54 protein-coding genes (2 of these 54 running past the window's edge) are annotated in these 56,847 nt (G+C 59.4%); 33 read left to right on the top strand and 21 right to left on the bottom strand.

Features of this window, described 5'->3' with window-relative positions:
- Positions 1–153, bottom strand: partial view of a TetR/AcrR family transcriptional regulator gene (locus AC1MEW_RS13505; protein WP_201205421.1) — the 5' end (the start) only. The gene continues 474 nt to the left of window position 1, outside the view; the window shows 153 of its 627 coding nt (coding positions 1–153); the start codon lies at positions 151–153; its stop codon lies beyond the left edge, outside the window.
- A gap of 190 nt (positions 154–343) precedes the next feature.
- Here AC1MEW_RS13505 and AC1MEW_RS13500 point away from each other — a divergent pair, with 190 nt between their 5' ends.
- The 8 genes from AC1MEW_RS13500 to ppnP all read left to right on the top strand — a co-directional run bounded on the left by AC1MEW_RS13500 (position 344) and on the right by ppnP (position 9,713).
- Positions 344–2,134 carry an acyclic terpene utilization AtuA family protein gene (locus AC1MEW_RS13500; protein WP_480426635.1) on the top strand — a complete coding sequence of 597 codons (1,791 nt, stop codon included), beginning with the start codon at positions 344–346 and terminating at the stop codon, positions 2,132–2,134.
- A gap of 12 nt (positions 2,135–2,146) precedes the next feature.
- On the top strand, positions 2,147–3,016 hold the full coding sequence (locus AC1MEW_RS13495) for an SDR family oxidoreductase (RefSeq protein WP_201205425.1): 870 nt from the start codon (positions 2,147–2,149) through the stop codon (positions 3,014–3,016).
- 3 nt (positions 3,017–3,019) lie between these two features.
- Complete coding sequence (atuC, locus tag AC1MEW_RS13490; protein WP_480426634.1) at positions 3,020–4,636, top strand: geranyl-CoA carboxylase subunit beta; 1,617 nt, start codon at positions 3,020–3,022, stop codon at positions 4,634–4,636.
- A 22-nt stretch (positions 4,637–4,658) separates the two neighbouring features.
- Positions 4,659–5,816 (top strand): citronellyl-CoA dehydrogenase, encoded by a 1,158-nt coding sequence (gene atuD, locus AC1MEW_RS13485; RefSeq protein WP_480426633.1) that lies wholly within the window; start codon positions 4,659–4,661, stop codon positions 5,814–5,816.
- Complete coding sequence (locus tag AC1MEW_RS13480; protein WP_480426632.1) at positions 5,813–6,610, top strand: enoyl-CoA hydratase/isomerase family protein; 798 nt, start codon at positions 5,813–5,815, stop codon at positions 6,608–6,610. The genes atuD and AC1MEW_RS13480 overlap by 4 nt, the downstream gene beginning before the upstream one ends.
- Before the next feature lie 119 nt (positions 6,611–6,729).
- On the top strand, positions 6,730–8,691 hold the full coding sequence (locus tag AC1MEW_RS13475) for an acetyl/propionyl/methylcrotonyl-CoA carboxylase subunit alpha (protein ID WP_323570301.1): 1,962 nt from the start codon (positions 6,730–6,732) through the stop codon (positions 8,689–8,691).
- Positions 8,692–8,816: 125 nt separating this feature from the next.
- Positions 8,817–9,359 (top strand): 3'-5' exonuclease, encoded by a 543-nt coding sequence (locus AC1MEW_RS13470; RefSeq protein WP_201205435.1) that lies wholly within the window; start codon positions 8,817–8,819, stop codon positions 9,357–9,359.
- A gap of 69 nt (positions 9,360–9,428) precedes the next feature.
- Positions 9,429–9,713 (top strand): pyrimidine/purine nucleoside phosphorylase, encoded by a 285-nt coding sequence (gene ppnP / locus AC1MEW_RS13465; protein ID WP_201205437.1) that lies wholly within the window; start codon positions 9,429–9,431, stop codon positions 9,711–9,713.
- 69 nt (positions 9,714–9,782) lie between these two features.
- Here the strand turns inward: ppnP and AC1MEW_RS13460 are convergent, their stop codons facing one another.
- Together AC1MEW_RS13460 and AC1MEW_RS13455 are read right to left on the bottom strand one after the other, a co-directional pair.
- Positions 9,783–10,589: an MOSC domain-containing protein gene (locus AC1MEW_RS13460; RefSeq protein WP_480426631.1), complete on the bottom strand. Its 807-nt coding sequence runs from the start codon at positions 10,587–10,589 to the stop codon at positions 9,783–9,785.
- A gap of 186 nt (positions 10,590–10,775) precedes the next feature.
- Entirely contained in the window at positions 10,776–11,711 is a 936-nt protein-coding gene (locus AC1MEW_RS13455; RefSeq protein ID WP_054052105.1) for a chemotaxis protein CheV, read from the bottom strand.
- Between the two features lie 443 nt (positions 11,712–12,154).
- On the opposite strand from AC1MEW_RS13455, the gene AC1MEW_RS13450 reads away from it, so the two are divergent.
- From AC1MEW_RS13450 to AC1MEW_RS13440, 3 genes are all read left to right on the top strand, one after another.
- Positions 12,155–12,625, top strand: coding sequence for a hypothetical protein (locus AC1MEW_RS13450; RefSeq protein ID WP_201205441.1), 471 nt, complete (start codon positions 12,155–12,157; stop codon positions 12,623–12,625).
- 517 nt (positions 12,626–13,142) lie between these two features.
- Positions 13,143–14,036, top strand: a complete 894-nt coding sequence (locus AC1MEW_RS13445) for a sensor histidine kinase (protein WP_201206733.1) — start codon at positions 13,143–13,145, stop codon at positions 14,034–14,036.
- Entirely contained in the window at positions 14,033–14,692 is a 660-nt protein-coding gene (locus AC1MEW_RS13440; protein ID WP_201205443.1) for a response regulator, read from the top strand. Before AC1MEW_RS13445 ends, AC1MEW_RS13440 begins: the two co-directional genes overlap by 4 nt.
- Here the strand turns inward: AC1MEW_RS13440 and yegS are convergent.
- On the bottom strand, positions 14,676–15,593 hold the full coding sequence (gene yegS / locus AC1MEW_RS13435; protein WP_201205445.1) for a lipid kinase YegS: 918 nt from the start codon (positions 15,591–15,593) through the stop codon (positions 14,676–14,678). The two genes, AC1MEW_RS13440 and yegS, sit on opposite strands and share 17 nt — an antisense overlap.
- A 235-nt stretch (positions 15,594–15,828) precedes the next feature.
- Here yegS and AC1MEW_RS13430 point away from each other — a divergent pair, with 235 nt between their 5' ends.
- On the top strand, positions 15,829–16,095 hold the full coding sequence (locus AC1MEW_RS13430) for a hypothetical protein (RefSeq protein WP_242486242.1): 267 nt from the start codon (positions 15,829–15,831) through the stop codon (positions 16,093–16,095).
- A 68-nt stretch (positions 16,096–16,163) separates the two neighbouring features.
- Here the strand turns inward: AC1MEW_RS13430 and AC1MEW_RS13425 are convergent, their stop codons facing one another.
- Positions 16,164–17,390 carry a molybdenum cofactor synthesis domain-containing protein gene (locus AC1MEW_RS13425; protein ID WP_201255331.1) on the bottom strand — a complete coding sequence of 409 codons (1,227 nt, stop codon included), beginning with the start codon at positions 17,388–17,390 and terminating at the stop codon, positions 16,164–16,166.
- Positions 17,374–17,913 carry a molybdenum cofactor biosynthesis protein B gene (gene moaB / locus AC1MEW_RS13420; RefSeq protein WP_092279602.1) on the bottom strand — a complete coding sequence of 180 codons (540 nt, stop codon included), beginning with the start codon at positions 17,911–17,913 and terminating at the stop codon, positions 17,374–17,376. Before moaB ends, AC1MEW_RS13425 begins: the two co-directional genes overlap by 17 nt.
- 81 nt (positions 17,914–17,994) lie before the next feature.
- Here moaB and mobA point away from each other — a divergent pair, with 81 nt between their 5' ends.
- Together mobA and AC1MEW_RS13410 are read left to right on the top strand one after the other, a co-directional pair.
- Positions 17,995–18,597, top strand: a complete 603-nt coding sequence (gene mobA, locus AC1MEW_RS13415; protein ID WP_480426630.1) for a molybdenum cofactor guanylyltransferase MobA — start codon at positions 17,995–17,997, stop codon at positions 18,595–18,597.
- A 77-nt stretch (positions 18,598–18,674) separates the two neighbouring features.
- Positions 18,675–18,896: a YgdI/YgdR family lipoprotein gene (locus tag AC1MEW_RS13410; RefSeq protein WP_201191232.1), complete on the top strand. Its 222-nt coding sequence runs from the start codon at positions 18,675–18,677 to the stop codon at positions 18,894–18,896.
- 79 nt (positions 18,897–18,975) lie between these two features.
- On the opposite strand, the gene AC1MEW_RS13405 is transcribed toward AC1MEW_RS13410, so the two are convergent.
- The 3 genes from AC1MEW_RS13405 to AC1MEW_RS13395 form a co-directional block, all read right to left on the bottom strand.
- The gene (locus AC1MEW_RS13405; RefSeq protein ID WP_323570466.1) at positions 18,976–19,866 is read right to left on the bottom strand and encodes a pseudouridine synthase; all 891 of its coding nucleotides are present in this window, start codon (positions 19,864–19,866) and stop codon (positions 18,976–18,978) included.
- Between the two features lie 71 nt (positions 19,867–19,937).
- Positions 19,938–20,258 carry a transcriptional regulator gene (locus AC1MEW_RS13400; protein ID WP_480426629.1) on the bottom strand — a complete coding sequence of 107 codons (321 nt, stop codon included), beginning with the start codon at positions 20,256–20,258 and terminating at the stop codon, positions 19,938–19,940.
- A gap of 151 nt (positions 20,259–20,409) precedes the next feature.
- Positions 20,410–20,646 (bottom strand): glutaredoxin family protein, encoded by a 237-nt coding sequence (locus AC1MEW_RS13395; RefSeq protein ID WP_201191238.1) that lies wholly within the window; start codon positions 20,644–20,646, stop codon positions 20,410–20,412.
- Between the two features lie 214 nt (positions 20,647–20,860).
- On the opposite strand from AC1MEW_RS13395, the gene AC1MEW_RS13390 reads away from it, so the two are divergent.
- Positions 20,861–22,573, top strand: coding sequence for a cation:proton antiporter (locus AC1MEW_RS13390; protein WP_201205507.1), 1,713 nt, complete (start codon positions 20,861–20,863; stop codon positions 22,571–22,573).
- Here AC1MEW_RS13390 and AC1MEW_RS13385 read toward each other — a convergent pair.
- The gene (locus tag AC1MEW_RS13385; protein WP_201255332.1) at positions 22,570–23,778 is read right to left on the bottom strand and encodes an ammonium transporter; all 1,209 of its coding nucleotides are present in this window, start codon (positions 23,776–23,778) and stop codon (positions 22,570–22,572) included. The two genes, AC1MEW_RS13390 and AC1MEW_RS13385, sit on opposite strands and share 4 nt — an antisense overlap.
- 306 nt (positions 23,779–24,084) lie before the next feature.
- Here AC1MEW_RS13385 and AC1MEW_RS13380 point away from each other — a divergent pair, with 306 nt between their 5' ends.
- From AC1MEW_RS13380 to AC1MEW_RS13345, 8 genes are all read left to right on the top strand, one after another.
- The gene (locus AC1MEW_RS13380; protein ID WP_201205511.1) at positions 24,085–24,399 is read left to right on the top strand and encodes an ElaB/YgaM/YqjD family protein; all 315 of its coding nucleotides are present in this window, start codon (positions 24,085–24,087) and stop codon (positions 24,397–24,399) included.
- Position 24,400: 1 nt separating this feature from the next.
- Positions 24,401–24,790, top strand: a complete 390-nt coding sequence (locus tag AC1MEW_RS13375) for a phage holin family protein (protein ID WP_201191242.1) — start codon at positions 24,401–24,403, stop codon at positions 24,788–24,790.
- Positions 24,787–25,128, top strand: a complete 342-nt coding sequence (locus AC1MEW_RS13370) for a hypothetical protein (RefSeq protein WP_201205513.1) — start codon at positions 24,787–24,789, stop codon at positions 25,126–25,128. Before AC1MEW_RS13375 ends, AC1MEW_RS13370 begins: the two co-directional genes overlap by 4 nt.
- Positions 25,129–25,254: 126 nt before the next feature.
- A complete protein-coding gene (locus AC1MEW_RS13365) occupies positions 25,255–26,418 on the top strand; it encodes an EAL domain-containing protein (protein ID WP_201205515.1) in 1,164 nt (387 codons plus the stop codon).
- A gap of 68 nt (positions 26,419–26,486) precedes the next feature.
- On the top strand, positions 26,487–27,818 hold the full coding sequence (locus tag AC1MEW_RS13360) for a deoxyguanosinetriphosphate triphosphohydrolase (protein WP_201255333.1): 1,332 nt from the start codon (positions 26,487–26,489) through the stop codon (positions 27,816–27,818).
- A 469-nt stretch (positions 27,819–28,287) separates the two neighbouring features.
- Entirely contained in the window at positions 28,288–28,914 is a 627-nt protein-coding gene (locus AC1MEW_RS13355) for a response regulator (RefSeq protein WP_480427226.1), read from the top strand.
- Positions 28,915–28,922: 8 nt separating this feature from the next.
- Positions 28,923–32,579 (top strand): transporter substrate-binding domain-containing protein, encoded by a 3,657-nt coding sequence (locus tag AC1MEW_RS13350; protein WP_480426628.1) that lies wholly within the window; start codon positions 28,923–28,925, stop codon positions 32,577–32,579.
- Between the two features lie 49 nt (positions 32,580–32,628).
- Positions 32,629–35,574 (top strand): HD domain-containing phosphohydrolase, encoded by a 2,946-nt coding sequence (locus AC1MEW_RS13345; protein WP_480426627.1) that lies wholly within the window; start codon positions 32,629–32,631, stop codon positions 35,572–35,574.
- Between the two features lie 126 nt (positions 35,575–35,700).
- Here AC1MEW_RS13345 and AC1MEW_RS13340 read toward each other — a convergent pair whose 3' ends face one another.
- Positions 35,701–36,183, bottom strand: a complete 483-nt coding sequence (locus tag AC1MEW_RS13340) for a GAF domain-containing protein (protein WP_480426626.1) — start codon at positions 36,181–36,183, stop codon at positions 35,701–35,703.
- The gene (locus tag AC1MEW_RS13335; protein WP_201191251.1) at positions 36,180–37,070 is read right to left on the bottom strand and encodes an ATP-binding protein; all 891 of its coding nucleotides are present in this window, start codon (positions 37,068–37,070) and stop codon (positions 36,180–36,182) included. The genes AC1MEW_RS13340 and AC1MEW_RS13335 overlap by 4 nt, the downstream gene beginning before the upstream one ends.
- Positions 37,071–37,236: 166 nt before the next feature.
- Between AC1MEW_RS13335 and AC1MEW_RS13330 the strand changes: the two genes are divergently transcribed.
- Entirely contained in the window at positions 37,237–39,558 is a 2,322-nt protein-coding gene (locus AC1MEW_RS13330; protein ID WP_322269222.1) for a hybrid sensor histidine kinase/response regulator, read from the top strand.
- Here AC1MEW_RS13330 and AC1MEW_RS13325 read toward each other — a convergent pair.
- Positions 39,542–40,003 carry a MarR family winged helix-turn-helix transcriptional regulator gene (locus AC1MEW_RS13325; RefSeq protein ID WP_480426625.1) on the bottom strand — a complete coding sequence of 154 codons (462 nt, stop codon included), beginning with the start codon at positions 40,001–40,003 and terminating at the stop codon, positions 39,542–39,544. The genes AC1MEW_RS13330 and AC1MEW_RS13325 overlap by 17 nt on opposite strands.
- A complete protein-coding gene (locus tag AC1MEW_RS13320; protein WP_201205531.1) occupies positions 40,000–40,485 on the bottom strand; it encodes a glutathione peroxidase in 486 nt (161 codons plus the stop codon). Before AC1MEW_RS13320 ends, AC1MEW_RS13325 begins: the two co-directional genes overlap by 4 nt.
- A gap of 434 nt (positions 40,486–40,919) precedes the next feature.
- Here AC1MEW_RS13320 and AC1MEW_RS13315 point away from each other — a divergent pair, with 434 nt between their 5' ends.
- Positions 40,920–41,891, top strand: a complete 972-nt coding sequence (locus AC1MEW_RS13315) for an IS110 family RNA-guided transposase (protein ID WP_480423023.1) — start codon at positions 40,920–40,922, stop codon at positions 41,889–41,891.
- 29 nt (positions 41,892–41,920) lie between these two features.
- Here AC1MEW_RS13315 and msrB read toward each other — a convergent pair whose 3' ends face one another.
- Positions 41,921–42,316, bottom strand: a complete 396-nt coding sequence (gene msrB / locus AC1MEW_RS13310) for a peptide-methionine (R)-S-oxide reductase MsrB (RefSeq protein WP_201205533.1) — start codon at positions 42,314–42,316, stop codon at positions 41,921–41,923.
- A gap of 226 nt (positions 42,317–42,542) precedes the next feature.
- Here msrB and AC1MEW_RS13305 point away from each other — a divergent pair, with 226 nt between their 5' ends.
- Both AC1MEW_RS13305 and htpX read left to right on the top strand, forming a co-directional pair.
- Positions 42,543–43,754, top strand: coding sequence for a pyridoxal phosphate-dependent aminotransferase (locus AC1MEW_RS13305; RefSeq protein ID WP_054052048.1), 1,212 nt, complete (start codon positions 42,543–42,545; stop codon positions 43,752–43,754).
- Positions 43,755–44,064: 310 nt separating this feature from the next.
- Complete coding sequence (htpX, locus tag AC1MEW_RS13300) at positions 44,065–44,952, top strand: protease HtpX (protein WP_201205535.1); 888 nt, start codon at positions 44,065–44,067, stop codon at positions 44,950–44,952.
- Positions 44,953–45,124: 172 nt separating this feature from the next.
- Here the strand turns inward: htpX and AC1MEW_RS13295 are convergent, their stop codons facing one another.
- Positions 45,125–45,781 (bottom strand): thiopurine S-methyltransferase, encoded by a 657-nt coding sequence (locus AC1MEW_RS13295; protein ID WP_322269225.1) that lies wholly within the window; start codon positions 45,779–45,781, stop codon positions 45,125–45,127.
- A gap of 103 nt (positions 45,782–45,884) precedes the next feature.
- Here AC1MEW_RS13295 and AC1MEW_RS13290 point away from each other — a divergent pair, with 103 nt between their 5' ends.
- Positions 45,885–46,652: a DODA-type extradiol aromatic ring-opening family dioxygenase gene (locus AC1MEW_RS13290; protein WP_322269226.1), complete on the top strand. Its 768-nt coding sequence runs from the start codon at positions 45,885–45,887 to the stop codon at positions 46,650–46,652.
- 138 nt (positions 46,653–46,790) lie between these two features.
- Here AC1MEW_RS13290 and AC1MEW_RS13285 read toward each other — a convergent pair whose 3' ends face one another.
- Complete coding sequence (locus AC1MEW_RS13285; protein WP_123510266.1) at positions 46,791–48,464, bottom strand: DEAD/DEAH box helicase; 1,674 nt, start codon at positions 48,462–48,464, stop codon at positions 46,791–46,793.
- Between the two features lie 432 nt (positions 48,465–48,896).
- On the opposite strand from AC1MEW_RS13285, the gene AC1MEW_RS13280 reads away from it, so the two are divergent.
- Positions 48,897–49,688: a crotonase/enoyl-CoA hydratase family protein gene (locus tag AC1MEW_RS13280; protein ID WP_323570457.1), complete on the top strand. Its 792-nt coding sequence runs from the start codon at positions 48,897–48,899 to the stop codon at positions 49,686–49,688.
- Between the two features lie 140 nt (positions 49,689–49,828).
- Here the strand turns inward: AC1MEW_RS13280 and AC1MEW_RS13275 are convergent, their stop codons facing one another.
- Positions 49,829–50,584 carry a spermidine synthase gene (locus AC1MEW_RS13275; RefSeq protein WP_201191269.1) on the bottom strand — a complete coding sequence of 252 codons (756 nt, stop codon included), beginning with the start codon at positions 50,582–50,584 and terminating at the stop codon, positions 49,829–49,831.
- 161 nt (positions 50,585–50,745) lie between these two features.
- Between AC1MEW_RS13275 and AC1MEW_RS13270 the strand changes: the two genes are divergently transcribed.
- A complete protein-coding gene (locus AC1MEW_RS13270; protein WP_201205460.1) occupies positions 50,746–52,092 on the top strand; it encodes a class II 3-deoxy-7-phosphoheptulonate synthase in 1,347 nt (448 codons plus the stop codon).
- A 108-nt stretch (positions 52,093–52,200) separates the two neighbouring features.
- Here the strand turns inward: AC1MEW_RS13270 and AC1MEW_RS13265 are convergent, their stop codons facing one another.
- Together AC1MEW_RS13265 and AC1MEW_RS13260 are read right to left on the bottom strand one after the other, a co-directional pair.
- On the bottom strand, positions 52,201–53,430 hold the full coding sequence (locus AC1MEW_RS13265) for a winged helix-turn-helix domain-containing protein (protein WP_480426624.1): 1,230 nt from the start codon (positions 53,428–53,430) through the stop codon (positions 52,201–52,203).
- 64 nt (positions 53,431–53,494) lie between these two features.
- Positions 53,495–53,710, bottom strand: a complete 216-nt coding sequence (locus tag AC1MEW_RS13260; protein ID WP_123410637.1) for a DUF1127 domain-containing protein — start codon at positions 53,708–53,710, stop codon at positions 53,495–53,497.
- Positions 53,711–53,806: 96 nt separating this feature from the next.
- Here AC1MEW_RS13260 and AC1MEW_RS13255 point away from each other — a divergent pair, with 96 nt between their 5' ends.
- The gene (locus tag AC1MEW_RS13255) at positions 53,807–54,661 is read left to right on the top strand and encodes a LysR substrate-binding domain-containing protein (RefSeq protein WP_201191277.1); all 855 of its coding nucleotides are present in this window, start codon (positions 53,807–53,809) and stop codon (positions 54,659–54,661) included.
- On the opposite strand, the gene AC1MEW_RS13250 is transcribed toward AC1MEW_RS13255, so the two are convergent.
- Positions 54,651–55,385, bottom strand: a complete 735-nt coding sequence (locus tag AC1MEW_RS13250; protein WP_323570458.1) for a sulfite exporter TauE/SafE family protein — start codon at positions 55,383–55,385, stop codon at positions 54,651–54,653. The genes AC1MEW_RS13255 and AC1MEW_RS13250 overlap by 11 nt on opposite strands.
- Positions 55,386–55,510: 125 nt before the next feature.
- Here AC1MEW_RS13250 and AC1MEW_RS13245 point away from each other — a divergent pair, with 125 nt between their 5' ends.
- Together AC1MEW_RS13245 and AC1MEW_RS13240 are read left to right on the top strand one after the other, a co-directional pair.
- Positions 55,511–56,467 carry a LysR family transcriptional regulator gene (locus tag AC1MEW_RS13245; RefSeq protein WP_201205465.1) on the top strand — a complete coding sequence of 319 codons (957 nt, stop codon included), beginning with the start codon at positions 55,511–55,513 and terminating at the stop codon, positions 56,465–56,467.
- Between the two features lie 68 nt (positions 56,468–56,535).
- Positions 56,536–56,847: the 5' portion of a MarR family winged helix-turn-helix transcriptional regulator gene (locus tag AC1MEW_RS13240; RefSeq protein ID WP_322269230.1), read on the top strand. 150 nt of this gene lie beyond the right edge of the window; 312 of the gene's 462 nt are visible here — the first part of the coding sequence; the start codon lies at positions 56,536–56,538; its stop codon lies beyond the right edge, outside the window.

Genomic DNA, 56,847 nt, shown 5'->3' with positions numbered 1-56,847 from the left:
GGCCAGGTCGCGCACGGTGGTGCGTTCAAAGCCTTTGTTGCGGAACAGGTGAGCCGCCACTTGCAGCAGTTTGCCACGGGCGCTGTCCGGGTCGGTCAATTGGCCGTTGTCGACCAATTCGCGCATCACCCTCAGGGCTTTTTGCTCGTCCACCCGTTCTCTCCTACAGTCGTTCAGTCAAATACGCTACTCGCCGTTAAAACAGCGGGGTTGCGCGGGCAATTTAAGCTGGGCGGGGCGACCAAGCAAGCGCTTGGGAAGAAGATATTTCAGGCGTTTACAAACCAAGCGCTTGCTTGGTAGTCTCAAGCCACTTCTGTCGGACATGACCATGGAGTTGACCGTGCCAAAAACTATCCGCATCGGTTGTGCCAGTGCCTTCTGGGGCGACACCTCAACCGCCGCCGCGCAACTGGTGCAAGGCGGGCGCCTGGACTACCTGGTGTTCGATTATTTGGCCGAGATCACCCTGTCGATCATGGCCGGCGCACGGATGAAAGATCCCCAGGCCGGTTACGCCAGTGACTTCATTGAAGTGCTCAGCCCCCTCCTCACTCAACTCGCCGAACATAAAATTCGCGTCATCAGCAATGCCGGCGGGGTTAATCCGCAAGCCTGCGCGGCAGCCCTGCAAGCGGCGTGCGACAAGGCCGGTGTGGCGCTGAAAATCGCCGTGCTGTTGGGTGATGACCTGCAACCGCAATTCAAACAGCTGAGCAGTCAAGGCATTCACGAAATGTTCAGCGACGCGCCATTGCCGCCGATGTGTGTGTCCACCAACGCCTACCTCGGCGCACCGGGCATCGTCGAAGCCTTGCGTTTGGGCGCGGACATTGTGATCACCGGGCGGGTGGTCGACAGCGCCGTGGTCAGCGCTGCGCTGGTACATGAATTCGGCTGGTCCTGGCACGACTACGACAAACTGGCCCAGGCCGCACTGGCCGGGCACATCATCGAATGCGGCGCCCAGTGCACCGGCGGCAACTTCACCGATTGGCGCGAGGTGCCGGACTACGAGCACATCGGTTTCCCCATCGTCGAAGTCAGCGCCGACAGCCAGTTCATCGTCAGTAAACCCGAAGGCTCCGGTGGGCTGGTCACGCCACTGACCGTCGGCGAACAGATGCTCTATGAAATCGGCGACCCGCGGGCCTATCTGCTACCGGACGTGGTCTGCGACTTCAGTCAGGTCAAACTTCAGCAACAGGGTAAAAATGCGGTTCAGGTGCACGGCGCCAAAGGCTTGCCGCCCACCGATCAGTACAAGGTCAGCGCCACTTACCCGGACGGTTTCCGCTGCACCGCCAGTTGCCTGATCGCCGGGATCGATGCGGTGGACAAGGCCCGGCGTGTCAGCGAAGCGATCATCAACAAGACTTCAGAGATCTTCAGCCAGCGCGGCTGGGCACCCTACAGCGAAGTGAACATCGAACTGCTCGGCACCGAGGCCACCTACGGGCCCCACGGCCAGCGCCAGGACAGCCGCGAAGTGGTGATCAAACTCGCCGTGCGCCATCCAAGCAAACAAGCGTTGATTGTGTTTTCCCGGGAAATCGCCCAGGCCGCCACTGGCATGGCACCGGGGCTTACCGGGATCATCGGCGGGCGTCCGACGGTGTATCCGCTGATCCGGCTGTTTTCGTTCCTGATCGACAAAAGTACCTGCACGCTGGACATTGATCTGCAGGGTCAGCGCCATCCCTGCGCCTTGCCGACGCTTGAGCCGCTGGACACAAACGCCCTGCCCGCCCCCCACGAACTGCCCAAACCCCAGGGCCGGGCCGACGCCAGTGTTGCGTTGGTCAAACTCGCGGTGGCCCGTTCCGGCGACAAGGGCAATCACAGCAACATCGGGGTCATGGCACGTCAGCCGCAGTTCCTGCCGTGGATCGCCGAAGCGCTGACACCGGAAGTGATCGTCGACTGGATGAGCCACGTGCTCGACCCGGTCCACGGACGTGTCGGGCGCTGGTACCTGCCCGGCACCCACAGTTTGAATTTTCTGCTGGAAAACGCCCTCGGCGGTGGTGGCGTGGCCAGTCTGCGGATCGACCCGCAAGGCAAGGCCTTCGCCCAGCAACTGCTGGAGATCCAGATTCCGGTGCCCCAGAGCATCGCCGACCAGGTCAATTAGAGGACCGCTGCCATGGCTTACGACTCGATTTTCAAACCCGACCTGTTCGCTGGCCAGACCATCATTGTCACCGGCGGCGGCAGCGGCATTGGCCGTTGCACCGCCCACGAACTGGCAGCGCTCGGCGCCCATGTGCTGCTGGTGGGACGCAAGGCCGAGAAACTCAAAAGCGTTGCCATCGAGATTATCGAAGACGGTGGCAAGGCTGACTGGAAGGTCTGCGACATTCGTGAGGAAGACGCGGTCAAGCATCTGGTCAGTGAGTTGATCCGCCAATACGGACCGATTCACGGCCTGGTCAACAATGCCGGCGGGCAGTTCCCGTCGGCCTTGGCCTCGATCAACCAGAAGGGTTTCGAAACCGTGATGCGCACCAATCTGGTGGGCGGTTTCCTGATGGCCCGAGAAGTCTTCAACCAGTCCATGAGCAAGCACGGCGGCAGCATCGTCAACATGCTCGCCGACATGTGGGGCGGCATGCCCGGCATGGGCCACTCGGGCGCGGCGCGCTCGGGCATGGATAATTTGACCAAGACTGCTGCGTTCGAATGGGGTTATGCCGGGGTGCGGGTCAATGCCGTGGCGCCGGGCTGGATCGCGTCCAGCGGCATGGACACTTACGAAGGCGCGTTCAAGGCCGTGATCCCGACCCTGCGCGAACATGTGCCACTCAAGCGCATCGGCACCGAATCGGAAGTCAGTGCAGCGATTGTTTTTCTACTCAGCCCCGCAGCGGCGTTTGTCAGCGGCAGCACCTTGCGCATCGACGGTGCCGCGAGCCTTGGCGGTCGGGCGTGGCCGATCCACAAGGCACAAAACAGCGAATCGTATAACGGCTTTCACCGGGCGTATTTGCCGGACGTGCTCAAGGACAAGGAATAAGCCATGCCGGTTATCCAGTCGCAAATCGACCCTTTCAGTGAACAGTTCGCCCGCAATCGAGCGGCGATGCTGGTCGGCATCGAGCACGTCCGCCAGCTCGAACAAAACCTGCTGAACAAGGCCGCCGAAGCCAAGGCAAAATTCGACAAACGCGGGCAGTTGCTGCCCCGTGAGCGCCTCAATCTGCTGCTCGACCCCGGTGCACCGTTCCTCGAACTGGCGAGCCTGGCCGGCTACAAATTGCACGACGACAAGGACGGCAGTTCCGCCGGCGGCGGCTTGATTGCCGGGATCGGCTACGTCTCCGGCGTGCGGGTGCTGGTGGTGGCGAACAACAGTGCGATCAAGGGCGGGACCATTTCCCCCAGCGGTTTGAAAAAGTCCCTGCGCCTGCAACAGATCGCCATGGAAAACAAACTGCCGGTGATCACCCTCGCCGAGAGCGGTGGCGCCAACCTCAATTATGCCGCCGAGATTTTCGTCGAAGGCGCCCGCAGCTTTGCCAATCAGGCGCGGATGTCGGCCATGGGTTTACCGCAGATCACCGTGGTCCACGGCTCGGCCACGGCGGGCGGTGCCTATCAGCCGGGGTTGTCGGATTACGTGGTGGTGGTGCGCGGCAAAGCCAAGATGTTTCTCGCCGGCCCGCCGCTGCTCAAGGCCGCCACCGGTGAAGTCGCCAGCGATGAGGAACTGGGTGGCGCCGAGATGCACGCGCAAACCGCCGGCACCGCCGAATACCTGGCCGAGAACGACGCCGACGGCGTGCGCCAGGTGCGCGAAATTCTCAGTCTGTTGCCGTGGAACGATCAACTGCAATGGTTACCCGAACGTCAGTGGAAAGAACCGCTCTACCCCATCGACGAACTGCTGGGGCTGATCCCGGATGATCCGAAAAAACCCTACGACGTGCGTGAAATCATCGCCCGGATTGCTGACGGCTCGAACTTCCTCGAATTCAAGGGAGAGTTCGATCAGCAGACTGTTTGCGGCCACCTGCACATTCAGGGCCGCGCCTGCGGCTTTATCGGTAACAACGGTCCGATCACGCCCAAGGGCGCGAGCAAAGCGGCGCAGTTCATTCAGCTCTGCGACCAGAGCCAGACACCGCTGCTGTTTTTCCACAACACCACGGGGTTCATGGTCGGCACCGAATCGGAACAGCAAGGGGTGATCAAGCACGGCGCAAAGATGATTCAAGCGGTGGCCAATGCCCGAGTACCGAAACTGACCATCGTCGTCGGTGGCTCCTACGGTGCCGGCAACTACGCGATGTGCGGCCGTGGCCTCGATCCGCGGTTCATCTTCGCCTGGCCCAACAGCCGCACTGCAGTCATGGGTGGCGCTCAGGCCGGCAAGGTGCTGCGGATCGTCACCGAGGCCAAGCAGCTCAAGGATGGCCTAGTGCCGGACCCGAAAATGCTCGACATGCTGGAGCAAGTCACCGCGCAAAAACTCGACAGCCAATCCACCGCGCTCTACGGCAGCGCCAGTTTGTGGGACGACGGGCTGATCGATCCGCGGGATACCCGCACCTTGCTCGGGTATTTGCTGGATATCTGCCAGGAGGCCGAGGTTCGGCCGCTGCAAGCCAACAGTTTTGGTGTAGCCCGCTTCTAGGGCGTTCAGGAGAACAATAAAAATGATCTTCACCCAGGAACACGAAGCACTGCGCCGCACCGTTCGCCAATTCGTCGATCACGAGATCAACCCGCACGTCGAGGAATGGGAAAAAGCCGGGCGCTTTCCGATCCACGAGATCTTCCGCAAGGCTGGCGATCTTGGCCTGCTGGGCATCTCCAAACCGGAAAAATTCGGTGGCATGGGCCTCGACTACAGCTATTCGATCGTCGCCGCCGAAGAGTTCGGCACCATCCATTGCGGCGGGGTCCCGATGTCCATCGGCGTGCAGACCGACATGTGCACCCCGGCCCTCGCCCGCTTCGGCTCCGATGAATTGCGTGAAGAGTTCCTGCGCCCGGCGATCACCGGCGAGCAGGTCGGCTGCATCGGCGTCTCGGAAGTCGGCGCCGGTTCCGATGTCGCCGGGTTGAAAACCACCGCCCGAAAGGATGGCGACGACTATGTAATCAACGGCAGCAAGATGTGGATCACCAACTCACCGAGTGCTGATTTCATCTGCCTGCTGGCCAACACCTCGGACGATAAACCACACATCAACAAGTCGCTGATCATGGTGCCGATGAATGCACCCGGGATCAGCCTCAGTTCGCACCTGGACAAGCTCGGCATGCGCAGTTCGGAAACCGCCCAGGTGTTTTTCGACAACGTACGCGTGCCGCAACGCAATCGCATCGGCCATGAAGGCGCGGGTTTCATGATGCAGATGTTGCAGTTCCAGGAGGAACGCTTGTTCGGCGCGGCGAACATGATCAAAGGCCTGGAGTACTGCATCGATAGCACCATCGAGTACTGCAAGGAGCGCAAAACCTTTGGCAATGCGCTGATCGACAACCAGGTCATTCACTTTCGCCTGGCTGAGCTGCAAACCGAAATCGAATGCCTGCGGGCGCTGGTTTATCAGGCGACCGAGCAGTACATCAAAGGCCAGGACGTCACCCGCCTGGCTTCGATGGCCAAACTCAAGGCTGGCCGGCTCGGCCGGGAAGTCAGTGACAGTTGCCTGCAATACTGGGGCGGCATGGGTTTCATGTGGGACAACCCGGTAGCCCGGGCCTACCGCGACGTGCGGCTGGTGTCGATCGGCGGCGGCTCTGACGAAATCATGCTCGGGATCATCTGCAAACTCATGGGCACCCTGCCCGGGAAAAAGAAATGAACACCCTGCCGGTTTGCCAGACACTGCTGCTCGAGTCCCACAATGGCGTGCTGCACATCACCCTCAATCGCCCGGAAAGCCGCAACGCCATGAGCTTGCAGATGGTCGCCGAACTGCGCGCGGTGCTGGCGGCGGTGAGCGAGGACCGAACCGTTCGCGCCTTGGTGATCGGCGGTGCCGGCGGACACTTCTGCGCGGGCGGCGACATCAAGGACATGGCCAACGCCCGGGCTCAAGGCCCGAGCGCTTATCGCGACCTGAATCGAGCGTTCGGTGCGCTGCTGCAAGAAGTGCAACATGCTCCGCAAGTGGTGATCACGGTGCTGCAAGGCGCAGTGTTGGGCGGTGGCTTGGGGCTGGCCTGTGTCAGCGACGTTGCGCTGGCCGACCATCAAGCGCAGTTCGGCTTGCCGGAAACCAGCCTCGGCCTGCTACCGGCGCAGATCGCACCGTTCGTGGTCCAACGCATCGGTCTGACCCAGACCCGAAGACTGGCCCTGACCGCAGCGCGATTCGACGGCACCCACGCCCGGCGAATGGGCCTGGTGCATTTTGTCGAGCATGACGCGCAAGCCCTGGCCGAGCGTCTTGATGAAGTGCTGGCCCATGTGTTGTGCTGCGCGCCGGGGGCGAATGCGCTGACCAAAAAGCTCTTGCTGGCAAGTGCCGGACCGACTTGCGATGCGCTGCTGGATCAGGCGGCCGAGTGGTTTAGCGAGGCGGTGACCGGGGACGAGGGTATCGAAGGGACCATGGCATTCGTGCAAAAACGTAAACCGGGGTGGGCCTCTTAAAAGCTTCGCGGGCAAGCCTCGCTCCCACAGGGGTTATGTGTCGTTCACAAACCTTGTAGGAGCGAGGCTTGTCCGCGAAGAGGCCATCACATTCACCGCACAACAAAAGGGAACGCCCCATGCCCGGATTCAGCAAAATCCTGATCGCCAACCGCGGTGAAATCGCCTGCCGCATCCAGCGCACCGCCCAGGCCCTGGGCTACCGCACGGTCGCCGTCTTCAGCGACGCCGACGCTGATGCCCTGCACGTGCAAATCGCCGACGAAGCCGTGAACATCGGCCCGGCGCCTGTACAGCAGTCGTACCTGAACATCCCGGCAATCATCGATGCCGCCCGCCGCACCGGCGCCGATGCGATACACCCCGGCTACGGCTTCCTTTCGGAAAACGCCGGCTTCGCCCTCGCCTGCCAGCAAGCCAGCATCACCTTCATCGGCCCGAGCCCCGAAGCCATCGAGCTGATGGGCAGCAAGCGCCTGTCAAAACTCGCCATGATCGACGCGGGCGTACCCTGCATCAAAGGCTATCAGGGTGCCAAACAGGACGACGCGACCCTGAGCCGTGAAGCCGAACGCATCGGCTATCCGCTGATGATCAAGGCCAGCGCCGGTGGTGGCGGACGCGGCATGCGCCTGGTACACGACGCGGGTGATCTGCTGGAGCAACTGCGCACCGCACGTTCCGAGGCCCTGCACGGGTTTGGCAGCGATGAGCTGATCCTCGAACAGGCGCTGATCGATCCGCGTCACGTTGAGGTTCAGGTGTTCGGTGATCAGCACGGCAACCTGATCTACCTTGGCGAGCGCGACTGTTCAATCCAGCGCCGGCATCAGAAAGTCATCGAGGAAGCGCCTTGCCCGGTCATGACCGTCGAACTGCGCCAAGCCATGGGCGAAGCGGCGCTCAAGGCCGGGCGAGCGGTGAATTATGTGGGCGCTGGCACGGTGGAGTTCCTGCTCGATGCTCGCGGGCAGTTTTACTTTCTGGAGATGAATACCCGACTGCAGGTGGAACACCCAGTGACCGAACTGATCACCGGCCTGGACCTGGTTGCCTGGCAACTGCACGTCGCTGAAGGCCTGCCGCTGCCGCTGCGTCAGGATCAGGTGCAGCTCAATGGGCATGCCATTGAAGTGCGCCTGTACGCCGAAGACCCTGCCCAAGGATTCCTGCCGCAGACCGGGCATATCGACGCCTGGGAGCCGGCGCTGCAACACGGCGTACGAATCGACCATGGCCTGATCGAAGGCCAGAACGTCAGCGTCTTTTATGATCCGATGCTGGGCAAACTCATCGCCCACGGCGCCACTCGCGAAGAAGCCCGGCGTAAGTTATTGCGGGCGGTGCAGGACAGCGTGCTGCTGGGCATTCAGAGCAATCAACGCCTGCTCGCCAGCCTGCTGGAGCATCCGCAATTCATCCGTGGCGAATTCAGCACCGGTTTTATCCCGACGCACTTCGCCGACCACCCCTGCCTGCATGCCCACGTCCCGAGCGCCGAAGAACTGGCCATCGCGGCGGCGCTGTTCTATCAGGCATCAGCGCAACATCACGCGGCCCCTTTGGCCGGTTGGCGCAACAACGCCAGCGTGCCATTGCACTATCGCATCGGTGTAGAGGACCAGGACTGGACCGTAGAACTGAACGCGGTGCCTGACGCGCCCTTCCGGCTTCGGATCGGCGACCGGACGCTCGAATTGAAGCTCATCCACTGCGACAGCCGTTGGACCACCCTGGAAATCGACGGCATCCGCCAGCGTCACGCCTATCGCCTCGACGCCGGGCAACTCTGGCTGTTCACCCGCCCCGGCAGCCTGCGGCTGGTGGATCGCACTCAGTTGCCGGTCAGCAGCCAGGCTAGCGTCGGCTCCGGCACGCTCAAGGCACCGATGGACGGGGCGATCATCGACGTATTGGTCAGCGAGGGCAGCACGGTCAGCAAGGGGCAATTGCTGGTGGTGCTGGAGGCCATGAAAATGGAGCATCCGCTCAAATCCGGGATCGACGGCGTGCTCAAACGCTTGCAAGTCAGGGTTGGCGATCAGGTTAAAAATCGTCAGATTTTGTTGGAGGTCGAATAAGGTGCCAGGGGGCGTTCTCAATTAGTTTCCACGCGCGGAAACTAATTGAGAACGCCCCCTAGGCGGATCCGCCGGGTTTGGCTACGCTCAAGCCCTATCGGGACGCGGATACCAGGAACCCTGCGATGCCTCACTGGTTGGTCATTGATCTGGAAGCCACCACCGATGAGGGCGGCTGGCCAGTCACAGAAATGGAAATCATCGAAATCGGTGCCACCCTGGTGGACCGAAAAGGTCGAGAACTGGATCAGTTCCAGCGTTTCGTACGCCCGACGCGCCGGCCTTTGCTGACGCCGTTTTGCCGGGAACTGACCCACATCACCCAGGCCAACATCGATGCGGCGCAGCCGTTGGTCGAGGTCTGGGACGCGTTCGAGCACTGGCTCACCCAGCATCACTCGCGCTTGGAAGGCTGGGCCAGCTGGGGCGATTACGACCGCCAACAATTGGTTCAGGAATGGCAACGCCTGCAACTCGACAGCTTTTTGAGCCAAGTGCCGCACATGAACCTCAAGCAGCGATTCGCCAAGGCGCGTCGACTGGATCGACCGCTGGGGCTCAACGGCGCGCTGCAACTGGCGGGCATGCAATTCAATGGTCAGCAGCATCGGGCACTGGAAGACGCACGCAATACGGCGCGGTTATTACCGCTGATTCTTCCCATCTAGGAAGGTGACGGCGCAAGGGGCGTTGTGCATACTGGCCGGCCCTTTTAAGCCCTTTTCGAGGAATCGCCCATGTTTAAAGTCAACGAGTACTTCGACGGCACCGTCAAGTCGATCGCCTTTGGCACCGCACAAGGTCCAGCGACTATCGGCGTCATGGCACCGGGCGAATACGAATTCGGTACCAGCCAGCGTGAAATCATGCACGTGGTGACCGGCGCTCTGACTGTCAAACTGCCAGACAGCACCGACTGGGAAACCTTCGCCGCCGGCAGCCAGTTCAACGTGCCTGCCAACAGCAAGTTCCAGCTGAAAGTGGCCGTCGACACCGCTTACCTGTGCGAATACCGCGGCTAAAACCCTGGGTTTCACAGCAAAAAAAATGCCCGTGTCTAACGACACGGGCATTTTTCGTTTGCAGCCTTTTTACTCGAGAATGGTCACCGGCATACCGACTTCAAGTCGACCATTGCTGTCGTTGACCAGGTTCTGGCCAAACATCGCGCCGTCCGCCTCTGCGCGATACTTCTGCAAAGTGGCCAGCGGCTCGCGATCATCGCTGCGCTCACCGGTCTTCGGATCAATCGTCGTCAGAATGCAGCGCGAGCACGACTTGACCACCCGGAACTCGACGTCGCCGATGCGAATGCGCTTCCAGCCGTCTTCAGCAAATGCTTCGCTGCCCTCGATCACCAGATTGGGCCGAAAGCGCAGCGTCTCCAGCGGACGACCCACCTTGCTCGACAAGTCTTCCAGTGACGCCTGGCCGATCAGCAATAGCGGGAAACCATCGGCGAACGCTACCTGATCATCATCCTTGCCGTAGCCGGCCTCGGTGGTGCGCGCGCGATCCAGCGGCACTTGTACCAGTCGTGTTGGTTTTCCAATGAATCGGCTGACCCAGGCACCGGCCGCGTCGCCAGCATCGGGCACCCGCAGGGTGTCACGCCAAATGGTTACGCCACGCAGTTCGGCGTCGCTGCCGGGCAAGGCAATATCGATCGGTGAGTGGCCAGGAGCATTGAGGGTCAAGCCACCGTCGGCATTCCACAGCGCCGACAGCTGACTCATCTGCGCCACTGCGCGCTGGGTCAGGAAGCGTCCGCTGGCCTCGTCCACCAACATCCAGCGTCGATCCCCGTCCAGGCCCAGTTTGTCGAGGCTGACCTGTTGCAGGGTCTCGCCCTTGGCGGATTTCAACGGATAACGATAAAGCGCGCTCAGACGCAGCATGGCCAGCTCCCTGGTGGGCAAAAACGCCACCCTATACGAGCTTGATCGCCGAATCAAAGGCTGAGAACACTACATACCTTGTGGGAGCGGGCTTGCTCGCGAAAGCGGTGTGTCAGTCAACATTGATATCGACTGACACGGCCTCTTCGCGAGCAAGCCCGCTCCTACAGGTAGGCCAAGTCGTTATCAGGCCGGCACTTCGTCGAGCATCAGGCGTTGGCGCACCACATCGACGAGTTTGTCGGGCTGAAACTTGGAGAGGAAGTTGTCGCAACCGACTTTCTTGACCATCGAATCGTTGAAACTGCCGGACAACGAGGTGTGCAGGACCACATAAAGGCCACGCAGGCGCGGATCGTTACGGATTTCGGTGGTCAGGCGATAGCCGTCCATTTCCGGCATTTCCGCATCGGTGAAGATCATCAGCAGTTTGTCGGTCATGACAACGCCGGTATCGGCCCAGGCTTTAAGCATGTTCAGGGCTTTCAGGCCGTCGCTGGCGATATGCATCTTCACGCCCAACTGGCCGAGGGTGTCGCGCAATTGCGACAGCGCCACGTTGGAGTCGTCCACCAGCAGCACTTCACGGCCACGAGCACGTTCCAGAACCGGGTCATCCAGTTTGTCCTTGGACACCTTGGCGTTGTACGGAACGATTTCGGCGAGGACTTTTTCCACGTCGATGATCTCCACCAACTGGTCATCGACCTTGCTGATGGCGGTCAGGTAATGCTGGCGACCGGCGCTGGTCGGCGGCGGCAGAATGGCTTCCCAGTTCATGTTGACGATGCGGTCCACGCCACCGACCAGGAACGCCTGCACCGAACGGTTGTACTCGGTGACGATGATGGTACTGGTAGGGCTTGGCACCAGTGGACGCATGCCGATGGCCTGGGACAAGTCGATGACCGGCAGGGTCTGGCCACGCAGGTTGACCACACCGCAGACAAACGGATGGCGCTGGGGCATCAGGGTCAGTTTCGGCAGTTGCAGCACTTCCTGAACCTTGAACACGTTGATCGCGAACAATTGCCGCCCGGCCAACCGGAACATGAGAATTTCCAGGCGATTCTCACCCACCAGTTGCGTGCGTTGGTCTACCGTGTCGAGAATGCCGGCCATTAATGACTCCTGGGCTTGTTCTGATGAATTCACTAAAGAGGGTTATCGGCTGTTATTGCCGGACCTTGACCCTCAGACAAAATGCCATGCCCAGCCATTGATGTCACATTAACATCATGCTTTACTGACCCGGTGATTTTCATCACTCCTGATTCCCTGACGCGCGACCTCGGTTTGCACGTTAGGTTCCCCTGCGTAAGGGATTCCCCTAGTAACAATCAGGCCCAACCTGATATTCGCAATATCCAATAGCCATTAATGTGACGCCATTCTCATTGCATGAACGGAGTCAGGCTTTTGTGTGCGATCGCAGGTCAGTGGCCCTCCACCCTCTCGAGTTCTCCAGCGTGCGCAATAGCCTGCCGGGGTGCGTTCGCGCAAAAACTCGTGATTATCGACACGCACGACATTCCCTCATCTGACATGACGTTGTGGAGATAAGCATGCCGTACGACCATAAAGAGGGCGCTCAACGGCTTCCCGAGTTTCTCGTCGAGGCTGAAACACTCCTGGCTAAATCCGAGGAATGTCTCTGTCATCTGCAACTGATCAGCAATGACACCGACGCCATTGACTGCATGCTCAGCACCCTCCTGAAGCTGGCGAACAAGGCCGATGCCCTGGCCCTGGAAGCGGTTTCAGAGTTTTCGCTGCATATTCATGGCTTGTTGAATCACGCCCAACACCACATGGCCCTGAACGATCAAGCTCTCGATGCGCTGAAAGACTGCTTTACGCTGATGGCCTGGCAACTTGAACTCATCGATCAGAAAACCGGACAGTTGACCCTCGATGACAGCGAGCAAGCGTCTTTGATTGAGGCGTTTGCCTTTCAACTCGGGCAAAACCGTTTTCAGCCACCCGCCCACGCCAAGCCGCTCACCCTCGTGGCCTTCTCGGAACGGCAAGCTTAGATTTGCCGGCCAACTAGGCGTTGCCTGGTTTTCTTAATACCCAGACCCGACTCAATAACTTGAGCGCACCTGTCGCAATTGAAACTTTCTTACCTGTCAGCGACAGCACTAAACAAATAATTGTTTCTGTCGCGCAAGGACTATTGCTCTAGCACTCAGGTAATACCTGACCATAAAAATAAATGGCCAATTACCTTCGGCATCCTCGCGTGACAATAACCACACTTTTTCCATTATGGAACTAACGTCCAGAACAGCTGAATTCCTGACTGTCTGGACATATATACCAAACGCGACCAACGGTATCTTAAGTGGTATTATGCCGCCCATTAGTTGGCTTCAATTAATGGCGTCGTGATTCCAGACGAGAGCGGCTCGATAAACTTCAAGGCCGATTTCAACCACTGGTTTCACCCCTTGAAGTCGCTGTTTCACCCAATAGTTTTTTTCAGACAGAGATCCGTCAGGCCCCCCTGACCGATTTTCCCGCAGCGAACATCCATTGGCTCCATCCGCTATGTACGCCAGCCTCAAGTCAATCACCACGTGGCCACCTTCCAGAGAAAACGCGCGTCGGTTCACTCTGGTGCTATGTACCTGCTCAGCACTTGGCAGCCTGTTGGTCTATGGCCTGTCCACTCAACTGCCGGCGGGTCTGCTGGTGCTCAATCTGGCAGCACTTGCCTGCGTCTGGGTCGGGCATCGCCTCTCGCGCAAATCAATAAAGTTTCAGCCACAAGAGCTGGCCGATCGGCTTCTGGAAGTACAGGAAAACGAACGCCATCGGCTCAGCCGGGAGTTGCACGACGACATCGGCCAGTTACTGACGGCAGCGAAACTTCAAAGCGAATGGCTCAAACGTCGGCTACCCGAAGACCTGCAGGACCAGTGCTCGACGCTCTGCGATACCCTGGAAGAAACGTTGACCAAGGTGCGTGACGTGTCGGCTATCCTCAACCCCCGGCAACTGACCAGTCTTGGGCTGGAAGCCAGTTTGCGGGCACACTTGCTCAAGACCCTGGCCAATACGTCGGTGCACTGGAGCCTGGAGTGTCATCAGCGCTTGACCGGGCTCTCTGAAGAAATGGCCCTGGCAGCCTTCCGGATTACTCAGGAAGCGGTGACCAATATCCTGCGCCACGCCGAGGCCAGAAATTTATTGGTACGCCTGCAACGCCTGCCTCAGGGCCTGACATTGCTGATCAGCGACGACGGCCAGGGCTTTGAGCCCGCGGTAAACCCCGCGCGTGAAGGGCAGCGCGGAATGGCCGGGATGTCGGAACGGATCGATCAATTGGGCGGGACCTTGACCGTGACCAGCGAGCCGGGCAAAGGCACTCAAATCGAAGCACTTTTCCCCTGGGCGCCCCGCGCACTCGAGCGGGCCAGCACGAATAAGGTTCTGCGTTGACTTGTAACTTACTTCTGGTGGATGACCACTCGCTTATCCGGGCAGGCGTGCGCGCTCTGGTGCTGGATATTCCCGGCTACGCGGTCGTTGGCGAGGCCAATGACGGCTCGCAACTGCTGGAGATGGTCGAGCAACTGTCCCCGGACATCGTCCTGTTGGATATTTCCATGAAGGAAACCGGCGGCCTCGAAGCCTTGCAACGACTCAAAAGAGTTCGCCCACAAAGCAAAGTACTGATCCTGTCGATGCACACCGACCCGACACTGATCATGCAAGCTTTGGAGTCCGGCGCCCACGGTTATTTGCTCAAGGACACCACGGCCACCGAGCTCGAACACGCACTGGACGCCTTGCGCAATAACGAACGCTATCTGAGCCCGGCCATTGCCCACACGGTGATCAACCAGGCACTGACGCGCACTCAGAAAAACCAGCCGACTATTGCGGACTCTCACAACCTGACGGCCCGTCAGCTGGAAATCCTGCGCCTGATCGTTCGCGGCAAATCCACCCGGGAAATCGCCAACGGTCTGGGCCTGAGTATCAAGACTGTCGAAACCCACCGCTCGCAGATCATGAAACGCTTGCAGATCTACGACGTGGCGGGCCTAGTGCTGTTTGCCGTGCGCGAACAGATCATCAGCCTGGATGATTGACAGCCGGCGATGAACCCAGCAGCGGTGAGTTAGGCGGCAAATGCACACGCAATGCCGCCTCACGCGCCTCGAAACGCAAGCTGTCCCCCTCCAGAGGCTCACCATCAAGGTTGATGTGCAGGCCTTCCGAGACTTTGATCTCGACCCACGGCAAACGGGCTCGCACGAACATGTTGTCGATGCCGAAGCCATCGGCCAGCAGGTTTTTCAAGGTGCCTACCACCTCCTGCGGCGCTGGCAGAATGCTGATATCCAGCAATCCATCGTCAACCAGCGCTTGCGGGCACAGCACACGACCACCACCGGCCTGTCGGCCATTTCCGATACCCAGTGCCAACAGCTCGCCACGCCAGTAAAAGTCCGGTCCCTGCAATTCGCCATAGGCCGCATGCAATTCACTGAAGCGCGATAAACCGGTGAACAGGTACGCCGCCCCGCCCAGAACCTTTTTCAGGTCCTCCGACGTATTGGCCGTGACATTACTGCCAAAACCGCCAGTGGCCATATTCAGAAACACTTGTCCGTCTACCTCTCCCAGGTCGATGGAGACCGGGGCGCTGTCCAGAAGCTCCAGTGCCCGGGCAGGCTCCAGAGAGATGCCGGCGGCGCGCGCAAAATCATTAGCGGTACCCAATGGCATCAGCACCAGGCTGGACTCGTTCGAATGCGCGGCCATGGCCTCGGCGATATCGCGCAAGGTGCCATCGCCGCCGCCGGCAATGATCTGCGTATAACCCGCTGCCAGCGCTTCACCCACCAGACGCTGGGCGTCGCCCGCCTCCCAAGTCAGCCGAACGGCCAGATTCCAGCCCTCCTTGCGCTTGCCTTCGACGGCCGCGCGCACGTCTTCGTTGAGTGCCTGCTTGCCATGCAGAATCAACAGCGCCTTGCGCTCATCCATTGCGATAACTCCCCATGATTGGAATCCGTATGGGAGATGTTGACCTCACAGGCACCGAAAAAAGTCAGCGGATCTTGAATTAATTCAGGCCTCGGCGCCTCGCGTCCTACAGAGCGGGATATTTTCTTACAAAACGTGAGGAATCGGCTCAATTGACCGAGCCTGGTGATTGGTACACCTTTGGAGGCCTGCGGTTTCAATCACCAAAATACATACACACAAGGATGTGCACGCAATGAATGCAAACGCCTTAAGGGCTCATCAGGCTGAATTCAAAAACAGCGCAAAACCCACTGGAGAAGTTGATATGGAACCTCGCGTCATTGAACTGGAGACACACCTCAAGTACATCCGCAGGGACATGGATGAGGTGCGTGGTGACGTGAGATCCATCAAACACCGACTGGCCTATTCCACCGGTGCAACGGCCGTGATCCTGGGACTTCTGGGGTGGGTCGCCAACAGCCGGTTCGAACAGGTCGTAACGCTCCTGGCGCATTAAGCGGCATGGATGCACGCAAGACCCGGCTCATGCTACCGGGGCTTGCGTTGGTCAGCCAACAGCAGGCATCAGCTCAAGACTTCACTCAGGGGAATGAAATTGACGTATTCACCCTCGATCAGCGTCCGGTCCTCCAGCACTTCAACCAGGCCCTCGGCCCAAGCGGCGCTGCGTAGTACCCCGGAACTCTGGTTCCTGTAGATGGTTGCCCGACCATTCTCGAGACGCCCGCGCAGGTACTCGCGTCGATTGCCGGCCTTGGGCCAGACAAACCCTGCCAGCACTGGGAACTTCAGCGGTTCGACGTCTTTGACGCCTTGACGGCGAAAGATATAAGGCCGCGCCAGCAAGGCAAAGGTCACTAGCGTCGACGCCGGGTTACCCGGCAAACCAATCACCGGCACACCACGGAAATGCCCGAACGTCAGCGGTTTACCAGGCTTGATGGCGAGCTTCCAAAGCGTCAGTTCGCCCTCTTCGCGCAAGGCTATGCCGAGGAAATCAGCTTCGCCCACTGATACACCACCCGTGGACAAAATCAGGTCGACATCCGTCAGCTCGCTTAAACGAGCGCGAGTTATTTCCAGATCATCCACCAGGATGCCGGCGTCAATGACCTCGCAACCCAAACGCTGCAACCAGCTACAGAGCAACACGCGATTACTGTTGTAGATCTGCCCCGGGCCCAGGGCCCGACCGGGTTCGACCAGTTCATCGCCGGTGGACAGCACCGCGACGCGAACCTTGCGCACCACATCAAGCTCGGCACAGCCCAGTGATGCCGCCAAGCCCTGCTCGATCGGTCCAAGACGCGTGCCCGCCGACAAGACCAACTCGCCGACGGTGGTTTCCTGGCCTTGCGGACGAATGTTTTGACCCGCCGTCATGGCCTCGGAGAACACTACGCGTTCGTCTGCCCGAACCTCAGCGTTCTCCTGCATTTCCACGCAGTCCGCACCCTCCGGCACCGGCGCGCCGGTGAAGATTCGTGCGCAAGTCCCAGGCTGCAAGGGTTGCGGTGCCTGGCCAGCAAAAATCCTCTGGCTAACCACCAACGGTTCGCCGGTCCAATCGGCTAGGCGCAGGGCATAACCGTCCATGGCACTGTTGGGCCAGGGCGGTAAATCCAGCGTCGAGATCAGATCGTCCGCCAACACTCGACCCTGAACCTGCGCCAGCGGCAGGCGTTCACGTTCACGAATCGGCGCCGCTTCGGCCATTTCCAGCAAACGCGCGAGCGCCACTTCGACTGGCATCAAACTGCCGGTCTTGCCAGGCTTACCCGCGGGATTCACAGGGTGCCGCCTGTTTCAGATGAGGGACGAAATTGCACGGACGGTGCCGCGAATCCAGTTGTTCGGCGAGGATGCCATCCCAACCAGTACGCACGGCATTGGTCGAGCCCGGCAAGCAGCACACCAGCGTGCCGTTGGCCAGACCGGCCAGGGCTCGGGACTGCACGGTCGAGGTACCGATGTCTGCCACCGAAATCTGCCGGAACAGCTCGCCAAAACCATCGACCTGTTTATCCAGCAGGCAACTCACCGCTTCCGGCGTGCTGTCGCGGCCGGTGAACCCGGTGCCGCCAGTGATCAGCACCACCTGCACGACATCGTCGGCAATCCAGGTGGCGACTTGCGCACGAATTTTGTAGAGATCATCTTTAAGCAGCACCCGCGCCGCGAGGTTATGACCGGCAGCGCTCAGGCGGTCGACGAACACCTGGCCTGAAGTGTCGGTTTCCAGGGTACGGGTATCACTGACAGTCAGCACCGCGATGTTGAGCGGTGCGAAAGGTACATCAGCCTTGGCTTTCATAGGCTCGTCCAGTTGTAGGGGAAACAGCCCGGTGTTATATCACAGCACCTCATTTTTTTGCCGCCCCCAGGGAGAGTTGCCATGACGTCAAATACACCGCTGTCGCTGTGTTCCATTCTGCTCCTGGCGGGAGGGCGCGGCCAACGCATGGGCGGCCAGGACAAGGGGTTGATCGAATGGCATGGCGAACCGCTGATTGCCCACCTGCACCGTAAGACCCGTGCACTCAGCGATGACCTGATCATCTCCTGCAACAGAAACCAGGAAAAATATGCGCCGTACGCCGACCGATTGGTCGTTGATGATCACACCGATTTCCCTGGGCCTCTGGCCGGTATTCGTGCTGGCCTGAAGGCCGCCCGCCATCCGCACCTGCTGGTGTTGCCCTGTGATGTGCCGCGTATTGATGCAGCGCTGCTGCAAAGCATGCGCGAAACGGCCGGGCTTCATCCGGACAAGCCGCTAATGCTGCGCCACGGCGAACATTGGGAGCCGTTGCTGTGCGTTATCCCCGTCGCCCTTTTAGATGCGTTCGAAAACGCCTGGAACGAGGGTGAACGCAGCCCGGGCCGGATCATGCGCCAGCTCGGCGCCATTGCCCTGCAATGCCCTGACAATGACCCTCGCCTGGCCAACCTGAACACCCCCGAACTGTTAAGTGCACATAACACTGTGTCAGACTGACACGAGAAGGAACTTGCGCGCGTTGCATACGTCTACAAGCTCAGTAACCAAAAGAATTCATATTCGGAGACACGCTCATGACTCAACGGACCCTCGCCACATTCATGCTCGCACTGGGCCTTGCCACCCTCGCCGGTTGCGCATCGCCAACAGTGATCACCTTGAATGACGGTCGTGAAATCCAGGCCGTCGACCAGCCTAAATTCGATTCCGAGTCGGGTTTCTACGAGTTCGAACAGCTGGATGGCAAGCACACTCGCATCAACAAGGATCAGGTTCGTACTGTTAAAGAGTTGTAATCTTTGCGGTGATAACCGGATACAGAAAAGCCCGCGAAATGCGGGCTTTTTCGTGGGCGAAGCATAGTGCGGCGACCGATCACCACTGCAAGGTGATGGTGCTTTCGAAGGCCCGCTCCTGACCGGTGACCGGGTCCACAAAGCGCAGTCCCTGGGCCAGCAATTTCAGGGGGTTGGCGTAATCATCCTCGACGTCCTTGAGCACCTGTGGGTAGAACGGATCATTGCAGATACTCGCGCCCAAAGCCGTCATGTGCACGCGCAACTGGTGCTTCTTGCCGGTGACCGGATAGAGCCCGTAACGCCAGAGTTCGCCGTTTTTCTCCCTGACCTCGACCGCCGTCTCGGTGTTGCTGACGCCCGGACCTTCCTGCATGCGAAAGAACGGTTCGCCATCGACAAGCCGGCTTTTATGGACCAACGGAAAGGCCAGCTCAGGCAACGCCGGGGCAATGGCCTCGTAGCGTTTTTCGATTTGCCGCGTTGGGAACAACGACTGATACGCCGAACGCGTCTGAGGATTGGCTGAAAACAGCACGAGCCCCGCGGTATGCCGGTCGATGCGGTGCAAAGGCACCAAGTGGGGATTATCCAAGCGGTGGATCAGCCGCCGTAGCAGAGTCTGCTCCACGTATTCGCCAGCCGGCGTTACGGGCAGAAAGTGCGGTTTGTCCGCGACTACCAGATGTTCGTCGGCGTACAGGATCGACTCGATCACCGGAATAGGTTTTTCGTCCGGCACCTCACGAAAATAGTGAATCCGCAGACCTTCCTTGTAGGCCAGGTCAAGGGCGATTGGCAGGCCTTGTCCGTCGAGGACACGACCGCGAGCGATCCGGTCCAGCCACTGTTCACGACCAATTGCGCGAAAGTGCTCGCACAGGCAATCGAGGACGGTCTGCCACGGGCCGGGTGGCAAGTAGAGGGTGCTGGCCTGGCTGTGTGCAGCAGAAAAAGACGAAGTGGACATACGAAAGCTCTAACCCTCAATGCAGGGCGGCATTATCCAACAGTGACCGGAGCGAACCTAGCGAAGAATCCTCAAGCCGGGATCGACTGGGTCCGCGCGGCAGCCTCAGTGAACTCCTTGAGCCAGCGCAATACATCCACCGCTTCCCAGCGGCCGGGATCGTAAAGCGCATACATCAAGCCTTGATAACCCACGACATCCAGTTGCCGGTGATAGCCCGCGCGCTGGAACAAGGCTTCGATTTCGGCGAAACAGGTGTTGAAATGCAGCTTGTTGAACGGGGTTTTACCTTCGGTGACCAGGCCATCCAGACGCAATTCGAGGACCGCCTCGCGCACCACGTCGGCCGACATCCGGTTCAAGCTGTTCTTCAATTGTTCGACATTGACCACGGTTCATCCCTCTGACTCACGGGATCACCTGGCCAACTCCGAAAGAGAAGGATGCAGGGCAGGCAATCCGAATAACTGTACAGACATACAGTAACCGAATAACCTGTTTTGCGCCAATGGATGAACGCAACACCGCGACGGGTGGGAACGTTCAGCGCAAGAACGCCACGACCTGCTCGGCATCGAAGGGCCAATCGAGTTCAGCGCCGCTATCAAGACGCCGCAACACCGGGATACGCAGGCCATAGTCCTCGACCCAATCTTCGTTTTCCGCGATATCGACCAACTCCACCAACAAACCGTGCTCGACCAAGGGCATCAGTTCTTCTTCGGCAAGTTCACACAGATGGCAACCCAGGGTGCCGAATAGCTGACATTCAGGAGGCATGACAAACAGACCAGGCAAAGTGAGGTTTCATTCTAGGCCCACCAAAGCTGTCGAGCCAATGACCGTAAGGCCTGGAGACATCCCCGGCAGTCGATTTCAAAAGGTTTCGGCAATTTCCTGATGCATATCATTTGCGCCGAATCCCGTTTGCGCGATGCTCTCGACTTTTTTGCCTCTACGCTTGGGTAGCCCGAAGTCGTCACCGGAGTTTTTTGTGTTTGCCAATCTGTTGATCATCCTTGCCTCCTCCCTGGTGGTCATTGCCTTGTTCCGGCGCCTGCGCTTGCCGCCGGTGCTGGGCTACCTTTGTGTGGGACTGATGATCGGGCCTACAGCACTCGACTGGGTGAACGAAAGCGACGAGCTACCTGACCTCGCTGAGCTGGGCGTGGTGTTCCTGCTGTTCTCCCTCGGGCTGGAGTTTTCCCTGTCGAAAATGCTCGCGCTGCGCCACGTCGTGTTCGGCCTTGGCAGCTTGCAAGTGCTGGGCTCCGGGATGCTGCTGGGGGCTTTGCTGATGCTGTTTGGTATGTCTGTCACACCAGCATTATTGCTCGGTGCCGGCCTGGCGTTGTCTTCCACGGCCATTGTCAGCAAGGAGCTTGGCAGCCTGGGTGAGATTTTCAGCAGTCACGGCCAGAATGCCATCGGCGTGTTGCTGTTCCAGGACGTAGTGGCGGTGTTGCTGCTGACCTTGGTGCCGGTGTTTGCCGGTAGCAGCGATCAAGCCTGGTATTGGGCGCTCCCCCTGACACTGGCCAAGACCGTGCTGCTGTTTGTTGGCCTGCTGCTGGCCAGCCGCTGGTTGCTGCCCCGATTGTTCCATGAGGTGGCCGCGTCGCGTTCCGCGGAACTGTTCGTGCTACTGGCCCTGGTGATTGTGCTGCTGACGGCCTGGCTGACGCACTTGCTCGGCCTCTCCCCCGCCCTCGGCGCTTTCCTGGCCGGCATGTTGCTGGGGGAAAGCCATTACCGACATCAGATCGAGGCCGATATCCGGCCGTTTCGCGACATTTTGCTCGGGTTGTTTTTTGTCAGTATCGGCATGTTGATCGACTTGCAGCTGTTTGCCAGCCACGGTCTGCTCATCCTCGGTTTGACCCTCTGCCTACTCTTGATCAAGGGCAGCGTGGTAGCCCTGCTGGTCAAATGGCGTGGCAGCGATGACGAGACAGCCTGGCGCAGCGGTCTGGCATTAGCCCAGGGTGGCGAGTTCTGCTTTGCCTTGATGGCGCAGATGCAGCAACACAAACTGATGCCCGCCGACCTCGGCGGCCTGCTGCTGGCCGCGACGTTCTGTTCGATGCTGGTCACGCCGCTGTTGCTGCGCGCCGCGCCACGCATCGCCGCACGCCTGCACCGTAAACCCAACGAAGAAGCAAAGCTTGAGGAAATCAGCGCGCTCAATGCCGGCCTGCAAGGCCATGTGGTGATTTGTGGCTACGGTCGTGTGGGGCAATCCATTGGCCGGTTTCTGCACAACGCGCAACAAACCTACATTGCCCTGGATAACGACCCCGTGCGGGTTCAGGAGGCTGCCGTCGGTGAACGCAGCGTGCACTACGGCGACTCACGCCGTGGCGAACTTCTGGCTGCCGTGGGGCTGGAACGGGCCAGGTTGCTGGTGATCGCGGTGGACAATAGCGACATTGCGTTACTGATCTTGAAGGAAGCACGCCGATATAACCCGAGCGTGCCTATCCTGGTACGCACTCGGGACGACAGTCAGTGGGCCGAATTGAAAGCGGCCGGCGCCAATGAAGTGGTGCCGGAGCTGCTGGAGTCGAGCCTGATGCTCGCCTCCCATGCGCTGATCATGCTGGGTTTGCCCGCGCATCAGGTTCAGGAGCGTGTCGATCAGGTGCGCCACGATCGCTATCGCCTGCTGCACCGGTTTTATCCCGGTGCAGAAGATGAAGAAAACTAGTCCTGGCTCACGGCGCCGATCTTGTGCACCGACAGGTCCGCGCCGTAATACTCCTCTTCCTGACTCAGGCGCAGCCCGTGGAACGCCTTGATCGTGCCATACACCGCAAAGCCACCGGCCAGTGCCACGACCACGCCCAACGAGGTCCCAAGCAACTGGCTGATCAGGCTCACCCCGCCCAAACCGCCCAAGGCAGTCTGACCGAAGATGCCGCAAGCGATCCCGCCCCACACGCCACACAGACCATGCAATGGCCAGACACCCAGCACATCATCGATGCGCCATTTGCCTTGGGCAGCGGTGAAGCACCAGACGAACAACGCCCCGGCAATCGCCCCGGTCACCAGTGCACCCACCGGGTGCATCAGGTCGGAACCGGCGCAAATCGCCACCAGCCCGGCCAGCGGGCCGTTATGCAAAAAGCCCGGGTCATTGCGCCCGACGATCAACGCCGCCACGGTGCCGCCGACCATGGCCATCAGCGAATTCACCGCCACCAACCCGCTGATACCTTGCAACGTCTGTGCACTCATGACGTTAAAGCCGAACCAGCCAACGATCAGAATCCACGACCCCAAAGCCAGGAACGGAATACTCGACGGTGCGAACGCCACCAGTCGACCGTCGCGATAACGCCCCTGCCGTGGCCCGAGCAACAATACCGCCGCCAGCGCCAACCAACCGCCCATGGCGTGGACCACCACGGAACCGGCGAAATCATGGAAACTGGCGCCAAAATGCTCCAGCAACCAGGCTTGAAAACCGAAGTTACCGTTCCAGATCATGCCCTCGAAAAACGGGTAGATGAACGCCACTATCAGCGCGGTCGCGCACAACTGCGGAACGAAGCGTGCACGCTCGGCAATGCCGCCAGAAATGATCGCCGGGATCGCCGCGGCAAACGTCAGCAGAAAAAAGAACTTCACCAGCGCGTAACCATGATCGGCATTGATCACCGCCGCCGGTTGCATGAAAGTGACGCCGTAGGAAATCCAGTAGCCTATAAAGAAGTAGGCCAGCGTCGAAATGGCGAAGTCGCTGAGGATCTTCGACAAGGCGTTGACCTGGTTCTTTTGTCGAACCGTGCCGACTTCCAGAAACGCGAAACCGGCGTGCATGGCCAAAACCATGACGGCACCGATCAGAATGAACAACGTGTTGGAGCTGTGGACCAGACTGTCCACAGCGCTTTGCAGATTTTCCATGGGGTTGGCAGACCTGAAGGCTAAAAAAGCACCAAAGCAGTTCGCGCAGGCAATCCATGCACCAAGTTGCGCCTTATCGGAACCATCGTATTGATTCCAATGAACCGCTTTGGCGCACAAGGCCGGAACCTTTGCGCGGGTTTTGATTATTTGAGTTATGGTTTTGCTCAAATCATGCACAGCAACAGCGCAACGGCGCGAGCTGACGCACCACGACATAGCAAAAGTTGTACCAGTCATTTGTACTGAACCTTCGCCCAAGGCTCATACTCGAACGCATCAGAAGCCACTTACGGAGATCTACCCATGGCCAGCATCAAGGCAAAGACTGCTCAAGAAATCCTGATGAACGATTTTCAAACCCTGGTCAACGACACCGAACGGTTGCTGGAACACACCGCGTCCCTGGCCGGCGACCAGGCCGATGAATTGCGCGACCAGATCCACGACAGCCTGCTGCGCGCCCGCGAAACCCTGAAGCTGACCGAAGACTCCTTGCGTGATCGCGGCCAGGCTGCGGTCACCGCCACCGAGGATTATGTTCAGGCCAACCCATGGCAATCGGTCGGCATCGCCGCCGGCGTGGGTTTCCTCATCGGCCTGCTAGCCACGCGTCGCTGATATGTCTATCGGCGAATCCGGCTCGTCCGCGACGGGCACCAGCGCTACAACGCGGCGCCTGGGTGCCGCATTTCTAGGGTTGCTGCACAGCCATGTCGAACTGTTCGGCATCGAATTGCAGGAACAGAAAGCACGCACCGTCAGCCTGTTGCTGTTTGCAGGCCTGGCGCTGGTCTTTGCCTTGCTGTTGCTGGTGGGGTTATCGACGCTGGTGATGATCCTGTTTTGGGACACCTACCGCCTGGCCGCGATCATTGGGCTTTGCGTGTTCTACACCCTGGCTGCGATATTTTGCGGGATGCGGCTCAAGGCTGCGGTCTTCGATGAGTCCTCACCCTTCCATGGCACCCTGGAAGAATTGGCCAACGACCGGGAGCGCCTGCTGCCATGAGCCTGCCTCAGCTACCTCAAAACAGTTCCCGCGCCGAAATGCGCAAGGCGCTGATCCGCTTGCGCATGGAAATGCACCGCCAGGAAATCCGCCAGGAATCCCGGCAACTGCTGCAACCCTTGCAGCGAGTGCGCGGGATGACACAAAACCTGCAGGACGGTTTCGGCATCAAGCACGCCCCGCTCTGGGGCGTGGCCGCCGTGACCCTGCTCGGTTTTCTCACCGGCAAGAGCGCCAAAAACGGTGGCGTCAGCAGCCTGACTCGCCTGGTTCAACTCGGCGCCAGCCTGGGGCCGCTGATCAAACTGGTCATGCAGGGCTCCTCACGTAAACCCTGATCAGCCGCTATCTGGCTGCATTCTTGCAATACCACCGGGATGAACCTCTCTATCGAGGGGTTCGATCCTGCCTACCTACCCGGTGACCAGGTTTATCCAAAAACAAGACCTTACCAAGGAGGCCTCGTGATCGACGGGCAACCGCTCGCCTGCTTTCAGCCGTTCATCGATACCGCCACTGGCCGTATCGCCGGCGTCGAGGCACTGGGTCGACTGCGTCAGGCCGATGGTCAATTGACCTCTGTGGGACCGTTGTTCGCCGACCCGCGAACCCCGGCCATCGCCCTGCGCCGTCTCGACCGACAGATCCGCGATAACGCCCTGAGTCGTTTGCACGAGGCCCCTGCGGACTGGTTTCTGAGCCTGAACATGTCACCACGCTGGATCAGCCGCCTGCGCCCGGACCAAGCTTTGCCAAGTCTCAAGCAATTGGCCAGGCATAGCGTCGATCCGCAACGCATTGTCTTCGAGATCACTGAACTGGGGGGCGACAGCCAACGTCTGGCCGAAGTGGTCGCGCGCTACCGACAGGCCGGCGCACGGATTGCGATCGATGACTTCGGTGCCGGTTACTCCCAACTCGATCGTGTGCTGGCCCTGCAACCGGACATTCTCAAGCTCGACATGCGCCTGTTTCAGGCCGCCGCCTTGGGCGGGCCGAGCAGCGAAGTGGTCAAGGCCCTGGCGCAAATGGCCGAGAAAACCGGGTGCTGGATCATCGCCGAAGGGGTGGAAACCGAGGCCCAGCTTAATTTCGCCCTGGAGTGCGGTTCACGCTATGTGCAGGGGTTTCTGTTCGCCCGGGCGCAAACCGGTTTCTTTGCCACCGATGCCTTTGTCGAACAGTTCGCGCAACTGCGCCAACGTTATGTTCAGCGCAAGCTGACGGAACGTGGCCGGCTGATGATCATGCGCCGGCAACTCACCGAGCTGATGGCCATCCTGCAAGACTGGGCTCAGGCCCGCGCGCCCCTCAGCGCTTTACCGCAACTGGATGCTTTTCCCTGGCTGTTGCGCTTCTACCAATGCGACCGTCACGGCACGCAACTGACGCCCAACCTTGAATGGCGCAACAACTGTTGGGAGGCCGACAACCGCTACCTGGGCCACAACTGGTCATGGCGCCCGTACTTCTATCACCTGCTGGCCGAAGGTTGGGATGAGCGTCGGCTAACCCTTTCCAATACCTACCGCGACGCCACCAGCAATCAGTATTGCCTGACGGCGGGACAGTTTTTCGACAATGGCGAGCGACTGCTGCTCATCGATATCGACGCCGCCGGGTTGTAGTTCTGCTTGCAGGCACTGATGCGAGTAAGGACACTGGGCCATCAGTCACTTGACGGAGAGACCCAGCCTTGGATTGGCAAACCCTGCTCACCCGAGAACGCCTCGGAAAGCCGCTGCACAGCCCGGAAGAACTCGGCCGCAGCCCTTTTCACAAAGACCACGACCGCATCATTTTCTCCGGCGCATTCCGCCGCCTGGGGCGCAAGACTCAGGTCCATCCGGTCTCCAGCAACGATCACATCCACACGCGTCTGACCCACTCACTGGAAGTCAGTTGCGTCGGCCGCTCCCTTGGGATGCGCGTCGGCGAAACCATCCGCAACGCCCTGCCCGACTGGTGCGAACCGAGCGACCTGGGCATGGTCGTGCAATCGGCTTGCCTGGCCCATGACATCGGCAATCCACCCTTCGGTCACTCCGGCGAAGATGCGATCCGTCACTGGTTCCAGCAAGCCGCCGGGCGTGGCTGGCTGGATGCAATGAGCGAGGTCGAACGCAACGACTTCCTCAACTTCGAAGGCAATGCCCAAGGCTTCCGCGTGCTCACGCAACTGGAGTATCACCAGTTCGACGGCGGTACCCGGCTGACCTACGCCACCCTCGGCACTTATCTGAAATACCCGTGGACAGCCAAGCACGCCGATTCTCTGGGCTACAAGAAGCACAAGTTCGGCTGCTATCAGAGCGAACTGCCGCTGCTGGAACAGATCGCGCACAAACTTGGCCTGCCGCAACTGGAAGACCAGCGCTGGGCCCGTCATCCGCTGGTGTACCTGATGGAAGCGGCCGATGACATTTGCTACGCGCTGATCGATCTTGAAGATGGCCTGGAGATGGACCTGCTGGAATACGCCGAAGTCGAATCCCTGCTGCTGGACCTGGTAGGCGACGATATACCGGAAACCTATCGCCTGCTCGGCCCACAGGATTCGCGCCGACGCAAACTGGCGATCCTGCGGGGCAAGGCCATCGAACACCTGACCAACGCGGCCGCGCGGGCCTTCGTCGAGCAACAGGACGCGTTGCTGGCCGGCACATTGCCGGGCGACCTGGTGGAGCACATGCACGGCCCGGCCAAGCGCTGCGTGCTGAATGCCAAGGACATGGCGCGTAAAAAGATCTTCCAGGACAAGCGCAAGACGCTGCATGAAATCGGCGCCTACACCACCCTGGAAATCCTGCTCAACGCCTTCTGCGGCGCTGCACTGGAACAGCACAACGGTCGCACACCGTCCTTCAAGAGCCGCCGCGTACTCGACCTGTTGGGTATCAACGCGCCCGATCCCCATGGCCCGCTGCATACATCGTTCCTGCGCATGATTGATTTCATCGCCGGCATGACCGACAGCTATGCCAGCGAAATGGCCCAGGAAATGACCGGCCGCTCGGTCCGCGGATAAAAAACGCTGAATCAGCCGTGTCAGATTCTTCTGACCGGCTGATTGAAGTGGCTTGCCCTTCACCGCATTTCAACGCGCGCAGAGTGGCCCTAGAAGTTGCTTTGATCCAGCTTGCCGGCCGCCGGGGAATGATCCGATACCCCTTGCTGGCATACATGACCAAGCCACTGAAAAACCCGGCTTTAGAAACTAATTGACCTTGATCCAAACATAAACCCTGGCAAACTCCCGACACTTTCAAGTGCAATCAATTACAGCATGCAACTCGCAATGTAAACATCATCACGTTCCGATTACACAATCAGAACTTTCGCATTTCCTCATTGGAAACCTAGTTGATACGTAGGCCCATTCCTTATCAATTGTAGGAAACGTCCTGTATTGCCGCTATAGACCCGCCAGTTCATGCGCCCCCTCAATTAACTGAGCTAAGGTGCGCGCTTTATTCGCGCTCGTATGGGACTTGATTATGAACTCCGTTTTTATTGTCGACGATCACCCCGTCATCCGGCTTGCTGTCCGGATGCTGCTGGAGCATGAGGGTTATAAAGTCGTGGGCGAAACCGATAATGGGGTCGATGCCATGCAGATGGTTCGCGAATGCATACCTGATTTGATCATTCTCGATATCAGTATTCCCAAACTCGACGGACTGGAAGTACTCGCTCGTTTCAATGCCATGAGCACACCGTTGAAAACACTGGTGCTGACAGCACAATGCCCAACACTTTTCGGCATTCGCTGCATGCAATCCGGGGCCTCGGGGTATGTGTGCAAACAAGAAGATCTCAGTGAACTGGTAAGCGCCATCAAGGCTGTACTTTCCGGTTACAACTACTTCCCCAGCCAGGCCTTGAACCCCGTGCGCCCGGATGACGCAAGGTATGCAGAACTTGAGCTGTTCAAGTCAGTCAACGACCGTGAATTGATGGTATTGCAACTGTTCGCCCAAGGGCGCACCAACAAGGAAATCGCCAAAGGCATGTTCCTGAGCAACAAGACTGTCAGCACTTACAAGAAACGACTCATGCAAAAACTCAAGGCCAAATCCCTGGTAGAACTCATCGAGATGGCAAAACGTAACGCGTTAGTGTGAGAGACAGGATGCCCAGTCGCATAAAGGATTATCTAATAACATTGTGCGCGGGTTTATGCCTGAGCACCTCAGTGTCCGCAGCACACACTGACGTCGAGAACTACAGCCTGCTCAGCCGCTCAACCGGCGGACACGTGGAAGTCCAACTGGATAAATCTCAACGTCAATGGGCACACAACAAGCGCGAACTGACACTGGGCACATCAGCCCCCGACTACCCGCCTTTTGACCTGACGGTCAGTGGCCGTGACTATGAAGGCTTCACCGCCGACTTCGCCGGGATCCTCGGCCGGGCCATGGGGTTGCCGGTAAAGGTTCAGCGCTACACTTCGCGCCAGGCTGCCATCGAGGCGCTGCAAAAGGGCGAGGTCGACCTGCTCGGCACAGCCAATGGATTCGAAGCAGGCAATTCCGATATTGTGCTTTCTGCGCCCTATGCCGTAGACCAGCCGGTGCTGGTGACCCGCGAGGGGGAAACCCGATCGCTGACCGACGGCCTCGCCGGGCTGCGACTGAGCATGGTGTATCACTATTTACCGCGCGAGGAAGTGAAGGCGCTGTACCCGAAAGCGATCATCACCGACTACCCCTCCTACCAGAATGCAATCAATGCAGTGGCCTTCGACCAGGCTGATGTCTTTCTCGGCGACACCATTTCAACCCACTACATGATCAACAAGGGTTACCTGAACAACGTCCGCATGGCCAACTTCGGTAAACACGAAGCCCACGGCTTCAGCTTCGCGGTGCACAAGGACAACCCGGATCTGTTACAGATCATCAACGCGACGCTCAAGGCCGTCCCCACCAGCGAGCGGGAAAGCATCGCCAAGCGCTGGAGTGCCGGCAGCGACATTCTCCTCACCGATCACAAGCTGCAACTGACTGAACGCGAACAACGCTGGCTGGCAAAACACCCGGTGGTGCGTGTGGTGGTCAACGAGGCGTTTGCGCCGCTGACGTTTTTTGACAGCAACGGAAACTTTCGCGGCGTCACCGCCGACCTTCTCGAACTGATCCGCTTGCGTACCGGTTTGCGCTTTGACATCCAGCGCAGCCGCGGCGACAACCAAATGATCGCCCTGGTCAAAGACAATCAGGCCGACTTGATCGCCGCGCTGCTCCCCAGCGCGCAACGCGAGACCCAACTGAACTTCAGCCGCCCCTACCTGGAAAACTCTTTTGTCCTGCTGACGCGTAAATCCGCCGACAGCGCGACAAACCTTGCGCAACTGCACGGCAAACGCCTGGCCATTGCCCAGGGCAACCCACTGATGGACTACCTGCGCCGCGAGTTCCCACGGATCCAGCTGATTGAAACGCCGGACACCTTTCACGCGGTGGAACTGCTCGCCGAGGGGCAAGTGGAAGGCGCCGTCAACTCGCTGATCATCGCCAACTACTTCATTTCATCGCGAATCTTCGAACACAAACTGCAAATCACCACCACCATCGGCACCCAGCAGGCCGCGTTCTCCATGGCCACCGCGCGGGGTGCTACGGAACTGAATGCCATCCTCGATAAAGCGCTGCTGAGCATTGCGCCGGAAGAGCTGGGGGTCATCAACAGCCGTTGGCGTGGCTACTCGGCGGCCTCGGAAAAAACCTGGAACAACTTTCACCGGGTGTTCTATCAGATTGTGATCGGTGCCAGCGTGCTGTTGCTGATTTCCATGGCCTGGAATGCCTGGATGCGCCGTCAGATCAAACAACGTCAGGCGGCTGAGCGCGCGCTTAACGATCAGTTCGAATTCATGCGCTCGCTGGTCAACGGCACGCCTCACCCGATATATGTACGCGACCGCCAGGGGCTGCTGCAAAGTTGCAACGACAGCTACCTGGAGGCTTTCCAGGCGAAGCGCGAAGACGTGATCGGTAAGAGCATCATGCAGGGCAACATGAATAATGCCTTCGAAGCCCGGGAATATCAGGCTGACTATCAACGGGTCGTCGCCGAGGGCTCACCGTTGATCGTCGACCGCCCGCTGCACATTGGCGGCCGCCGGCTGACGATCTATCACTGGATCCTGCCCTATCGCGATTCGAGTGGTGAAGTGCAAGGCATTATCGGCGGCTGGATCGACATTAGTGAACGGCGACAACTGTTCGATAAGTTGCGCGCGGCAAAAGAACAGGCCGATGAGGCAAACCGGGCCAAGAGCACCTTTCTGGCCACCATGAGCCACGAAATCCGCACGCCGATGAACGCGGTGATTGGCATGCTTGAATTGACCCTCAAACGCATGGATCAGGGTCATCTGGATCGTTCGTCCATCGAAACCGCGTACTACTCGGCGAAGGACTTGCTGGAGTTGATCGGCGACATTCTCGATATAGCGCGGATCGAATCAGGGCGCCTGAGCCTGAGCCCGGAGCGCGTCAACCCGGGTGAAATCGTGGCCTCGGTGGTGAGGATTTTCGACGGCCTGGCCCGGCAAAAAAATCTTCGCCTGCTGCTGGAGTTCAATCCGCCGCAGCCGCCCGTGGATGTGGTGCTGGACCCACTGCGCTTCAAGCAGGTGCTGTCCAACCTGGTCAGCAATGCCATCAAGTTTACCGAGCAGGGTCAGGTCAAAATTAGCGTCGACTTGCTTCCTGACGATGAGCCCGGACGTACGCAGATGCAGGTGCAGGTACACGACAGTGGTGTCGGCGTCAGCGAACAGGATCAGCAACGGCTGTTTGAACCCTTCGCCCAGATTGACAACAACGGGCAGTTGGCCCGGGGCGGCGCAGGGCTCGGTCTGGTCATCAGTCGCAGTTTGTGCGAAATGATGGGGGGCAGCCTGCAACTGAGCAGCCAGCCGGGGGTTGGTACTCAGGTCAACGTTTCACTGCACTTGGCGACGCTGCCGCGCGAGCTGGCACCAGACCGGGTCGAACCACACATCCCCACCAGCGACGCGCCCTTGAACGTGCTGGTGGTCGACGATCATCCCGCCAACCGCTTGCTCATGTGCCAACAACTGGAATACCTCGGGCATCGTTTTACCGGTGCCTGCGATGGCCAGGCGGGACTGGAAGCCTGGACGCACGAAGCCTTCGATCTGGTGGTGGTTGATTGCAACATGCCCATCATGAATGGCTACGACCTGGCCTGCGCCATTCGCCTGCTGGAACAGCAACAGCACCGCCCTCCCTGTACCGTGCTGGGTTTTACCGCCAACGCACAGCCGGAAGAAATACACCGCTGCAAGCAAGCCGGAATGAACGATTGCCTGTTCAAACCCTTGAGCCTGGCTGCGTTGAGCCAATGGGTCGAAAGCATCAGGCCGGCCCTGCGCAACCAGCCATTCAATGTCGAAGGACTGGACCTGTTGACGGGTGGCAATCCGGAGCTGGCACAGCGCCTGATGGCCGAGCTACTGAACAGCAATCGCCTGGATCGACAGGAGTTGCTGGCCTTAACGCGACTGGAGCCCCGAGTCGAAGGCCGCCAGGCACTGATCAACGTCGCACATAAAATCAAAGGGGCGGCCCGAATTGCCCAGGCTACCCGATTGATCGAGTGTTGCGAGGCCCTCGAAAAAGCCTGCCACGACGCAGCGCCGGCGGATGAAGTCGCCCGATGCAATCAAGCCATGGACCAGGCCATGCTCGAACTGGAGCGAGCGTTACTGCACCAGATTGGCCTCAACACCAACAGCAAAATAGTGGAGCCTTAACTATGCTTGGACGCTGAGCAGTGCGTTAACCACTATGGAGAGACCAGCGATGCCCAGCCCACTGCGCCCGGATCAACGCCGGTTTCCCCTGCACGTCCATATCAGCGTCATGTTCACGTTCCTGTTGTTACTGACCGGCGTGGTGCTGGGGATTTTCAATTACCGACAAACCACGCAGATCATTCTTTCCAGCAGTGAAAAGCTCTTCAATCGCATCGAGCAGGATGTACGCCTGGACCTGCAAACCACCTATGAACCCATTCGCCACCTACTAAGCCTGTTGGCCGATCTGCCGGCCACCCAGGCCCCGGCTCTTGAACCACGGCTGGCATTGCTCAAGCCGTTCAGCCAATCGCTCAAGGACAACCCCGACCTGGCTTCGCTGTACCTGGGCTACGGCAATGGCGATTTCTTCATGGTTCGGCCGCTGCGCACCGATACCCTCAAGACGCTCCTCAAGGCCCCGGATACCGCGGCCTATCAGGTCTGGAGCATCGAGCGTCACGACAGCGCCAATCAGGTCGTTTCCCAATCCTTGTTCTACGATCAGGCCCTGAACCTCATCAGCCGCCAGGACGTGTCCGACGAAAACTACGACCCTCGGACCCGCGCCTGGTTTACCAGCGCTCGTGCGGATGCAGACCAGATCACCACCGAACCCTATATCTTTTTCTCCACCCACAACGTCGGCACCACTCTGGCCCGACGCAGCGGCGACGGCGCGGTGATGGGCGCCGACCTGACCCTGGCCGAACTCTCCGCAACCCTCGCCAAACACGTCGTCACCCCCAGTACCGAAATCGTCCTGTTCGATGCCCAAGGCAATGCCATTGCCTACCCGGACGCCAGCAAACTGATCATCGACGACCAGAGCGCCCGCCTCAGCAAAGCTGCGGACCTGAGCCCTGGCCTCGGCGCGCTGCTCGCCAATTCGCCAGCAGGCAATCGCCTGGAGGTTGACGGCCGGCAGTGGATCTTTGCCCGCAGCAGCATGCAGGAAGGTGGCCCCCAGGGCTTGCAATTGGCACTGCTGGTGCCTGAAGACGAGTTACTCGTCGATGCCTATCGCATGCGCTGGCAAGGCGCTCTGATCACCCTGGCCACTTTGCTGCTGTGCCTGCCGCTGGGCTGGCTGACGTCGCGAATTCTGGTCAATCCCCTGCATGCCTTGGTGAAGGAAGCCGATGCAATTCGCAGTTTCGATTTCAACTTTCCGGTGAGCCGCCGCTCGCCAGTGCTGGAAGTCGATCAGTTGAGCGTGTCGATGGCGCGGATGAAGGACACCCTGGGGAGTTTTTTCCAGATCACCGACAGCCTGTGTGCCGAAACCCGCTTCGCGCCGTTGCTGCAGCGAGTGCTGTTTGAAACGGTAAAAATCGCCCAGGCCCAGGCCGGTCTGATCTACCTGCGCGAAGGCGACGGTGATCGAATTGAACCCCATGGCCTGGTCATCAATGGCCTGTCCCAGGCCTTGCCGTCGTTTGATATTCAAGGGCATGAACTGCAAAACCCACAGAACCCAGCGTGGTTACAACGGCTGGCGAATACCGAGAACGTGGTTGCCAGCCTGGGTTTCGAACAGGCCGGGGATTTGCAGAAGGTGCTGCTCGCGATGGAGAGCCCGCGGGTGCACCTGATCGGTATTCGATTGCGCAACCGGCATAACGAAACCGTGGGCTTGCTGGTTCTGCTGCTGGCCGACAGCGGCAGCCAAAGCGACCTGGAAAAACTTCGACCGGATCGCATTGCGTTTCTTCAAGCGGTGTCCGGCGCCGCAGCGGTGAGTATCGACAGCCAACGTCTGCAGGCGAAACAAAAACAACTGCTCGATTCCTTCATTCAACTGCTGGCCGGCGCGATCGACGCCAAGAGCCCCTACACCGGCGGCCATTGCCAGCGGGTGCCGGCGCTGACCCTGATGCTCGCCCAGGCGGCTGCGGCCAGTCAGGCCCCGGCCTTCAGCGGCTACCATCCCACCGAAGATGAGTGGGAAGCCTTGCACATTGCGGCCTGGCTTCACGATTGCGGCAAGGTCACAACGCCCGAGTATGTGGTCGACAAGGCCACCAAACTGGAAACCCTGAACGATCGCATCCACGAAATTCGAACCCGCTTCGAAGTGCTCAAGCGCGATGCCTGGATCAACTATTGGCAGGCCATCGCCCTGGGTGGCGACGAGCAGCACCTGGCCGAACTACGCAATGCCGTGCTGGCGGGGCTGGACGATGACTTCACCTTTGTCGCCCGCTGCAATCTGGGCAGCGAAGCCATGGCCGAAGCCGACCTCAAGCGCCTGAACACCATCGCTCAACAGACCTGGACCCGAACCCTGGATGATCGACTGGGGGTTTCCTGGGAAGAGAACCGTCGTCAGGCGCGCACCCCGGCGTCGACACTGCCGGTCAGTGAACCGCTGCTGGCGGACAAACCCGAGCAACTGTTCGAACGCGCCGAAGGCGAACTGATCCCGGCCGACAATCCCTGGGGCTTCAAACTTGATGTGCCGCGCTACAAATACAATCGCGGCGAGCTCTACAACCTGAGCATTCCCCGGGGCACCCTGACACGCGAAGAGCGCTACATCATCAATCACCACATGGTGCAGACGATCCTGATGCTCAGCCACCTGCCCTTTCCAGGCCATCTCAACAACGTTGCCGAGATCGCGGGCGGCCACCATGAAAAAATGGACGGCACCGGTTATCCCAAACAGTTGAAGCGCGACGACATGAGCCTGCCGGCTCGGATGATGGCAATTGCCGATATTTTCGAGGCGCTGACGGCGGCAGATCGCCCCTACAAAAAGGCCAAGTCCTTGAGCGAAGCGTTGGGCATCATGGCCACGATGTGCCGTGACGCCCATATCGATCCGCAATTGTTCGAGCTGTTTATCAACGAACAGATTTACCGGCAGTACGCCGAGCAATTCCTCGATCCAAAACAGATCGACACCGTGGACCCGGCAAGCCTGCTGGTGAAGGCAGGCTTACGCTAACACCGTAAATCCCCTGTGGGAGCGGGCTTGCTCGCGAAAACGGTCTGTCAGTCAACATCAATGTTGAATGTTATGGCCTCTTCGCGAGCAAGCCCGCTCCCACAGGTGGTACGCGTTAACCGATGATCAGCAGTCGGTCAGTCGCAGGAAAATCGCTGCCAGTTGCTCGATGCCGGCCTGATCGACAGCGGTAAACCGCGCCAGTTTCGGGCTGTCCAGATCCAATACGCCGATCAGTCGACCGTCCTTGACCAAGGGCACCACCAACTCACTGTTCGACGCGCTGTCGCAGGCGATGTGCCCTGGAAACGCGTGAACGTCTTCGACGAGTTGAGTCTGCAAGGTCGCCGCAGCAGCCCCGCACACGCCCCGGCCAAACGGAATTCGCACACAGGCGATCTGACCCTGGAATGGGCCAAGCACCAGCTCTTCGTTGCGATTGAGGTAAAAACCGGCCCAGTTCAGGTCATCGAGCTGGTTAAACAGAAACGCCGAAAACTGCGCCGCGTTGGCGATGAAATCCCGCTCGTCCGCCAACAGCGACTCCAACTGCGCCCAGAGCATGCCGTAGCCTTCGAGGCCCTGGCCGCTCTTTTGTAAATCGATCATGCCTTGTGCTCCAACAGCTTGAGCCCGACCCAATAGCGAGCAAATTGATAGGCGCAACGTCCATTGCGATTACCCCGGCCAGTGGCCCAACGGACCGCGAGGATGTCCAGCTCTTCAGTGCGCTGCCAGGCCAGGCCGGCCTTGTCGGCCAATTGCCCGATCCAGTGCTCGACGACGTTGAGGAAGTGTTCCTGGGTAAACGGATAGAACGACAGCCACAGACCGAAACGATCCGACAGTGCAATCTTGTCCTCGACGGCCTCACTTGGGTGAAGCTCACCATCAACGCGTTTCCAGTTCTCGTTGTCGCTTTCCTTTTCCGGCACCAGGTGGCGACGGTTGGAAGTGGCGTACAGCAGAACATTGTCCGGCGCCTGTTCAAGGGAGCCGTCGAGCACGCTCTTGAGCACGCGGTAGTCGCCCTCGCCCGACTCGAACGACAGGTCATCGCAGAACAGCACGAAACGCTGAGGGAATTTGGCGATCTGCTCGACGATACGCGGCAAGTCCGCCAGGTGATCGCGTTCGATCTCGATCAAGCGCAAACCGGCCTCGGCGTGTTCGGCGAGCAACGCGCGAACCAGCGACGATTTACCGGTGCCACGCGAACCCCAGAGCAACGCGTGGTTGGCCGGCATGCCGTCGAGGAACTGTTGGGTGTTGCGCCCCAGTTGTTCAACCTGGCGGTCGACACCGATCAAGTCGGTCAAACGGGTGTCGAGGCTGACTTGCAGCGGCAGCAGAAAACCGCTGCGGCCCTCACGCTGCCAGCGCGCGGCCAGGCAGTGCGCCCAGTCGATAGTTTGTCTCGGTGCCGGCAACAGCGGCTCGATTCGGGCCAGAACGGCATCGGCGCGTTCAAGAAAAGCATTCAATCGGGAATCCACGTCTTCTCCTCGGGCACGTTTCACAGTAATGATGGCGACAAGAGCAACCCAACACAGTGTTCAATAACCGGCCCATCGTTGAATCTTGGGGCCGGGGAACATCGGTATCCCTGCATGATCGACTATGCTGGAGCAGCGAAGGGAAACGGAAGTGGTTCAACACCCAATGGATATCAAGTTCACCCACCGGCTTTCTTACAAGCAAGCCCGGCTTACTGTGCTGGTCGGTTTCATATTGGGCACATTGCTCAGTCTGGTGCAAATAGGCATCGATTATGCCAGCGAAGACGCCTCCATCAACCGCGAAATACTGTCTTTGCTGGAAATCAGCCATAACCCGGCGTCACGTATCGCCTACAACATCGACGCCGAACTCGCCCAGGAATTGACCATGGGCTTGCTGCGCTCACCAGCGATCATCAGCGCGCAATTGACCGACAACAACAATACCGTGCTGGCCAGCGTCAAACGCCAGGGCATGGAAAGCGGTTATCGGGTGATCAGCGACTTCCTGTTCGGCGCCAACCGCCAGTTCGAAGATCGCCTCTTCCTCGACCACTTGCCCGACGAATCCCTCGGCACCCTGCAGCTGGAGGTCGACACCTATTCCTTCGGTAGCCGCTTCCTGCGCCGGGCCGAAGTGACATTGCTCAACGGTTTCGCCCGCAGCCTGATCCTGACCGGCATCCTGCTGGCGCTGTTTTACGTGATGCTGACCAAGCCACTGGTACGGGTCATCCGCGAACTCAGCGGCCGCGATCCACGTAGCGCGGAGCCGACATGGCTGGAGTACCCGGCGGGGCATGAAAACGATGAAATCGGTGTGCTGGTCAAAGTGGCCAATCAACAGTTCGAAAACATCGCCACGGAAATCCAGCAACGGCGCAACGCTGAAAACCGCCTGACCGACTACCTCGAGCAACTGGAAAATATAGTCTCGGCCCGCACCGCCGAACTCAAGGCCATCAACACCCGGCTCAGTCAGTCCAACGAAGAACTGGAAGTCGCCCGCCAAACGGCCCTGGACATGGCCGAAGCGCGCTCGGCGTTCCTGGCCAATATGAGCCATGAAATCCGCACGCCGCTCAACGGCCTGCTGGGAATGATCGCCCTCTCGCTCGACGGCCCGCTCAATGCCGAGCAACAGCAACAACTGTCCATCGCCCATGACTCGGGCAAAGTACTGGTGGAACTGCTCAACGATATTCTCGACCTGTCGAAATTCGATGCCGGCCAGCTGGAGCTCGAACACATTCCGTTCGACCTTGGCTCGCTGATCGAGGACACCGCCAACCTGCTGTCCCAGAATGCCGCGCCCAGCGTCGAACTGGCCTGCCTGATCGATCCGCAGTTTCCGGCGCTGGTACTGGGCGACCCGACCCGCGTCCGGCAGATTGTCAGCAACTTGCTGTCCAACGCCCTCAAATTCACCCGTTTCGGGCGGGTCGATGTGCGTCTTTCAACGTTCGAGGATGGTGTGCGCATTGAAGTGTGCGACACCGGCATCGGGATCGCCCAGGACGCGCAGGTCAAAATCTTCCAGCCCTTCACCCAGGCCGGCGCCGGCATTACCCGGCAATTCGGCGGCACCGGGCTGGGCCTGGCCCTGACGTACAACCTCTGCGAAGCCATGCAAGGACGGCTGACGATCAGTTCGGAAGCCGGGTTTGGCAGCCAGTTCTGCGCCGACCTGCCGCTGCCCGCCCACACCCGCGCCATTGCGCCTGCACCGCTGCAAGGCAAGGTCATAGCGATTACGGCAGCCAGCAGCGGCTTGGCGGAACTATTGAAAGGCCTGCTGCCTTTATGGGGGCTCGAATATCAGCAGCGCTCCATTGAAGATTCGTTGCTCGGCCTGGAACCCGATGTATTGATCACCGACTGCCCGGAATGCCTGTTTGGCCTGCGCCCTACGTTCACGGCGCCGATCCTGTTGGTGACGGCCTATGGCAGTTTCATGCCCAGCCAAGAAGCTGCCGCCTTGGCGCCCTTGCAGCAACAGGCGCGGCCATTGGCGCGCAACGCGCTGTACCAGACGCTACGACGAGTCTTGCAACCGGACACCACGACAATCAACGACGCCCGCCTCGACGCCCTCACCCCGCAACGCCGCGGTCGGGTGCTGCTGGTGGAGGACAACCCGGTCAATCAGTTGGTGGCCAAAGGCATGCTCGGCAAGCTCGGTTGCGAGGTGATTGTCGCCGCCCACGGCGCCGAAGCCCTGGATCAACTTGAGCTGGGGGAATTCGACCTGGTGCTGATGGACTGCAACATGCCGGTGATGGACGGCTACGAAGCCAGTCGGCACATCCGCCGCAGCGGGCGCTGGCCACAATTGCCGATCGTCGCCCTGACCGCCAACGCCATGTCCGAAGAACGCGAGCGCTGTCGGGTGGCGGGCATGAGCGACTACCTGGCCAAACCCTTTCGACGAGAGGAACTGGCCGCTTTGCTCGACCAGTGGATACCGGCTAGGACAGCGCTTTGATCTGCCCCAACAACTGATCAAGGCCATCGCGCAGTTCATTCAGGCGATTCAGGTCCACACCGCTGTCGCACAGGAGGCGCGCCTTCAGCGGCCCGACCTGCTCGCGCAAGGCCAGGCCGGCTGGCGACAGGCTCAAGTGCACTTCCCGCTCATCTCGCGCCGAACGCTGACGCTGGACCAGTTGCAACTGCTCAAGCCGCTTGAGCAACGGCGTGAGCGTGCCGGAGTCCAGCGCCAGGCGTTCGCCCAAGGCCTTGACGGTCGGTTGCTCCGGGGCCGCGTCCTGCCATTCCCACAACACCAGCATCGCCAGGTATTGCGGGTAGGTCAGGCCGAGCTTATCGAGCATCGGCTTGTAGCCACGAATCACCGCCCGGGACGCGGCATACAGCTTGAAGCAGAGCTGGCTGTCGAGCTTCAGGGAGTCGGCGGACACGGTGTTCATTTGAGCAAGGCTTCGATCTCGGCGCTCAAATCCTGCGGCTTGGTCGCCGGGGCAAAGCGCTTGACCATTTGGCCGTCCTTGCCGATCAGGAACTTGGTGAAGTTCCACTTGATGCCCTGGGAACCCAGCAGGCCTGGTGCACGTTTTTTCAGTTGAACGAACAGCGGATGGGCGTCAGAGCCGTTGACGTCGATTTTTTTGAACAGCGGAAAGCTGACGCCGAAGTTCAACTCGCAGAATTCGGAAATCGCCCCTTCGTTACCGGGTTCTTGCTTGCCGAACTGGTTGCAGGGAAAGCCGAGCACTACCAGGCCTTGATCCTTGTAGGTCTGCCACAGCTCTTCCAGACCTTTGTATTGCGGGGTAAAGCCGCACTTGCTCGCGGTATTGACCACCAGCACCGCTTTGCCGGCGAAGTCGGACAGGGTCTTTTGTTCACCCTTGATGGTGGTGACCGGGATGCTCAGCAGGTTGTCGCTCATGATTCGGGCTCCAGATGTAGGAAGAAGCACTGAACATAGCGAGCAATTGAATTGTGTGCAATTTAATAAATCGATTCGACTGCTTAATGGGCAACACGATTGCGTAGGAGCTGCCGAAGGCTGCGATCTTTTGATCTTGCCTTTTCTCGAGATCGCAGAAGATCAAGATCACAAGATCGCAGCCTTCGGCAGCTCCTTGTATCTCGACTATCGCTCCGTCAGGAGCGATAGTTCTCGACTGATCATCGAGGGAGGGACCTGGAAGCCGTGCAGCTCCTTAGGCTTTTTGCCTGTGACGTAGATCGTGCTCCAACCCTCCGCACTCACTCGTATAGTTCGAACGGTATCTTGGGCCCGCCTCTGGCTAGAGCCCGCATTCGCAAGGTCGGGCAGAGTGCAGTGATGATCGCAATTGATCTGATTGGGAGAGTGTTATGTCCAGTTTCGTCGGCGTCGATGTCGCTAAAAACACCTTTGATATCGCTACACATCTGCCAAATGGCAAGCATAAAACCAAGGCCAAACTGGCTAACAATTCCAAGGGTTTCAAAGAGTTTGAAGTTTGGTTGCAGAAGCAGGCCGAGCCTTCGACCCTGATCGTGATGGAAGCGACCAGTGTCTATCATCTGGAGCTCGCCGAGTTCGTCTACAACAAGGGTTATCGGGTCTGCGTGGTGAATCCGGCCACGACTCACGCGTATGCGGGCAGCGAGTTACGTCGGATCAAAACCGACAAGAGTGATGCCAAGCTGATCGCCGACTTCGCTAAAGAAAAAAATGAAAAGCTCAAGCTTTGGGCTCCGGAACCGCTGAAGTTCCGCCAACTGAAGGCCATGGTTCGTCGCCTGGATGACCTTCAAGAGATGGAGCAAATGGAGCGTAATCGTCTGGACGTGTCCGACGAAAAGGTCAAAGAGTCGATCAACTCGGTGATTGGCCACATCGAAAAAGAAATCGTTGAAACCCACAAGGCGATCAAAAAACATATCGATGACGACCCCGACATGCGCCAGATGCGCGACTTGGTCGTGACCATCGACGGCATTGGCGAGAAAACGCTTGAGCGGTTGCTGGCTGAGCTGGGCGACCTGCGCAAGTACGACGACCCTCGAAAACTTGTCGCGGCTGCTGGCCTGAATCCAGAACTCCAGGAATCAGGGCTCCTCAAGGGCCGCAGCCCGATCTCGAAGATCGGCTCAGCGCGCTTGCGCGCAGGCCTATACATGCCGGGCTTGGTCGCGTTGCAACACAACAAAGCAATAATCGCCATGAAAGATCGCCTGAAGGCCAACGGCAAGGCCCCCAAGCAGATCATCTGTGCTGCCATGCGCAAGCTGCTGCATTACGTTTACGCAGTGCTCAAATCGGGCCAGCCATATGACCCTGAATTTGCGCTTGCTCGGTGAGATTCAAGACGGTATCTACAGGGCTCGCATTACGAGCGCGGAACGAGGTCCAGGCACACCGAGTTGATGCAGTAACGCAGGCCGGTCGGTGGCGGGCCGTCCGGGAATACATGCCCCAGGTGCGCATCGCAGGTGGCGCAGACTACTTCGGTGCGAATCATGCCGTGGCTGACATCGCGGATCTCGACCATCGCACTGTCGCCAATCGGCGCGTAGAAGCTCGGCCAGCCACAGCCGGAATCAAACTTGGTTTTCGAATCGAACAACGGCTCGTTGCAGCAGATGCAGTGGTAAACGCCGTCAGTCTTGGTGCCGTTGTACTTGCCGGAGAACGGTCGTTCGGTGCCTTTGAGGCGACAAACGTTGTATTGCTCCGGATCGAGCATGGCCTTCCATTCTTCCAGGGTTTTTTCCAACTTTTCCATCGTCACACCTCAGCAGCTGAAAAAGCCCGATCTGTACCTTTTCCACGGATCGGGCGGCACGTATGATTGCGCCTCGTCAAACGCCAGTCTGGCAGCCAGACCACGCGCATTCAAACGGATTTATGGGTGCTGCCTCTCAAGGCGTCAGGCCTGTGTGATTACGCAGGATTCCCAGTACGGTAGTTCATACGCCGCCTGGATCGTTCATTTTCGGGAACACATCGCCATGCAGGTCAGCAAATCGAACAAGCTCGCCAACGTCTGCTACGACATTCGCGGCCCAGTGCTCAAGCACGCCAAACGCCTGGAAGAGGAAGGCCATCGCATCCTCAAGCTGAACATCGGCAACCCGGCGCCCTTTGGTTTCGAAGCGCCGGATGAAATTCTCCAGGACGTGATCCGTAACCTGCCGACGGCCCAAGGCTACAGCGACTCCAAGGGTCTGTTCAGTGCGCGCAAGGCCGTCATGCAGTATTACCAGCAGAAGCAGGTCGAAGGCGTCGGCATTGAAGACATCTACCTGGGCAACGGCGTTTCCGAACTGATCGTGATGTCGATGCAAGCGTTGCTCAACAATGGCGACGAAGTACTGGTGCCGGCTCCCGACTACCCTCTGTGGACCGCCGCAGTCAGCCTGGCGGGCGGCAACCCGGTGCACTACTTGTGCGATGAGGGCGCCGACTGGTTCCCGGACCTGGCCGACATCAAGGCCAAGATCACCCCGAACACCAAGGCCCTGGTGATTATCAACCCGAACAACCCGACCGGCGCGGTGTACTCCAAAGAAGTCTTGCTGGGCATGCTCGAATTGGCCCGCTCGCACAACCTGGTGGTGTTCTCCGACGAAATCTACGACAAGATCCTCTACGACGACGCCGTGCACATCTGCACCGCCTCCCTGGCGCCGGACTTGCTGTGCCTGACCTTCAACGGTCTGTCCAAGTCCTACCGCGTCGCCGGCTTCCGCTCCGGCTGGATCGCCATTTCGGGCCCGAAACACCACGCCCAGAGCTACATCGAAGGCATCGACATGCTGGCGAACATGCGCCTGTGTGCCAACGTGCCGAGCCAGCACGCGATCCAGACCGCACTGGGTGGCTACCAGAGCATCAATGACCTGGTGCTGCCTCAGGGTCGCCTGCTGGAACAGCGCAACCGTACCTGGGAATTGCTCAACGACATTCCGGGCGTGAGCTGCGTCAAGCCGATGGGCGCGCTGTATGCCTTCCCGCGAATTGACCCGAAAGTCTGCCCGATTCACAACGACGAGAAATTCGTCCTCGACCTGCTGCTCTCCGAGAAGCTGCTGGTGGTTCAAGGCACGGCTTTCAACTGGCCATGGCCGGATCACTTCCGCGTCGTCACCCTGCCCCGGGTCGATGAACTGGATCAGGCCATCGGCCGGATCGGCAACTTCCTCAAGACCTACCGTCAGTAAGCTGACGTTCACCGTGCGACCCGGGTCGCACGGTGATTAATTCAGCAACACATCTCTGCACCTTGCCGCACATCTTTGTTGCCATCGCTGCCTGGTGACCGGTTTCGTGCGCGCGTCCAACAAAGACAGGGGCCACACAGTCAATCGACTGACAAACCCTTCCTGCGTCCACGTCGGAAATGCCCTGCATACAGCTAAACTATTGCTGTAGGACACAGTTTGAAATAGTCACTCGGTTGAATAGCACCGTGCAGCACCTTATATACCCCGCAGTACGCTACATCTTTAGCATGAGGAGATTTCTACAACCATGATGCGCATCCTGCTGTTTTTGGCCACTAACCTGGCGGTCGTGCTGATTGCCAGCATCACCCTGAGCCTTTTCGGCTTCAACGGGTTCATGGCGGCCAACGGGGTTGATCTCAACCTCAATCAGCTGCTGATTTTCTGTGCGGTCTTTGGTTTCGCCGGTTCCCTGTTCTCGCTGTTCATCTCCAAGTGGATGGCGAAGATGAGCACCAGCACCCAAATCATCAGCCAGCCGCGCACCCGTCACGAACAATGGCTGCTGCAAACCGTTGAGCAACTGTCTCGCGAAGCCGGGATCAAGATGCCCGAAGTCGGGATTTTCCCGGCCTACGAGGCTAACGCCTTCGCTACTGGCTGGAACAAGAACGACGCGTTGGTTGCGGTCAGCCAAGGCCTGCTCGAGCGGTTCTCGCCGGATGAAGTCAAAGCCGTCCTGGCCCACGAAATCGGGCACGTGGCCAATGGCGACATGGTCACCCTGGCGTTGATCCAGGGCGTGGTGAACACCTTTGTGATGTTCTTCGCGCGGATCATCGGCAACTTTGTCGACAAGGTGATCTTCAAGAACGAAGAAGGCCAGGGAATCGCCTACTACGTGGCGACCATCGTCGCCGAACTGGTGCTGGGTATCCTCGCCAGCTCGATCGTCATGTGGTTCTCGCGTAAACGCGAGTTCCGTGCCGACGAAGCCGGTGCACGCCTGGCCGGCACCAGCGCGATGATCGGCGCCCTGCAACGCCTGCGAGCCGAACAAGGACTGCCGGTGCACATGCCGGACACCTTGAACGCCTTCGGCATCAACGGTGGCGTCAAACAAGGGTTCGCCCGGATGTTCATGAGCCACCCACCGCTGGAAGAGCGTATTGACGCGCTGCGTCGTCGGGGCTGAGTCGCCCCGCACTAACAGAAAAGGCCCGCAGAGATGCGGGCCTTTTTTTGTCTGCTGATTGTTGTGGTATTTATCAGGGCCTCTTCGCGAGCAAGCCCGCTCCCACATTGGAATGCGTTCCCCATGTGGGAGCGGGCTTGCTCGCGAAGGCATCGGTACACCCAACACAAATCTATCGGCTGGAAACCCGGTAAACCCGCTCTTCAAGCCGCGTAACACCACCTTCCAGGAACTTCCAGCTCTGGCCCAGGATGTCCTGATCTTCCAGAATCTTCAGCTCCCACGAAGCGCCCAACAACCGTTGCACTTCGTCATCAAGCACAGCAAACGGCGGTCCGTCCATTTGCGCCTGGTCGTAGTCCATGGTGATCAAAAGCCCCAGGGAATCCTTTGGCAGAATCCGCTTCAAATGCTCGGCGTATTGCTCACGCATCGTCGGCGGCAAGGCGATCAACGCCGCGCGATCGTACAGCGCGCTGCAATCGGCGACATCGCCAGCGGTCAGCGCGAAGAAATCACCGCACCAAATCTCGATCGAACCCGCCCGATACACGGTGAAGGGGCCTTGGTCGCTGACGTCAGGGTCAAATTGATGCTCGTGGAAAAAGTCTTCCACCGCTTTTTCCGACAATTCGACGCCCAACACTTCATGACCACATTTAGCCAGCCACAGCAGGTCCAGGCTTTTCCCACATAAGGGCACCAGTACGCGCGCGCCCTCCTCCAGGCCCAGTTGCGGCCAGTACCGTTGCAGATATGGATTCACTTCCGGCAGGTGAAAGCCGATCTGATTCGACGTCCACCGCTTGTGCCAAAACTCCGGCTGCATAATTAATCCCGAAAATTCGATCAAAAGACGCTAAAACTTATATTAGATTTAGATCAATGATCTGACTGAAGATGGTGCCATCTTACCCCTCAGGAGCTCATTCATGTTCCCCAGCCTCTACATATCCCATGGTTCGCCGATGCTGGCACTGGAACCGGGGGCCAGCGGCCCGGCCCTGGCGCGCTTGGCTGCAGAAATGCCGAAGCCCAAGGCCATCGTGATTGTGTCGGCGCACTGGGAAAGCAACGAGCTGCTGGTCAGCGGTAACCCGCAGCCTGAAACCTGGCATGACTTCGGCGGCTTCCCAAAGGCCTTGTTCGAAGTGCAATACCCGGCGCCAGGCAATCCACAACTGGCGGCAGAGGTGGTCGAGTTGCTGAAAGCCGATGACTTGCCTGTGCGCATCGACGCCAAGCGACCGTTCGATCACGGGGTCTGGGTGCCGTTGTCATTGATGTACCCGCAGGCCGACATTCCGGTGGTGCAAGTCTCACTGCCAACCCGTGGCGGCCCGGCCCTGCAAACCCGCGTGGGTCATGCGCTGGCCAGTCTGCGCGAACAAGGCGTGTTGCTGATCGGCTCCGGCAGCATCACCCACAACCTGCGTGAACTGGACTGGCATGCCGGCCCGGAAAGCGTCGAGCCGTGGGCCAAGGCGTTCCGTGACTGGATGATTGAAAAACTGGCCGCCAACGATGAAACGGCGTTGCACGATTATCGCCAGCAGGCGCCGAACGCTGTGCGCAACCATCCGAGTGATGAGCATTTGCTGCCGTTGTACTTTGCTCGCGGGGCTGGGGGTGAGTTCGGGATTGCGCACCAGGGATTCACCATGGGGGCGCTAGGCATGGACATTTATCGTTTCGGGTAACGTTAAGATCAAAAGATCGCAGCCTTCGGCAGCTACGCGCCTGTGGGCGCTGCCGAAGGCTGCGATCTTTTTCAGGCAAAAAAAATCCCCGAACCTGTCGGGGATTTTTTATGTTCGATCAATCAGCCCGAGAGCGGATTAATCTTCGCGGTAGCGACGCAGCTTCAACTGCTTACCAGCAACGCGAGTGTCCTTCAGTTTGGTCAGGAGTTTTTCCAGACCATCTTCCGGCAGTTCAACGAGGCTGAAGCTGTCACGCACCTGGATGCGACCGATTGCTTCACGAGCCAGGCCACCCTCGTTGAGGATAGCGCCCAGCAGGTTCTTGGCAGCGATACCATCACGCGCACCCAGCGCGGTACGGCAACGAGCACGGCCTTCAGCCAATGCAACCGGAGCACGACGCTCACGATCACCACGGTCCGGACGATCACCGGTACGCTCTGGACGATCGCCGCGCGGTGCGTTGTTCGGCACCAGTGGACGTTCTTTCTCGATTGCAGCCAGGGTCAACGCCTGAGCGTTGGTGGCCTTGCGCAGCAGAGCAGCAGCCAGTGCACGCGGAGTGCAACCGATGTCAGCGGTCAGGCGATCCAGCAGATCACCGTGAGTCGATTCGGCATCAGCAACCAGCGGCGACAGGCTGTTGGTCAGTTTCTTGATGCGAGCATCGAGAACAGCTTGGGCGTCCGGCAGGCGAACTTCAGCAACCTTCTGACCGGTTACACGCTCGATCACTTGCAGCATGCGGCGCTCACGCGGAGTCACCAGCAGCAGTGCACGACCTTCGCGACCGGCACGGCCAGTACGGCCGATACGGTGAACGTAGGATTCCGGGTCGTACGGCATGTCAACGTTGAACACGTGAGTGATACGCGGAACGTCCAGACCACGAGCAGCTACGTCGGTCGCAACAACGATGTCCAGACGGCCATCCTTGAGGGATTCGATCACGCGCTCACGTTGGTTCTGAGCAATGTCACCGTTCAGCGCAGCGGCTTTGTAGCCTTTGGCTTCCAGGGCACTGGCCAGATCCAGGGTCGCTTGCTTGGTGCGCACGAACATGATCAGGGCGTCGAAGTCTTCAACTTCCAGCAGGCTCAATACAGCCGAGGTCTTCTGGTCAGCGTGAACCAACAGGTGAGCCTGTTCGATCGCGGTAACGGTCTGAGTCTTGGTCTGGATCTTCACGTGCTGCGGATCACGCAGGTGACGCTCGGCAATGGCACGGATCGACTGCGGCAGGGTCGCCGAGAACAATACGGTCTGACGGGTTGGAGGCAGAGCCTTGAAGATAACTTCGAGGTCGTCCATGAAACCCAGTTTGAGCATTTCGTCCGCCTCGTCGAGAACCAGGTGGTTCACGGTAGACAGGACTTTTTCGTCACGACGCAGGTGGTCGCACAGACGACCCGGAGTGGCGACAACAATCTGTGCGCCATTACGGATTGCTTTCAGTTGTGGACCCATAGGGGCGCCGCCGTAAACGGCCACAACGGTAACGCCCGGCATTTGCTTGGCGTAGGTTTCGAAAGCGGTTGCTACTTGCAGCGCCAACTCACGGGTTGGCGCCAGGATCAGGGCTTGCGGCTCGCGCTTAGCAGGATCGATGCGATGCAGGATTGGCAGAGCGAACGCGGCGGTTTTACCGGTACCGGTTTGCGCCTGGCCAATCATGTCGTGGCCGGCCATGATGATCGGGATCGATTGCTGCTGAATAGCCGAAGGCTCTTCGTAGCCAGTCGCGATGACGGCTGCAAGAATATTCGGATTAAGATTAAAAGCGGCGAAGCCGCCGGTTTCCTGGGTCATGGGTCTGCCTCTAAGTGCATCCGCAAAGACCCATGCTCCAAAGCTGCGCATGCCGTGTAAGACTCAAGAGTCGCCCTGGCTGCTTTGTCGGCGGGGATTTGCGAAAACGAATGAATGAAAAAGATTCGTCAAGGAAGAGTCCGCTGTGCGGACGTGCAGCCGAAGCTGACTTCGGGGAATTGCGCTACCTAAACGCGGCCCGGTTAAAGGCCGGCGCGCACTATACCGGAATTCGCCCAAAAAGGGAGCATTATTTGTCGGAAAAATGACGCATACACCGTTATGTCACAGGCTTTGCGGATAATCGTGCAACGGTCTATTTTTCAAAGGCCCGGCCCTGCTGGCGATGGCGCTAAAACGGTTCACCCTTGAGATACAGACCTTCGGTCTGACACCCCCCATCCCGCCCCTTCCCGCCCGAGGAAATGCCTCATGAATCAGCCCGTTTCCAGCCGTGTCAGCCGCGAACGACGCGGCCATGTCCTGTTGATCGGCCTGGACCGGGTCGCCAAGCGCAACGCCTTCGACCTTGATCTGCTCAATGAACTGAGCCTGGCCTACGGCGAGTTCGAGGCCGACAGCGAAGCGCGGGTGGCGATCGTGTTCGGCCATGGCGAGCATTTCACTGCCGGGCTCGACCTGATCAATGCCAGCGCCGCCCTCGCCAACGGTTGGCAGGCACCACCTGGCGGCTGTGATCCATGGGGGGTGTTCGCCGGGCCCAGGGTCAGCAAACCGGTGATTGTCGCCGCCCAGGGTTATTGCCTGACCATTGGCATCGAGCTGATGCTGGCCGCCGATATCAACCTCTGTGCCAGCAATACCCGTTTCGCCCAGATGGAAGTGCAGCGCGGGATCTTCCCGTTCGGCGGCGCCACCCTGCGTCTGCATCAAGTGGCCGGCTGGGGCAACGCCATGCGCTGGCTACTGACCGGCGATGAATTCGACGCCCATGACGCCTTGCGTCTGGGGCTGGTGCAGGAAGTCATGGCCAGCGAGGATTTGCTGCCGAGGGCGATTGAACTGGCCGAGCGCATTGCCCGACAGGCGCCGCTGGGGGTTCAGGCGACGCTGATGTCGGCCAGGCAGGCGCGCTATGAAGGGGAAACGGCGGCGGCGCAGGCGTTGCCGCCGATGGTGAAGAAGTTGCTGGCGAGTGAGGATGCAAAGGAAGGCGTGCGGTCGATGGTTGAAAAGCGACCCGGCGTTTTCAAAGGCTGCTGACCACAGCGCTTTTGTGGCGAGGGAGCTTGCTCCCGCTGGGCTGCGAAGCGGCCCCAAAAACCTGGTATTCCATGCAGATTTTGTGAGTGCTGCGCACTCAAGCGGGAGCAAGCTCCTTCGCCACAGGTAACCTCATCGCTTTACGTCGCCGGGCGAATCGCCTTGATCAAGGACGTCAACGAATACCCCAATCGCGGCGCCAGCCCTTCGGCCCGGGCGATCAAGCCGTCCATGTCCAGTTCCTGATCCAGCTCCGACGGCACGATCAGGATCACATTGCCCTCCTTCACCGGCAGCTCCCAGTAATGGCGGTGGTAGAGCCCGCGCAACAACGCCGCACCCAGCGGTTTACCATCGTCGGTCGCCCACTGATTGATCACCAGCCAGCCACCCGGATTCAAGCGTTTCTGGCAATCGGTCAGAAACCCCCAGGCCAGATGCCCGACGCCGGGCCCGACATCGGTGTAAAGATCGACGAAAATCAGGTCCGCCGGCTCGGCCGTGTCGAGCAGTTCCAGCGCATCGCCAACCCGGATGTACAACCGAGGATCGTCATCCAGCCCCAGGTATTCGATGGCCAGGCGTGGCACGTCGGGGCGCAACTCGATGGCTTCGACGTCTTCCAGCGGCAGGAACTTGAGACAGGCCTGGGTCAGCGTGCCGGCGCCAAGGCCCAGGAACAGCGCGCTTTCCGGCTGTTCATGGCACAACGCGCCGATCAGCATGGCGCGGGTGTAGTCGTACTCCAGCCAGCTCGGATCGGCAGTGAACACGCAGCTTTGCTCGATGGCATCGCCGAATTCGAGAAAACGGTAATCGGCCACTTCCAGCACGCGAATCACGCCGAACTCATCCTGTACCTCGGCGAGCAGATGCTCGACGCGCTCCTCAGTCATTTCGTCTCCTGATCGTCACCGGGTCTGCCACTTGGCAAACGGTGACGCAATACACCGCAACATGAAGCGGCAAAGGCGCGATTGTCCGCGAAGCGACGGGAATAGGTCACGCACTAATTGCTGATAACATGAGCGCCCGTGCGTAAACACTAGAGAACGTGATGAGCCAACCCTGGAGCCCTGACAGCTGGCGCGCCTTGCCGATCCAGCAACAACCCCAATACCCCGACGCAGCGCATTTGCTGCAGGTCGAGCAAACCCTGGCCAGCTATCCGCCGCTGGTGTTTGCCGGTGAAGCCCGGGAGTTGCGCCGTCAGTTTGCCGAAGTGACCCAGGGCCGCGCGTTTCTGTTGCAGGGCGGCGACTGCGCCGAAAGCTTCGCCGAGTTCTCCGCCGCGAAAATCCGCGACACCTTCAAAGTGTTGCTGCAAATGGCGATCGTCATGACCTTCGCCGCCGGTTGCCCGGTGGTCAAGGTCGGGCGCATGGCCGGCCAGTTCGCCAAGCCGCGTTCGGCCAACGACGAAACCATCAACGGCGTGACCCTGCCCGCCTACCGTGGCGACATCGTCAACGGCATCGGTTTCGACGAAAAAAGCCGCGTCCCGGACCCGGAACGCCTGCTGCAGTCCTATCACCAGTCCACCGCGACCCTGAACCTGCTGCGCGCCTTCGCCCAGGGCGGGTTTGCCGACCTGCATCAGGTGCACAAGTGGAACCTGGATTTCATCGCCAATTCGGCCCTGGCCGAGAAATACAGCCATCTGGCCGATCGCATCGATGAAACCCTGGCCTTCATGCGCGCCTGCGGCATGGACACCTCGCCACAACTGCGCGAAACCAGTTTCTTCACCGCCCACGAAGCGCTGCTGCTGAACTTCGAACAAGCCTTCGTCCGTCGCGACAGCCTGACCAACGATTACTACGACTGCTCGGCCCACATGCTGTGGATCGGCGACCGTACCCGTCAGCTCGACGGCGCACACGTCGAGTTCCTGCGCGGCGTGAACAACCCGATCGGCGTGAAAGTCGGCCCGAGCATGAACCCCGAGGACCTGATTCGCCTGATCGACGTGCTTAATCCGGACAACGATCCAGGTCGCCTGAACCTGATTGCACGGATGGGCGCGAACAAGGTCGGCGATCATCTGCCGCAGTTGATTCGCGCTGTTGAGCGTGAAGGCAAGAAAGTGCTGTGGAGCTGCGACCCGATGCACGGCAACACCATCAAGGCCAGCAGCGGCTACAAGACCCGCGATTTCGCGCAAATCCTCGGCGAGGTTAAGCAGTTCTTCCAGGTCCACGAAGCGGAAGGCACCTATGCCGGCGGTATCCACATCGAAATGACCGGGCAGAACGTGACCGAGTGCATTGGTGGCGCGCGGCCGATTACCGAGGATGGGTTGTCGGACCGTTACCACACCCATTGCGATCCGCGGATGAATGCTGATCAGTCGCTGGAGTTGGCGTTTTTGATTGCCGAGACGTTGAAGCAAGTCCGCCGGTGAGTCAGCCAGTCTCTGGTTGATTGACCCTACCGCTATCGCGAGCAAGCTCGCTCCCACAGTGGATCACCTAACCCCTGTGGGAGCGAGCTTGCTCGCGATGACGTCAGCTCAATCACCACAAATTTGAGCCAATGCCACCCTTAACCGCCCCGCACTCACCCGCTGACAATTCAACTGCACCCGCTCCAAGCCCAACCAATCCGCCATCTGCCGCAAATTGACCGCCAACGCCATCATCCCCGCCTCATCCAGCCCCGGCTCTTCTTCATGCACGGCGTGCACCGCCAAACGGCCCAACGCCCGTTCAGCGCGCAAATCCACCCGCGCAGCAATCCGTTCGTTGTGCAAAAACGGCAACACGTAATAGCCGTAGACCCGTTTGTCCTTCGGCGTGTAGATCTCCAACCGATACCGGAAATCAAACAACCGCTCGGTGCGGCTACGCTCCCAGATCAGCGAATCAAACGGTGACAGCAAGGCGCTGGCCTCGACCTTGCGCGGCACCTTGGGCTCGGGCAGGCAATAAGCCGGATGCCGCCAGCCCTCGACTTCGCAGGTCAGCAGCTCACCGGCCTCGACCAACTCAGCCACACGCCGTCGGCTGTCGGCCGGGTTCAGGCGAAAATAGTCCCGCAGGTCCTTTTCCGTCGCCACACCCAAGGCATTCGCGGCATGCAACAACAGACCGCGTTGGGCTTCGGCTTCTGTGAGCAAAGGCTGCTGGAGAACGGCCGAGGGAATGACTCGCTCTGGCAAATCGTAAAGCCGTTCGAACCCGCGCCGGCCAGCGACAGTCACCTCCCCAGCGGCAAACAGCCATTCCAGCGCATGCTTTTCGGCGCTCCAGTCCCACCACGGCCCGGCCCGTTCCTGACGGGTCGACAAACTGCCAGCACCCAGTGCGCCCAATTTCTCAACCGAACCCAGCACCCGGCGAATCGTGTCCTGTTCCTCACGCCCAAACCGCGCCAGTTGCTGGTAGATGTCTTCGCCACGGGTAGCGCGCTGCATGCGCCAGCGCATCAGCGGGTACATGGACAACGGCAACAACGAAGCTTCGTGGCCCCAATATTCGAACAACGTGCGTCGACGGCCCTGACTCCAGGCAGCCTGGTCGAGCAAGTCGGATGAATAGTTGCCGAGGCGGGAAAACAAGGGAAGGTAGTGCGAGCGCACTAACGCATTGACCGAATCGATCTGCAAAATGCCCAGGCGTTCGATCAGTCGGTTGAGTTGTACCGGCTTGATCGCCGCTGGCGGCTGGCGCCCGTTGAACCCTTGGGCAGCCAGTGCCAGACGTCGAGCCTGTTTGTTGGAAAAGGACAGCGTTGCGGGCATGAGCATCTCCTTGTCTGCTCGCAACCTACCTCACCAGGAAGGGGTTTGTGTAGCAATGGAATCATCATTTATGCATCGGATCGTCCCAGAACGGCCGGATCGATTCGTGCTCGACATCCGCACGACTCACACCGATGTCCTTCAGCGCTTCATCGCTCAGGCTCGCCAATAGCTCACGTTCGCGGTGAAGTTCGTACCAGCGACTAAACTTGTGCAGCAAATCGGAAACCGCGTGGATTGAGAATTTTTCTGCCGTTACATGCTCGTGTTGACCTTTCATCATGTCGCCCTCCTTTAGGGATGGCTCAAGTCTCGCGCCGGAGCTAAGATCAATCCAACGAATGTTTCTGATGGTATGCATCTCGGAGATTGATGAATGTCGGCGTACCCAAGTATCGATACTGATGTACTGCGCACCTTTGTTGCCATCGCCGACCAGGGCGGCTTCACCCGTGCCGGCGAAATGGTCAACCGCACTCAGTCTGCGGTGAGCATGCAGATGAAACGCCTGGAAGAGGACGTGTTGCAGCGCCAGCTGTTCGAACGCGACGGGCGCCAGGTCAAGCTGACCGCCGAAGGCCAGGTGCTGCTCGGCTATGCGCGACGCATCCTCAAACTCCACAGCGAAGTCTTCAATACCCTGCGCGAGCCGCACATGGTCGGCACGGTGCGCATCGGCACGCCGGATGATTACGTGATGCGCTTTCTGCCGGGGATCCTGTCGCGCTTCGCGCAGTTCTACCCGCTGATCCAGATCGAAGTTCATTGCGAATCGACCAAGCAACTGTTGCAGCGCCAGGACCTGGACTTGTCGATCGTCACCCGTGAGCCGGGCACCGAGATTGGCCAGTTGCTGCGCAAGGAACGTTTTGTCTGGGCCGAAGCGCAATGTTTCAGCGCCCACGAGCAAACGCCCCTGCCCCTGGCGATGTTCAACAGTGATTGTTTCTGCCGGTTGTGGGCGTGCAACGCCCTCGACGCGATGGGCCGCGATTACCGCATTGCCTACAACAGCTCGAGCCTGTCGGCGCTGATGGCGGTGGTCAGCGCCGGGCTGGCGGTGACCGCGCAACTGGAAAGCCTGATCACCCCGGACATGCGCATCCTCGGCGCCGCCGAAGACCTGCCGCTGCTGCCCGAGGCCTGCATTATGCTGGTGCGCAACCTGCACAACCCGTCGCCAATCACCGAATGCCTGGCCGAGCACATCGTCGAAGGCTTCAAACTTTAAACGCGAGCATCACCGCACAGAACACCAGGAAACCACAGAACAGCCCGCGCAGCAGCCGTTCCGGCATGGCGTGAGCGACTTTCACACCCCAACTGATGCTCAGCAATCCACCGACTGCCAAGGGCAGGCCAATCATCCAGTTCACTTGATGATGCGCCGCGTAAGTTACCAAGGTAACGCCGGTGCTCGGCAACGCCAGCGCCAGCGACAAACCTTGGGCCACCACCTGAGTGGTGCCGAACAGGCTGGTCAGCACCGGCGTCGCCACCACCGCCCCGCCCACACCAAACAACCCGCCCATGGTCCCGGATGCCGCGCCCAGCACGCCCAGCCATGGCCATGAGTAATGCATTTGTGAGGATGCCGGCGCGTTGGCAGTGAACATTCGCACAAGGTTGTAGGTCGACAGGGCGACCAGGAACGCGACAAATCCCACGCGCATGGTTTGCGCATCAATGCCCACTGCCCAGATCGAACCGATCCAGGCAAAGCAGAACCCCATCGAAGCCAGTGGCAATGCATGGCGCAATTCAATGCGATTGCGTTGGTGATAACGCCACAGCGCGAGCATCACGTTCGGCACCACCATCACCAGCGCCGTGCCTTGGGCCAGTTGCTGGTCGAGCCCGCACAACACGCCGAGCAGCGGAATGGCGATCAGACCACCGCCAATGCCGAACAAACCACCCAAAGTGCCCAGGGCCGCGCCAAAGATCAGGTACATCAAAAACTCAATCACAGGCCAATTCCCTCTCGTCAGGTCTTTCATCCTACGCAGTCGGCGCTAGCGGGGAAACGCACAGCAACGCACAATGGCTGTGCCGATTTCGCACAGGCACTGGTAGAACCATGAACCCCAATCAATTGACCGACCAACTCGGGCTGTTCCTTGATGTGCTGGAAACCGGGAGCTTTTCCGCCGCGTCCCGGCGCCATCCGCTGACGCCTTCGGCGGTGGCCCGACGCATCGACAGTCTGGAAAACGCGGTCGGCAGCCAGTTGTTTCTGCGTAGCACCCACGCCGTGCGCGCGACCCCGGCCGGGTTGGCGTTTGCCGAACGTGCGCGGCGGATCGTTGCCGAGCTGCGCCTGGCCCGGGCCGAAGCGGTGTCCCTGAGCAGCGCGCCCGAAGGCTTGATTCGGGTCGACGCGCCAGCGGCATTCGGACGCCGGCATCTGGCCCCGGTCATTGCCGATTTTCTGATGCTGTATCCCGGCCTCGACGTGCAATTGCACCTGATCGACAGCTTTGTCGACATGCAGGGCTTGAACCTGGGCAAGGTCGATCTGGTGCTGCGCGCCGGGCAGATCGCCGATACCCGGCTGGTGGCCACACCGCTGGCGAACATGGTGCGCATTGCCTGCGCCAGTCCCGACTATTTGAAGCGCCGAGGCGTGCCGACCGATCCGTCGCAACTGAGCGAACACGATGGTCTGGACTGGGACGGCCTGGCCCCGCCCTTCGCCTGGCGCTTTGAACGGGACGGGCACATGCAGTTGCACCGACCCGCGCGCATCCGCATGAGCGCCAACAATGCCGAAGCGCTGGTCTGCGGCGCACTGGCCGGGCTGGGCATCGCGCACCTGCCGACATGGCTGGCCAGCGAATACCTGCTGCGCGGCGAACTGCTGCCGCTGTTCTGCGAAAAGGGCTTGCCAAAACCCGAGACCGCAGGGATTTACGCTCTGCGCCTGGAGCAACAGGCCAGTTCTCGCAGTCGTTTGCTGCTGGAATACCTGAAAACCCGCTTCAGCCCGATTGCCCCATGGGATCTGGCGCTGCAAAGCGATCTGGGCCGGCACTAGCCATAATTATCTGGCGCATTAAAGATTCGCCCGCTAGATTCATGACGATCACTGATCAAGGCTTTGACATGACCACCGAACGCAACACCCCGGACAACTGCGACAACCTGCTGCTGGACAATCAGGTCTGCTTCGCCTTGCACTCCACTTCGCTACTGATGACCAAGGTCTACAAACCTTTGCTGCAAGCACTGGGGCTAACCTATCCGCAGTACCTGGCGATGATGGTGTTGTGGGAACGGGATGGATTGACCGTAGGCGAAATCAGCACGCGGCTGCTGACCGATCCGGGGTCGTTGACGCCGCTGCTTAAACGCCTGGAAGTCGAAGGTTTGCTCAGCCGGACCCGCAGCCGTGAAGATGAACGGGTGGTGATTGTC

Source organism: Pseudomonas sp. ASL4 (assembly GCF_056680395.1).
Note: the sequence above shows the minus strand (reverse complement) of the source record. Positions and strands in the feature narration are given on the sequence as shown.

Excerpts from the sequence above, each read along its gene's own strand:
- AC1MEW_RS13495 (WP_201205425.1), top strand. The coding sequence starts at position 2,147 with ATGGCTTACGACTCGATTTTCAAACCCGACCTGTTCGCTGGCCAGACC.
- atuC (WP_480426634.1), top strand. The coding sequence starts at position 3,020 with ATGCCGGTTATCCAGTCGCAAATCGACCCTTTCAGTGAACAGTTCGCC.
- atuD (WP_480426633.1), top strand. The coding sequence starts at position 4,659 with ATGATCTTCACCCAGGAACACGAAGCACTGCGCCGCACCGTTCGCCAA.
- AC1MEW_RS13480 (WP_480426632.1), top strand. The coding sequence starts at position 5,813 with ATGAACACCCTGCCGGTTTGCCAGACACTGCTGCTCGAGTCCCACAAT.
- AC1MEW_RS13475 (WP_323570301.1), top strand. The coding sequence starts at position 6,730 with ATGCCCGGATTCAGCAAAATCCTGATCGCCAACCGCGGTGAAATCGCC.
- AC1MEW_RS13470 (WP_201205435.1), top strand. The coding sequence starts at position 8,817 with ATGCCTCACTGGTTGGTCATTGATCTGGAAGCCACCACCGATGAGGGC.
- ppnP (WP_201205437.1), top strand. The coding sequence starts at position 9,429 with ATGTTTAAAGTCAACGAGTACTTCGACGGCACCGTCAAGTCGATCGCC.
- AC1MEW_RS13460 (WP_480426631.1), bottom strand. The coding sequence starts at position 10,589 with ATGCTGCGTCTGAGCGCGCTTTATCGTTATCCGTTGAAATCCGCCAAG.
- AC1MEW_RS13455 (WP_054052105.1), bottom strand. The coding sequence starts at position 11,711 with ATGGCCGGCATTCTCGACACGGTAGACCAACGCACGCAACTGGTGGGT.
- AC1MEW_RS13450 (WP_201205441.1), top strand. The coding sequence starts at position 12,155 with ATGCCGTACGACCATAAAGAGGGCGCTCAACGGCTTCCCGAGTTTCTC.
- AC1MEW_RS13445 (WP_201206733.1), top strand. The coding sequence starts at position 13,143 with ATGTACGCCAGCCTCAAGTCAATCACCACGTGGCCACCTTCCAGAGAA.
- yegS (WP_201205445.1), bottom strand. The coding sequence starts at position 15,593 with ATGGATGAGCGCAAGGCGCTGTTGATTCTGCATGGCAAGCAGGCACTC.
- AC1MEW_RS13430 (WP_242486242.1), top strand. The coding sequence starts at position 15,829 with ATGAATGCAAACGCCTTAAGGGCTCATCAGGCTGAATTCAAAAACAGC.
- moaB (WP_092279602.1), bottom strand. The coding sequence starts at position 17,913 with ATGAAAGCCAAGGCTGATGTACCTTTCGCACCGCTCAACATCGCGGTG.
- mobA (WP_480426630.1), top strand. The coding sequence starts at position 17,995 with ATGACGTCAAATACACCGCTGTCGCTGTGTTCCATTCTGCTCCTGGCG.
- AC1MEW_RS13410 (WP_201191232.1), top strand. The coding sequence starts at position 18,675 with ATGACTCAACGGACCCTCGCCACATTCATGCTCGCACTGGGCCTTGCC.
- AC1MEW_RS13405 (WP_323570466.1), bottom strand. The coding sequence starts at position 19,866 with ATGTCCACTTCGTCTTTTTCTGCTGCACACAGCCAGGCCAGCACCCTC.
- AC1MEW_RS13395 (WP_201191238.1), bottom strand. The coding sequence starts at position 20,646 with ATGCCTCCTGAATGTCAGCTATTCGGCACCCTGGGTTGCCATCTGTGT.
- AC1MEW_RS13385 (WP_201255332.1), bottom strand. The coding sequence starts at position 23,778 with ATGGAAAATCTGCAAAGCGCTGTGGACAGTCTGGTCCACAGCTCCAAC.
- AC1MEW_RS13380 (WP_201205511.1), top strand. The coding sequence starts at position 24,085 with ATGGCCAGCATCAAGGCAAAGACTGCTCAAGAAATCCTGATGAACGAT.
- AC1MEW_RS13375 (WP_201191242.1), top strand. The coding sequence starts at position 24,401 with ATGTCTATCGGCGAATCCGGCTCGTCCGCGACGGGCACCAGCGCTACA.
- AC1MEW_RS13370 (WP_201205513.1), top strand. The coding sequence starts at position 24,787 with ATGAGCCTGCCTCAGCTACCTCAAAACAGTTCCCGCGCCGAAATGCGC.
- AC1MEW_RS13355 (WP_480427226.1), top strand. The coding sequence starts at position 28,288 with ATGAACTCCGTTTTTATTGTCGACGATCACCCCGTCATCCGGCTTGCT.
- AC1MEW_RS13350 (WP_480426628.1), top strand. The coding sequence starts at position 28,923 with ATGCCCAGTCGCATAAAGGATTATCTAATAACATTGTGCGCGGGTTTA.
- AC1MEW_RS13345 (WP_480426627.1), top strand. The coding sequence starts at position 32,629 with ATGCCCAGCCCACTGCGCCCGGATCAACGCCGGTTTCCCCTGCACGTC.
- AC1MEW_RS13340 (WP_480426626.1), bottom strand. The coding sequence starts at position 36,183 with ATGATCGATTTACAAAAGAGCGGCCAGGGCCTCGAAGGCTACGGCATG.
- AC1MEW_RS13330 (WP_322269222.1), top strand. The coding sequence starts at position 37,237 with ATGGATATCAAGTTCACCCACCGGCTTTCTTACAAGCAAGCCCGGCTT.
- AC1MEW_RS13325 (WP_480426625.1), bottom strand. The coding sequence starts at position 40,003 with ATGAACACCGTGTCCGCCGACTCCCTGAAGCTCGACAGCCAGCTCTGC.
- AC1MEW_RS13320 (WP_201205531.1), bottom strand. The coding sequence starts at position 40,485 with ATGAGCGACAACCTGCTGAGCATCCCGGTCACCACCATCAAGGGTGAA.
- AC1MEW_RS13315 (WP_480423023.1), top strand. The coding sequence starts at position 40,920 with ATGTCCAGTTTCGTCGGCGTCGATGTCGCTAAAAACACCTTTGATATC.
- msrB (WP_201205533.1), bottom strand. The coding sequence starts at position 42,316 with ATGGAAAAGTTGGAAAAAACCCTGGAAGAATGGAAGGCCATGCTCGAT.
- AC1MEW_RS13305 (WP_054052048.1), top strand. The coding sequence starts at position 42,543 with ATGCAGGTCAGCAAATCGAACAAGCTCGCCAACGTCTGCTACGACATT.
- htpX (WP_201205535.1), top strand. The coding sequence starts at position 44,065 with ATGATGCGCATCCTGCTGTTTTTGGCCACTAACCTGGCGGTCGTGCTG.
- AC1MEW_RS13295 (WP_322269225.1), bottom strand. The coding sequence starts at position 45,781 with ATGCAGCCGGAGTTTTGGCACAAGCGGTGGACGTCGAATCAGATCGGC.
- AC1MEW_RS13290 (WP_322269226.1), top strand. The coding sequence starts at position 45,885 with ATGTTCCCCAGCCTCTACATATCCCATGGTTCGCCGATGCTGGCACTG.
- AC1MEW_RS13285 (WP_123510266.1), bottom strand. The coding sequence starts at position 48,464 with ATGACCCAGGAAACCGGCGGCTTCGCCGCTTTTAATCTTAATCCGAAT.
- AC1MEW_RS13280 (WP_323570457.1), top strand. The coding sequence starts at position 48,897 with ATGAATCAGCCCGTTTCCAGCCGTGTCAGCCGCGAACGACGCGGCCAT.
- AC1MEW_RS13275 (WP_201191269.1), bottom strand. The coding sequence starts at position 50,584 with ATGACTGAGGAGCGCGTCGAGCATCTGCTCGCCGAGGTACAGGATGAG.
- AC1MEW_RS13270 (WP_201205460.1), top strand. The coding sequence starts at position 50,746 with ATGAGCCAACCCTGGAGCCCTGACAGCTGGCGCGCCTTGCCGATCCAG.
- AC1MEW_RS13265 (WP_480426624.1), bottom strand. The coding sequence starts at position 53,430 with ATGCCCGCAACGCTGTCCTTTTCCAACAAACAGGCTCGACGTCTGGCA.
- AC1MEW_RS13260 (WP_123410637.1), bottom strand. The coding sequence starts at position 53,710 with ATGAAAGGTCAACACGAGCATGTAACGGCAGAAAAATTCTCAATCCAC.
- AC1MEW_RS13255 (WP_201191277.1), top strand. The coding sequence starts at position 53,807 with ATGTCGGCGTACCCAAGTATCGATACTGATGTACTGCGCACCTTTGTT.
- AC1MEW_RS13250 (WP_323570458.1), bottom strand. The coding sequence starts at position 55,385 with ATGTACCTGATCTTTGGCGCGGCCCTGGGCACTTTGGGTGGTTTGTTC.
- AC1MEW_RS13245 (WP_201205465.1), top strand. The coding sequence starts at position 55,511 with ATGAACCCCAATCAATTGACCGACCAACTCGGGCTGTTCCTTGATGTG.